Consider the following 55,122-nt stretch of genomic DNA (forward strand, 5'->3'; position numbering starts at 1 on the left):
CGCCGGCGCGGGCAACTACTATGCGCCGACGGTGCTGGGCAACGTCACCGCTGAGATGACCGGCTTCCGCCAGGAGCTGTTTGGCCCGGTGGCGACAATTACCGAAGCTCGCGATGCCGACCACGCGCTGGCGCTGGCGAACGATAGCGAGTTTGGCCTTTCTGCAACGGTATATACCACCAGCGAAGCACAGGCCCAACGCTTTGCCGATGAGCTGGAGTGCGGCGGCGTGTTTATTAACGGCTACTGCGCCAGCGATGCCCGCGTGGCGTTCGGCGGCGTGAAGAAAAGCGGATTTGGCCGCGAGCTCTCCCATTTTGGTCTGCATGAATTCTGCAACGTACAGACCGTCTGGAGAGATCGCCGCTAGACTGCGGAAAAATCCCCGGGTTGCGGCTCACGCTTGACCCGGGCTACCGATTCGTGCGATTTGCCGGTTTGGTCGCCCTGACAGGCCCCGCTGACGAGCGACCCTTCACCCTGGCGATGCAGGAGCAACAAAGAGGCTGTTTCTTCGCGCCAGCTGCGCCTATAATTACCGCCCGAATTTTGATGTTGGCAAGGAGCCGCGCGTGGCGACGGTAATTAATAACGCAATGCTCGATGCCATTCTGGCTGAAGTCAGGCCGCTGATTGGCCGCGGTAAAGTGGCGGACTATATTCCTGCCCTGGCCAGGGTCAGCGGCGATAAGCTCGGCGTGGCAATCTGTACGGTGGACGGTCAGCACTGCAGCGCCGGTGACGCCCACGAGCGTTTCTCGATTCAATCTATCTCCAAAGTCCTCAGTCTGGTGGTGGCGATGAACCACTATCAGGAAGAGGAGATCTGGCAGCGGGTGGGTAAAGATCCCTCCGGCCAGCCTTTTAATTCGCTGTTGCAGCTGGAAATTGAGCAAGGCAAACCGCGTAACCCGTTTATTAACGCCGGGGCGCTGGTGGTCTGCGATATGCTGCAAAGCCGTCTTAGCGCGCCCCGTCAGCGGATGCTGGAAATCGTGCGGCGCCTGAGCGGGGTGAGCGATATTGCCTACGATCCGGTGGTCGCCCGCTCGGAGTTCGATCATTCGGCGCGTAATGCCGCCATTGCCTGGCTAATGAAATCCTTCGGCAACTTTCACAACGATGTTGCCACGGTACTGCAAAACTATTTTCACTACTGTTCGCTGGAGATGAGCTGCGTAGAGCTGGCGCGTACCTTTCTGTTCCTTGCCGACCGGGGTATCGCCCCGCATCTTGCGACGCCGGTTATCGCCCCCATTCAGTCGCGGCAGGTCAACGCTTTGATGATGACCAGCGGCATGTACCAGAACGCCGGTGAGTTTGCCTGGCGCGTCGGTTTACCGGCGAAATCCGGCGTCGGCGGCGGGATTGTGGCCATCGTTCCGCAGGAGATGGCGATTGCGGTCTGGAGCCCCGAGCTCGATGACGCCGGGAACTCGCTGGCCGGGATCGCTTTACTGGAAAAACTGACGCAAAAACTGGGGAGGTCGGTATTCTGATGGTGCCCATAGAAAATCTGTTCGCCCGCCTGCAGCGCTCCACTTTTCGCTCCCGCTTTCGCCTCGGCGTAAAGGAACGGCAGTATTGCTATGATAAGGGGGCGGAAGTTATCGACCAGCACGCGGCGGATTTTATCGCCAGGCGCCTGGCTCCGGCGCAAATTCCTAACGATGGCAAACAGACTCCGATGCGCGGACACCCGGTATTCATCGCCCAGCACGCCACCGCGACCTGCTGTCGCGGCTGCCTGGAAAAGTGGCACGCTATCCCTCGGGGGCGGGGCCTCAGCGAGGCAGAACAGCGCTACGTGGTGCAGGTGATTCACCACTGGCTGGTGATCCAGATGAACTCGCCGGACCGCGGCAGAGCATAATTCATCGGGCGTCGGTATATGCCTGATAATTATTCTCATGATATGATGAACCGCTAACTAATTATTAACATAATAATTGCCTGAAACAATTAGACGGATAATCATGAATGTCTCCACTGTCGATTCGGTCATTCACGCTGTTTCGTGAGGAACAACCCGTGCGTGATGCGCTGGTGTTGTTCACTTTAACGCTACTCCTGCATTTCTTTGGCGCGATGCTGCGTCTGGTACAAGAACTGTCGTTTTTCTGGCCGCTGAATGCGGTAATGGCGGGGATTTTTGCGCGTTATATCTGGCTAAATCGCAGTTATTTTTACGCCATCTGTTTTGCCGCCATGCTGGTATATGACGGTTTAACCTCGCGCTGGGGGATGGGCTTCGCCTCCTTCCTGATCAACTTCTCCAATCTCGTTTTTATTGTCACTCTGGCGCAGCTCATTTTATGGGACAAGCGCCGGACGGACTCGATGCCGGGACCGATTAACGCGCTTAGCCTGTTTTGCTACTGCCTGCTGGCGGCGCTGCTCTGCGCCGCCGTGGGCGCGTTGGGGTCGGTAGATGTCGAGCGCGCAACGTTTATCCCGCAGCTGGCGGACTGGTTTAGCGAACAGTTCTCAACCGCCGTGCTGATCCTGCCGTTTATCTTGACCCTCACGCTCCCTTCGGCGTTCGGGCGTTTTCGCCTGCGCCAGCTGCTGCCGGCGATTGCGCTGGTGCTGTCGATTGTGCTCGGCGTAGCGGTTGGCGGCGCCGGGAGCATCACCTTCCCGTTACCGGCGCTGATCTGGTGCGCTATTCGCTACCCGCTGCCGCTGACCTGTCTGCTGACCTTTATTACCGGCATTAGCGAAATTCTGCTGGTGGCGAACTCGCTTATCCACCTTTCACCCGATAGCCGGATGCAGCCGTGGCAGCTGTTTTCGACGCGTCTGGGGATCGCTGCGATGCTGATAAGCCCTGTTATCGTCGCTTCCAGCGTTGAGGCGATTAATAATCTGGTCAAACAGCTGGCCCTGCGTGCCGACTTTGACTTCCAGACTCGGGTCTATTCCCGCTCTGGGTTAAGCGAAGCGCTGAAGCGCCAGCCGATCGCGGAAAATACGCTGCTAACGGTGATGGTGCTGGATATCGACGGCTTCAAGCAGGTCAACGATCGCTGGGGACATGAATGCGGCGACTGTATGCTGGCCCAGTTTGCGCAGCAGGTGCGGCAGCTGGTGGGAGAAGAGGGCATGGTCGCGCGTATCGGCGGGGAAGAGTTTGCCGTCGCAGCGCTGACCTCATCCGGTCAGGAAGCGCGGCTGCTGGCAGAAAAAATTCGCCAGGGCATTGAAGCGCAAACTTTCACCTGGGGACAGAGCAAAATCCAGCTGACTATCAGCATGGGGCTCGAGAGCCAGCCGCTTGGCGCCGCCAGAATTACGGATCTGTTCAACCAGCTGCTGATGGCTGCCGACGATTATATGATTCAGGCGAAAAATGCCGGGCGCAATCGTATTTTTACGCAAAAGATGGCCTGAATCCTACGATAAGAAAATACGATGATAGATTTACTTGTGTTAAATATAAGTTAAAAAATATAGTGATGTGGTCAATTTCAAGGAGTTACCGATGACCACATCCTTTTCTCTGCGCACGCTTTCGCGTGACGATATTCTCGAACATCTTTCTGAATTAACCGATATCCTCGTCAGCTGCGTCAACGGCGGGGCCTCAGTGAGCTTTATGCTGCCTTTCGCCTCTGAAACCGCGACGGCGTTCTGGCTGCGAATGGCGCAGAGCGTGGCAGCCGGGGAGCGGGTCGTCATCGCCGCGGCGGATGAGCAGCAGCGGCTCGTCGGCACGGTGCAGCTCATTCTCGACCAGCCGGAAAACCAACCGCATCGCGCCGATGTCGCTAAACTTCTGGTTCACCAAAATGCGCGTCGCCTGGGTCTGGCGAATGCGCTGATGGCCAGGCTGGAAGCGATCGCGCGCGAGCAGGGCAAGAGCGTTCTGGTGCTGGATACGGCGACCGGCAGCGGAGCCGAGAATTTTTACGTGCAATGCGGTTGGGAAAAGGCCGGGGAAATTCCCCGCTATGCGCTGATGCCGGACGGCGAACTGACGGCGACATCGCTGTTCTATAAACTTTTGTAATCTCATCATAGACTGCAACCTGCCTCATTCACACGCCCCGGCAGCTGAGTTGATAAGCCGCCGGGGCTTGTCTCCCTCGCCGCGTTACCCGGCCATGTCTTCGCTCCGACTATTGCCCGATTAAACGCTGTGCAAACGGTTCACCGTTTTGTCGTGCAGAGAGAAATATTTCGGCGACAAATTTGATATTGCATACAGCTTTGATCAAAACGGGGTTTCACCTGGCTAAAAACCTGATAACTTATTGGACCAATTACTCAGGTTGTATGACTACTCTATGAGGGAACCCATTGTGAAAACACTAAACCGTCGCGATTTCCCGGGCGCGCAGTACCCTGAACGTATCATTCAGTTTGGCGAAGGCAACTTCCTGCGCGCGTTTATCGACTGGCAGATCGATCTGCTGAACGAGCATACCGACCTGAATTCCGGCGTGGTGATCGTGCGTCCGATTGAGAGCGCATTCCCGCCGTCTCTCAGCATCCAGGACGGCCTCTATACCACGATTGTTCGCGGCCTGAATGAGAAGGGCGAAGCGGTGAGCGATGCGCGTCTGATTCGATCGGTAAATCGTGAAATCAGCGCCTATGCCGATTATGAGGAGCTGCTGCGTCTGGCGCATAATCCGGATATGCGCTTTGTGTTTTCCAATACCACTGAGGCCGGGATCAGCTACCACGCCGGCGACCGCTTTGACGATGCGCCAGCGGTAAGCTATCCGGCAAAATTGACTCGCCTGCTGTTTGAACGCTACAGCCACTTCTCCGGCGCGGCGGATAAAGGTTGGGTGATCATTCCCTGCGAGCTGATTGATTACAACGGCGAGGCGCTGCGTGAACTGGTGCTGCGCTATGCCCAGGAGTGGGCGCTGCCGGAAGCGTTTATCACCTGGCTGGATGAGGCGAACGCCTTCTGTTCTACGCTCGTAGACCGTATCGTGACCGGCTATCCGCGTGATGAAGCCGCGCAGATTGAAGAACAGCTGGGGTATAAAGACGGTTTCCTCGATACCGCTGAACATTTCTACCTGTTTGTTATTCAGGGGCCGAAGTCCCTGGCCGCAGAGCTGCGTCTGGATAAGCTGCCGCTTAACGTCCTGATCGTGGACGATATTAAGCCGTATAAAGAGCGTAAAGTGGCGATTCTTAACGGCGCGCACACCGCGCTGGTGCCGGTCGCCTTCCAGGCGGGTCTCGATACCGTGGGCGAGGCGATGAACGATAAGGAAATCTGCGCTTTCGTTGAGAAAGCGATTTACCAGGAGATCATTCCTGTTCTCGACCTGCCGCGCGATGAGCTGGAGTCTTTCGCCAGTGCGGTCACTGGCCGTTTCCGCAACCCGTATATTAAGCATCAGCTGTTGTCTATCGCGCTTAATGGCATGACCAAATACCGCACCCGCATTCTGCCGCAGCTGTTGGCGGCGCAGAAGAAAGAGGGCAAGCTCCCGTCGCGCCTGACCTTCGCACTGGCAGCGCTGATCGCGTTTTATCGCGGCGAACGTAACGGTGAGAGCTATCCGGTTCAGGATGATGCTGAATGGATGGAGCGCTACAAGGCGCTATGGGCCCAGCATCGGGATGCGCAAATCACCACCGGCGAGCTGGTAAAAGCCGTACTGTCCGTTGAATCCCACTGGGAGCAGGACCTGAGCAAAGTTTCAGGCCTGGTCGAGCAGGTGACGCAGGATCTGGATGCGATTCTGCGCGACGGCATGCGCGCCGCCGTTCAGCCGCTGTGCTGATATAGCGCAGGGCGCCGCCCGACGAGCAGATAAGGACGGATTATCGGCCAGATAAGCTGCCAGCCGCCGTCCGCTCGTCATCCGGGCGCAACGCCTGAGCAGAATTAGCATTAATTTCAACCCGGCCACCGCCGGGTTATTTTTGAATCTTAATTAGTTACAACATACTTTTAGTTTTTTCTTTCACGCAGGTCTGGCAGATCGTGCAAAATGGGTCCGGCAACAAAGGTGGGGCAATTAAGAGAAAAAGATGAATTGTGTGCCGGGCGCTTGAACTAATTATTGCACCGGAAAATAATGCCTTATCAAAACGAGGAGTCGGCCCATGGTCATTGAGATTCGCGAACCCGATCGGCAGGATAAAGCACAGTGGTTATCGCTTTGGCAGGGTTATACCCGTTTCTACGGTAGCCCGCAGCCAACGGAGGTCACAGAATACACCTGGCAGCGGATGCTCGATGCCGCTTCGCCGATGCTGGGTCGTTTCGCGGTGGTGGATGGCAATGTGGTGGGCTTTGCGATTTGTATCCTCCACGAAGGAACATGGGTTAAGACGCCCATTTGCTATCTGGAAGATCTGTTTGTCGCCCCGCAGATGCGCGGGCAAGGCATCGCCAGAACCTTAATACAGGCGCTGCAAACGGAAGGAAAAGAGAAAGGGTGGTCGCGCCTGTACTGGCACACTCGCACCGACAATCCGGCACGGCGTCTGTATGATGAATTCACGCCAGCCGATGACTATGTTCGTTACCGCGTGACGCTCTGACAATCTGAGATTAAGAAGTTGTTAAGCTTTTCCCTGTAAAACAGGGGAAACGGCTCAGGAGAAACAAATATGGAAAAACGCATAGAAACGGTGGTGAATTTAATCATGTTTCTTTCGCTGTTGGCCACCGCGTGGGATCTCTCCCTGGTTCATCACCTTGCCTGGTAAATCAGACCCTACGGCGCCTGCTCCTGACGCCGTAGTATTCTCGTTCTGACTCCCTTTATTCCTTTACTTTCAGCCGCCGGGCTAACGGCGCGCGACGATAAACAGGCGCGGAAATAATAACAATACCTTTCCGTTACACTGTAACGGATAGTGCCGCTTCAACTCTTCCAGATAGCGCTTGAGAAACGCTTCGCGCTGTGGCTCATCAAGTGGCTGTAAAAATGGTCTCAGGCCCGTTGACTGCAGCCATTCGATAATGGCCTGATGCGATGCCAGCGGGTGATAGTAGGTGGTGCGCCAGATATCCACCTCGCAGCCGCAGGCAGTGAGCATATCATAATACTCCTGTACCTCTGGCAGCGGATGCCGTCCGCTGGCCGGGTGCCCAAGCTCTTCTGCAACCTGACGCATCAGGGTATGGGACGGCTCCTGCCAGTTAACGGGCATCTGCACCGCCAGTACGCCGTTTTCTGCAAGATTGCTCACCAGAAAAGGGAACAGCCGCTGATGATCCGGGAGCCATTGCAGCGAAGCATTGGCGTATATCAGATCCGCCGGACGCTCCGGGCGATAAGCGGCAATATCCGCATCAACGAACCCACAGTTCGGCAACCTTTGTGAGGCCTCTTCCAGCATTGCCGGGGAATTATCAATGCCGATAATCGTCGCGTCCGGCCAGGCATCTTGCAGCAGAGCGGTGCTGTTGCCTGGCCCGCAGCCTAAATCAACGGCCAGCGTCACGGGATGATGGGCAATGCGCGCAAGAAGCTCGGCGGCAGGCCGCGTTCGCTCAGCGCCAAATTGCAAATAGAGTGAGGGATTCCAGTCTGCCATAGTACGCTCCGGTTGCGAGAAACTCGTCCAACAGCATAGACGGCAATGTGCATCTGGCAAAGCAGCAAGTTCGGCTGAGTCATATTGTGACGTTGTCACTTCTACATGTGCCGGGCGGGTCACGGTACTCCTGTAGACAACAGGCTAGAGTATGCGCGCAATTCTCTGGTCAATGGGTATGAAATGGCTTTAATCATTAAGATGTTACTTGAGAACCGGCTTGGTAAGGACAAGGATAAACTGTTGCAGGTGAAACCTGGGCTAAGCCTTGTTGTTGAGGATGAAACCTGCCGGGTTCTGTTTGATACCGGCCCTGACGGCAGCTTTTTGCATAATGCGCAGCGCATGGGGGTTTCTTTATCTAACCTGACCGCCACGGTACTTTCTCACGGTCATTATGACCACTGCGGCGGCGTGCCGTGGCTGCCGGACAATAGCCGTATTATTTGCCATCCGCAGGTCGGGCAAACGCGCTATTCGGCGTTATCGATCGGCGGGCATCGCGTAAAGGTCAAAAAGCTGTCGCGAGAGATCGACTATTCCCGCCACCGCATGGAATACAGTCGCCAGCCGTTGGCTATCAGCGAGCGGCTGATGTGGTCAGGTGAGATCGCGGTTGCCAGGCCGCGAGCTTATGGCGTGCTGGCGGGGCTATCCCCAGCGGAGGATTATATTGCCGATGAGGGCGTACTGATTTACCGCTCGACGCGAGGCTTAATCATTATTTGCGGCTGCGGACATCGCGGCTTGATCAATACCCTTCGCCACTGTCAGAAGGTTACCGGCGTCCAGCAGATATACGCCATCATCGGCGGACTTCATCTGCGCCGCGCGCCGCCGTGGAGAATACGCCAGATAAAGCAATTTTTGCACCAGCAGAAGGTGGAGAAAGTGATGGCCTGCCATTGTACCGGTTCGTGGGGACGCTGGTGGTTATCGGCGGATAGTGCCCCGGCGACCGGCGATACGTTAGTACTGGATCAGGGATGACGTGTACGGCTGCTGATTACATATAAATAACACTTTGGCTATTTATTAAATACATCGACGCCGCGCTATACACCTTCCCCCTGGGGGAAGGTCAAACGTTAATTTTGCGATGACGTGTAAATATTTATCGAGAAACTTCATTCTATTTAACTCGCGGTTTTAATTATGTAATAGCGTTTAATTCTTTGGGCGGGTGTGCTTTAATTCAGCGGTCGTCCTATTGCGAATATTACTATGATTCAGTCACTACAGGCATTATTCAAACAAGCCACCCGACGCCGGCTTCGCATCCGCGCCGGGCTTGTTATTGCCTGTTGGTTGCTACTCAATCTACAGCTTGCCGTCGCGGCGCACCACGGCGGCCAGCAGCAGCCGGTCACGCCGCAGGTGCAAATTCATCACATCGTTGATGGCATGATGACCATGTCCGGCATGGATAACGTCGGGCAGAAAGTCATCTGTGAGAAACACTGCGACCCCGACACTGCGCAACCTAATACCTCCACCTCTCTACAGCTGAATGCATTGCCCGCCGAAACCACCCTGCTGGTGGTTTCGCCGCAGCAGGAGATTTGCGCTGAACGTATGGACTGGCACACGCCGCCCGTCACCGGTCCGACGGCTGAAATACGTTTCTGCCGTTTCAGAGAATAAAGCTCCGTTAAAAAACATCCATCAGAACTGCCCGTTCTGCGGGCGACTTTATGTTTTTTTCGGAGTATTAATTATGCGTTCGACCTCTATTTTTCTGCTTTTTACCAGCGTTCTGACCTTTTCTTTCACCGCATTTTCCGCCAGCGCGGAAGATGGCGCGATGCATCAGCATAATATGTCCGCGATGGCGGAAATGCCGGGGATGAATAAGCCCGAGAATACCGCCGCGCTTTATTCGGCAAGCGGGGTGATTAAAGCCTGGCGCGAAGATGCAGTGGTGATTGCCCATTCTCCGGTTCCCGGGCTGAACTGGCCGGCGATGACGATGAGCTTTGCGCTCGATGGACATCAAGATAAAAAGCTGCCGGTGGGACAGCAGGTCGATTTCACCTTCCGCCAGACCGACTCCGGCTACGCGCTCGTTTCGATTATCGCGCAATAATTCCGGAGTCATTATGCACATCTTAACTAAGGCGGCCTGCGGGCTGCCGCTCTTGCTGTCGCTGACGTCCACCAGCGGCTGGGCGACGACGCTCTCTGAGGCCCTGTCGGCGGCGGAAAGCTACTCTGCCGAGCTCTCCGCCAACGATCATCAGGTTAACGCTTTGAAGAATATGGCGGATTCCGCCATGGAGCTTCCCGATCCGAAGCTTAAGTTTGGTCTTGAAAACGTCCCGTTGGGGGGAAGTAACGCCAGCCGCCTGACCCGCGAGGGCATGACCATGCAGCGGATTGGCGTAATGCAGGACTACGTCAGCAGCACCAAGCGCGAGCGCAAAGCCGACTCGATAACCGCCGACGCGCGACGAACCGCCGCCAACGCCGATGTTATCCGCGCCAGGCTACAGCGGGAAACCGCTCAGGCGTGGCTGGCGTTGGCGGTAGCGCAGAAGTCGCTGCGCTCGGTACAGGCGCTGATTAGCGAAACCTCCCGGCAAATTGGCGTGCATAAGGCGGCCGTCAGCAGCGCCAGCGCTACCCCCGGCAGCGTGCTCGACGTCGAACTGGCGCTCAATGCTATGAAAAATGAGCAAGATAACGCCCGGCGCGATGTGCAGATCGCTCAGGCGCGTCTGATGCAGCTAACCGGTAAGGATATCCGCGTTATTTCCGGCCCGCTGCCGCGCATTGAGCGCCTGCCTGCCGATGAAGCGACCTTAATTGAGGGGATAAAACTTCATCCAGAAGTGATTCAGGCCGCGCGTGAGGCTGATCTGGCTAAAGCAAAATCCGGGCAGTCGGAAGTGGCGGCGATCCCCGACGTAGGCGTTGAGGTGTATTACGCCAGACGCGGAGATGACTATGACGACATGGTCGGCGTTATGTTTACCGTCGATTTGCCGGTTTTTCAGGGTAAACGTCAGGATAAAGACCACGCTGCGGATGTCTCCCGAACCTATGAAGCCAACGATCGGTTGACCTTATTGATGCGCGAGCATCAGGCGCAGCAGTATCAGCTGATCGCGCAGTATAACGCCGCGAAAGCCATTTACGATCGCCAGCAAAGCGAGGTCCTGCCGCTGCTGCGCAAGAAGGTGAGTCTCGTCAATGCCCAGTATCGGGGCGGCAGCTCCGCGCTGCCTGAACTGCTCGCCGCCCGTCGCGACCTGCTGAACGGGGAAATCGCCAGCAACAACGCCGAGAAAGCGCTCGCTGACGCGTGGGCCGCCGTTCGCTACCTTATTCCACAGGATGTTAAATAATGAAGCTGAAAACTGCTTTTACCCTTGTGGCGCTGGCCGTCGCTCTTGCCGCCGCGGGCGGATACTGGCTGGGATCGCGGAACGCCTCGACTGTCACTCCGGGCGGAACCGAAACGGCTGCGGGACGCAAAGTGCTCTACTGGTACGACCCGATGACCCCCGGTACCCGTTTTGATAAACCGGGCAAATCGCCGTTTATGGATATGGACCTGGTTCCGCGTTATGCCGATGAAGAGGCTGACGATGATGCGGGAGGGGTGAAGATTAGCACCCGCCAGCAGCAAAATCTTGGCGTACGCACGGCGAGCGTTTCCCGTCAGCCACTGGCGCCGGAGCTTAACGCTTTTGCTACCGTCGCCGTGGACGAACGCGGCGTCGAGACGGTGCCGGCGCTGGCCAACGGCTTGATTGAGAAACTCTACGTTAACGCCTCTCAGCAGTTTGTGAAAAAGAACGAGGCGCTGGCCGAACTGTGGATCCCGCAGTGGGCGGCGGCGCAGCAGGAGTATCTGGCGGTGAGGCGGCTGGGCGACAGCGGGCTGACCGCCGCCGCTCGCGATCGTCTGCAGCTGCAGTTTATGCCGGAAGCGATTATCCACAGCGTTGAGCGCAGCGGGAAACCGCAAACCCGGATGACGGTACGCGCGCCGCACGATGGTTATGTCAGCAAGCTGGATGTGCGCACCGGCGCGCAGGTCACCCCAGCCCAGCCGCTGTTCGAGCTGGCCCGCCTCGACCCGGTATGGGTCGTGATTGATTATCCGCAAAGCCAGGCCAGCCTGCTGCGCGTGGGTAGCCGGGTGACGGCGACCACCGGCAGTTGGCCCGGGAGCGTTTTTCAGGGCTCCGTGCGCGAGCTACTTCCCGATCTGGAAGCGACCACCCGCACCTTAAAGGCCCGGGTAGTTTTGAACAATCCGCAGCATCAGCTCAAACCCGGTATGTACCTGAACGTTCAGCTGGCCGAGGCGCATCAGGCGCGCGCCGTTCTGACCATCCCTGAAGAGGCATTGATTGCCACGGGTAGCAGCAATCGGGTGTTAATTGCCGATGGCGAGGGGCATTTTCGTCCGGTCGAAGCGATCGTCGGGCGCACGCAAAATGGTCTGGTCGAGATAAAATCCGGCCTCAAAGAGGGCCAGAAGGTGGTCACCTCCGGACAGTTCCTGATTGACTCCGAAGCGAGCCTGCGCAGCGCGCTGCCGCAAATGGCCGGGGAGGATCCGCAGGAAAAAAGCTATACCACGCAAGGGGTCATCAAAGCTGTAACCGATGGGGCGGTGACCATCGCCCACCAGCCGGTGCCGGCGCTGAAGTGGCCGGCGATGATCATGGATTTTGCCATTACGCCGCAGCAGCAGGGACAGATGCGCCCCGGCGAGTCGGTTATGTTTAGCTTCGTCCTGACCGACGATGGAGCGCGAGTCACCTCGATGATGCCGATGAACGGCGCTAAGGAGCAGCCATGATTGCCGCCGTTATCCGCTGGTCGTTACGCAACCGTCTGCTGGTACTGCTGGCGTCGCTGATTATGGCCGCCTGGGGCGTCTGGTCGATACAGCAGGCGCCGCTGGATGCGCTACCGGATCTCTCCGATACCCAGGTGATTATTCGCGTAAGCTATCCGGGAAAAGCGCCGCAAATTGTCGAAGATCAGGTGACCTATCCGCTGACCACCACCATGCTGTCGGTGCCGGGGGCGAAAACCGTGCGCGGTTTTTCCAGCTCCCGCGTGCTGGAGTACCTGAGCCAGATCCAGAGCAGCCTGCCGCCGGAAGCGAAAGCTTCGCTGGGGCCGGATGCTACCGGCGTTGGCTGGGTGTTTGAATATGTGCTTACCGATAAAAGCGGTCAGCATAGCCTCGGGGATTTGCGAGCGATTCAGGACTGGATCCTGAAATATGAACTGAAAACCGTGCCGGACGTATCGGAGGTCGCCAGCGTCGGCGGAATGGTCAAAGAGTATCAGGTGATCCTTAATCCTGACCGCCTGCGGGCCCTGAACGTTACCCACGAACAGGTTATCAGCGCGATTCAGAGCGCCAACCAGGAGGGCGGCGGCTCGGTACTGGAACTGGGTGAAGCTGAATATATGGTGCGCACCACCGGCTATCTGAAGTCCATCGACGACTTTAAGCAGGTCGTTATCGCTGCGCGTGACGGTGTGCCGGTGCTGCTGTCCGACGTTGCCAGCGTGCGCCGGGGGCCGGCGATCCGGCGCGGCGTCGCCGAGCTCAACGGTGAAGGCGAAGTGGCCGGGGGAATCATCATTATGCGTTCGGGCAAAAATGCCCTGACCACCATTAATGCGGTGAAGGCGAAACTGGCTGAGGTGCAAAAAAGCCTGCCCGCAGGGGTAGAAATAGTGCCGGTTTATGACCGTTCGCAGCTGATTAAAAATTCAGTCGAAACCCTGACCCACAAGCTTATCGAAGAGTTTATCGTTGTGGCGGTGGTCTGCTCGCTGTTTCTGTTCCATTTCCGCAGCGCGCTGGTGGCGATGATCACGCTGCCGCTGGGGATCCTCGGCGCATTTATCGTGATGCACTATCAGGGCGTCAGCGCCAATATGATGTCGCTTGGCGGAATTGCGATCGCCATCGGAGCCATGGTCGATGCGGCAATCGTAATGATTGAAAATATGCATAAGGTGCTGGAGCAGTGGCGGTATGAGCATCCTGAGCGCCAGCCGTCTTCCGCCGACTACTGGCAAATTGCCCTACATGCGGCATCGGAGGTGGGGCCCGCGCTGTTTTGCAGCCTGCTGATCATTACCCTGTCGTTTATTCCGGTATTCACCCTCGAGGCGCAGGAGGGCAAGATGTTCTCGCCGTTGGCTTTCACCAAAACCTGGTCGATGGCGGTGGCCGCCGGGCTTGGGATCACCCTGGTTCCGGTGCTGATGGGCTACTTTATTCGCGGCAAAATCCCTGATGAGGCCGCTAATCCGCTCAACCGCTGGCTGATACGCGCCTATGAGCCGCTGCTGGATAAGGTCTTGCAGTGGCCGAAGGCAACGCTGGCGGCGGCGGGCCTGCTGCTGGTCGCCACGCTATGGCCGCTGGCGCAGCTCGGCAGCGAATTCCTGCCGCAAATCGACGAGGGCGACCTGCTGTATATGCCATCCACGCTGCCGGGGATCTCCAGCCGCGAAGCCGCCCGCCTGCTGCAGCAGACCGACCGTCTGATCAAGACGATTCCTGAAGTACAAAGCGTGTTCGGCAAGGCCGGTCGGGCGGAGAGCGCCACCGATCCGGCGCCGCTGACCATGCTGGAAACCACCATTCAGTTCAAGCCGAAAAGCGAATGGCGGCCCGGTATGACCATGGATAAGCTGATCGGCGAACTGGACAGTGCGGTAAAAGTGCCGGGCATCGCCAACGTCTGGGTACCGCCGATTCGCAATCGCCTGGATATGCTGGCGACCGGCATTAAAAGCCCGGTCGGCATCAAAGTGAACGGCAACAATCTGGCGGAGATCGAAAAAACCGCTGAGGAGATTGAGCGCATCGTGCGTCATGTCCCGGGGGTGACCTCGGCGCTGGCGGAGCGCCTTGACGGCGGTCGCTATATCGATATCGCTATCGATCGGCTGAAAGCCGCCCGCTACGGCGTGTCGGTGAAGGAGCTGCAATCGGTCGTCGCCAGCGTGGTGGGCGGCGATAACATTGGCGAGACTATCGAGGGGCGTGAACGCTATCCGATAAACGTGCGCTATCCGCGCGAAATGCGCGACTCGCTGCAGAAGCTGCGCGATCTGCCGGTGGTAACCAGCAGCGGGGCGCAGGTGACGCTCGCCGAGCTGGCGGATATTGCTATCACCGATGGCCCGCCGATGCTAAAAAGCGAAAACGCCCGTCTGTCGGACTGGATCTACGTCGACATTCGCGGGCGCGATCTGAAATCCGCGGTTGATGAAATGCAGCGCGAGGTCAGCAAACAGGTCAGGCTGCCGGATGGCATCTCGCTGACGTGGTCCGGGCAGTACGAGTATCTGGAACGCGCTACCGCGAAGCTCAAAATCGTGCTGCCGTTTACTCTGATGATTATCTTTATCCTGCTTTACGTCACCTTCGGTCGCGTTAAAGATGCGCTGTTGATTATGGGCACGTTGCCGTTTTCGCTGATCGGCGGCGTCTGGTTGCTCTGGCTGCTGGGCTATAACCTGTCGGTGGCCGCCGCCGTTGGCTTTATTGCGCTTGCCGGCGTGGCCGCGGAGTTCGGGGTAATTATGGTGCTCTATTTAAACCAGGCGCTCGCGAAGCGGCGCGGTGAGCTTAATGACCGGACGCTCAACGAAGCGATACACGAAGGAGCCGTGCTGCGCGTGCGCCCGAAAGTAATGACCGTCGCGACGATTATGGCCGGGCTGCTGCCGATTATGTGGGGTGGCGGTACAGGTTCAGAAGTGATGCAGCGTATTGCCGCGCCGATGATCGGCGGGATGATCACCGCGCCGCTGCTGTCGATGCTGGTGATCCCGGCGGTCTATCTTCTGACGCACCGCAACAAACCCTAAAGTGCAACGCCCGGGCCAGGCGGCTCGGGCGTGAATCAGTCGGCGTTTTTGAGATCGGACGCGCGTTTGGCGGTGGCGTAGACAAAGTCCAGCATCGGCTCGAGGTCGGTATCGTAGCCGGCCTGAATGATTTTGCCCCGCAGCCATTCGATCTCACTGGTAATATCCGGGTGAAAGATATTGTTGTCCTGCGCTTTGCGTAGCCACTTGAGCAGGAAATTATTTTTCCCGCGGATACCGCCCGATTTCTTCGATTTTGCGTGTATTTTCAGCGCCACCAGAATGCAGTAATAGAAATGAACGCGCTGATTAAAACTTTGGTGCATGTCTTTTATTCCCGCCAGAATCAGGTTGCGGCCGGGCATGGACCTTAAACATGCGGTCTCTGATATTCACCCGTGCCACCATCGCGCCGCTTGCCAGGCGCCGGGGCGATGGTGGCACGGAAGCCGAATTGCAGTCAAATATTGATTATTTTTTTACCCATATTTGCGTCAGGGGTCGCGCGAAGAGTATTCCTCAGGTTCGCGGCAGAGCAGCGCGTTGTTGCAGGTAAATGCGCAAAACCAGGATAAATGCCAGCGCGACCACCGCTGCGGCCAACAAATAAATAGTCTCCAGCTCGTAGTAGCCTGCCACCCAGCCGGCTAGCGGTCCGGTTAATCCCAGCGCCAGATCGAGAAAAGCCGAATAGGTGCCCAGCGCGGTGCCCTGATTCTGCTCTTCAACCTGTTTTACCGCTTCCACGCCAAGCGCCGGGAAGATCAGCGAAAAGCCCGAGCCGGTGAGAAAGGCGCCAATACCCGCTATCCATGCCGAGGAGGCATACCAGATGATCAGCAGGCCGAGACATTCGATCGCAAAACAGATTAACGATACCGGCACGCCGCCGTAGCGGGTAATGGTGTTACCTAAAATCAGGCGAATGCAGATAAAACCGATGCTGAATAGCGACAGGGTAAACGCCGCGCCTTGCCAGCCATGAGCCGAAAAGTAGAGGGTAATAAAGGTCGCGATAACCCCAAAACCGACGGTACCCAGCGCCAGCCCCATCCCATAGGGCCAGATTTTGCGTACCACCACGTGAAACGGCGCCCGGATTCCCGCCGACACGCTGACGTCCTGGCGCGTACGGGCATAGAGCAGGCCAACCGCCGCAGCCAGCACCACAACGGCGGCAAATCCGCTGATGCCAAAATAGCCGTTGAGCATGACGCCCAGCGGGGCGCCAACCGCCATCGCCACGTAGGTTGCCACGCCGTTCCAGGAGATCACGCGCGACGTGTGGATCGCGCCCACGGTTTTGATCCCCCACAGGGTCGCGCCGGTGGCAGTGAAGCTTTCCCCGACGCCGAGGAAAATTCGCCCCACCAACAGCGCGGCAACCGCCAGCGGCGGCGCAGATTGCAGCAAGACCGCGAGCAGGGTGAAGAGCCCGCTGAGCAGACAGCAAATAATCCCCAGGCTGACGACTTTTTTCGGCCCCCAGATATCGGTATAGCGGCCCGCATGCGGGCGGCTGAGCAAGGTTGAAATGTACTGGAGGCTGATAACCACGCCGGCGATAAAGGTGCTATAGCCAAGCTGATAATGGATATAGCCGGGCAGCACGGCGAGCGGCAAACCGATGGAGAGATAGCAGATACAGGTAAAGACAACGATAGAAATAATACGCAGATTAAGCTGGGTGGTGCTGACGGATGTGGCCATAACGCTAAGTACTGGAAACCAAAGGGAGACTAAGCATAGCGCAGCGTCGTCGGGCGCGACGAGCAGACCATGCGCTTTTTCAATGATTCAGGCAAACTCACTAAAAATAGTAATGAGAGAAGAGCAATCTGGGCAAGTCGTGCGCAGCAGAGTATAAAATTTGTTAACGCATCATGGATATTGACAGGAGAGGGTATGGAATACGATTTAGACGGTATGGATGTTCTTTTTGTCGCGGGCTTTGGACCGATCACCCAATCAACGCCAGCCAGCAGGGAATTTTATGTGGCGGCGCTGGGCCTGCCGCTCAAACCGATGCCCGGCAATGAAGAGTATTTGCTGACCGAACAGCATGCCCTCGATGGGGTAAAACATTTTGCGCTGTGGCCGCTGGCTCAGGCGGCGCGCTCCTGTTTTGACTCGGATCTCTGGCCGGACTATCTGCCGGTGCCGCAGGCGTGGGTGGAGTTTGAAGTGCGCGATATCGATACCGCCACCGACGCGCTGAAGGCCAGAGGCTATCGTCTGCTGGTGGATAATCGCGTGGAGCCCTGGGGACAGACCGTCACGCGGTTGCTGAGCCCGGAAGGGCTGCTGGCAGGGATTACCGTAACCCCGTGGCTGCGCGAGGGCAAAGCATGAAAGCCAAATGGAATGTATTAGCCGCCCATCAACTTCGGCGACCAGCAGGGTGATGGAATGTTGATTTATGACGTATTCGGACGCCACATTGGCGTCCAGCGTCGGGACGGGCGATGGTTACTCTTCCGCGTCGATCTCAACGAACGGAAATATTCGCCGCTGCATGGGGTCATCATCCCGGATGACCTTACGGAAGCAGAAATTCCCGGCTGGCTGGGCGATATTTTTCATGAAGCCGCAAGCCCGCGCCATCCTGACGTCCGGCTGATGGAGTAGCGGCTACCGCCAGCTTCTGTTTTGCAGCACCACCCGGTAACCGTCGCGGTCGACAAAGGTTTTGCCGTGCACATTCCAGTACGGATTAAACGCGCTGACCGGTGTAAAGCCGGCGGTCAGCATTCTCTCGCACCGTTCCTGCCATTCGGCGGTGTGTGGATAATAGAGCACCAGCAAATCTTCCTCGCTCGGGGAGGGCTTCACCGGGTGATGGTGGCAGAGGGTGAACTCAAGATGCCAGCCGAGATCGCCGCGTCCGATCATGACACCGCTGAAGCCAGCGTGATCGGCAAACTGCGCGATCTGCTCCAGCCCAAGGCCCGTGCAGTACATGCTGCTGCTCAAAGAAAGGTCGGTGACCGGCCGGGCGATGCGCATAGCGTTAAGAGTCATAAGAACCTGTATTAATAAAAGGTGGTCGGGTGACTGTATCCGTTTTTACGCCGATCGTTTGTCGTGGAGAGCTTTCTTTTGCATAAACGTCATCCCTCAGACGGCCAGCCATTTGATGGCTCTTACTGTGCCAATTAGCGATAGCCAATATAAAAAGTGTGCTAATTATTATTGTGGCTAATTAAATAATTGCGGCATTTTTTGTCCTTAACTTAAACACATCTTAAACGAGGGTCTGGCGTTTTCTAGGATTTTTCTCATGCGACGCGATATTTCGAAAGATAAGCAAGGGCGCTTTTGAAAAAAATAAAAAAAGCATATCCATGTAAATCATATGGATATATCGCTGCTGTTGCTGAATGGATCGGTTTCAGCGATCGATTTAATATTTATTGATAAGCGATAGCAATTAAATATTTTGTATTGATCGTTGGTTTCGATGTAGGTATCGTTTTGCACGTATTTCACCGGCAGTACAAATAATTAGTTAATCTCATTTGCGCTAAAAAAATTATTTACCGCGATATTTCATTAGAAGATGAAATTAAACTTTTTTTTGAAATTTGTATGGCGTGTAAGTTAACACCGTACATTTACCCCGTCGGTCATGGTGAGATATATAAATATTTTATATTTCCTCGGGAGATGTCCTGAAAGTGTTGTGTGGGCTTGCTGCCCTATTAATACCCCACATTATTAATAAATGGAGTTTATTTATGAACATTAAACGCGTAATTCTTTCCGCTGCAATTTCTTCTGCATTAATGTCTGGCAGTGTTATGGCGGCTGAGACCGGTACCGTGAGTTTCAGCGGCCTGATTACCGGTGCCACCTGTGATGTCAACATCGGTGGTGCAGGCGCAAACGCGGCCGTAGTGCTGCCAACCGTCAGCGCGAATACACTTGATGGCGCGACTAAAACAAATGGTAAAACTCGTTTCAGTCTTGAATTGAGCGGTTGTACCGGTGCATTAACTCAGGCGAAAGCCTTCTTTGAAGGTGGTAATACAGTAAATAACGCGACCGGACGTCTGATAAATACAGAGACGTCCGGTGCAGAGAATGTTTCTCTACAATTACGCGATGGTCAGAACAATAGCGTTATTAATGTTGGCGATGCTGCACAATTTGATTCCGCAGCTATTGGTTATGTTGATATATCTTCCGGTATGGCTTCACTTCCGTACTATGTTGAGTATTACGCTGAAGGCGCCGTCGTAGCCGGTACTGTCGCTTCCCAGGTGACCTATAGCCTCATCTATAAGTAATGCTTCTGCGGGGAGAGAACACTTTCTCTTCCCAATTAATTTCTGGAGACATCACATGGATGTAAGGAAAACTATTTTCTTGCCTGCTGCGCTGAGTTGTCTGATGAGTGCGCTGTGTACTTTTCCGGTTCAGGCTGGCGTGGTAATTAATGGTACACGGGTTATCTATCCCGGCGATGAAAAAGAAATTACCGTTCAGGTTAGTAATAATGGGCAGCGTCCGGTATTGGTGCAAAGCTGGCTGGATACCGGCGATAGTGAGGCTACACCTGATACTATCACCACCCCCCTTTATTCTGACGCCGCCGATCAATCGTCTTGACTCTGGCAAGGCCCAGGCCTTGCGCATTAGCAGCCTGACAACCTCAGCGCTGCCGCAGGATCGTGAATCCCTGTACTGGCTCAACGTGCTGGAAATCCCCGGGCGCCCCGGTAGCGAGATCAAAAATGAAAACTATCTGCAGCTGGCGGTGCGTTCACGAATTAAATTCTTCTGGCGTCCCGCTTCGCTGAAAGAGGGCGCAGCGAGAGCGCCGCAGGCGCTGAGCTGGGCCGCCACGGAACAGGGGCTGAAAGCCATCAATCCAACGCCCTATTTTATTTCCCTCGCCACCCTCACCGTGGCAGGAAAAACTGCGGATGTGGATATGGTGGACCCGTTCAGCGATCGTGTTTTTCCCCACGTGAAGGCCTCACGAGGAAGCCAGGTACAGGCTGAATGGATTGATGATTACGGCGCCATTCGTTCGCAGAATTTTACCGTTAAGTAGTCCACTCGCTATCTGTCTGTCCTGGAGAAGTCATCATGCAGGGAATCGCACTCCCCGGTAAAGCGGCGCTGCTGTCCGTTTCCGTATTATCTGCCCTTGCGCTAAACGTCAGGGCTAAAGAAAACGCTGAGATTCATTTTGATCCTTCATTCCTGAGACTGGGCACCGGTCCAGCGCCGGATTTATCGCGTTTTAGCCATGGCGCGAGCCTGTCTGAGGGAACGCATCGGCTGCGGATATGGTTTAACGAAAAGCCGGTAGTGAATCAGGATGTCCGTTACGTCGCAGAAGGACATGGTACCACGCCCTGCCTGACGCCTGAGCTGATTACGCAGCTTCCGCTTCGCCACGAGATGCTGCCCGATAGCGCCTGGGACAGCGGTGCTGATGTCTGTACAGACCTGACGGCGCTGATTCCTGGGGCGACGGTGATGAGTGACAGTAATGCGCAAACGCTCAATATTCAGGTGCCGCAGGTCTGGGAACAGCGCAGCGCGCGCGACGTGGTACCGCCCGCATTGTGGGATAGCGGTATTCCCGCCGCGCTATTGGGCTACAACCTTAGCGCATATAGCAGTGAGAACAACGGCTATAACCATGACAGCCTTTATGCCAGTCTCAACGGCGGCATCAATATTGGTAGCTGGTACCTGCGCCATAACGGCAACTGGAGCCGGGATAATCACGCAGGCGGCCATTATCAAACACAGAATACCTATATTCAGCGGGATCTCCCTGCTTTAAAGGGCCGGATTTCTGTCGGCCAGATCAACACCTCGGGGCAGCTTTTTGACACGCTGCCTCTAAGCGGACTAAAGCTGGAGAGCGATGAGCGCATGGAGCCGCTCTCCCGTCGCGGCTACGCGCCGGAAATTCGGGGCATTGCCCGTACGAGCGCTCGGATTGCTGTCCGCCAAAGCGGTAACCTGATTTATGAAACAACCGTCAGTCCGGGGGCGTTTGTCATTGATGATCTTTATCCTACCGGCTATGGCGGGGATCTTGACGTCACCGTTTACGAAGCCGACGGCAGCGAACAGCATTTTCAGGTGCCATTTGCTTCCGTTACGCAGCTATTACGTCCGGGCCAGTCCCGTTATGAACTCTCAATAGGTGAACTGAACTATCGTTCGTTGCCCGCCGACCCTTCACTCTGGCAGATGACCTGGCAGCAGGGCGTGACCAACTGGCTAACGGTTTACGGCGGAATGCAGGCCAGCGAGCGTTACCGGGCGGGTCAGGGCGGTATCGGCATTGCGACCCCCTTAGGTGCAGTGAGCGCCGATGCCACCCTCGCTCGTACGGAATTGGGTAAGCGGGGCCAGGATGACGAAATACGCAGTGGCGAGAGCTACCGGCTCAGCTATAGCAAAAATATCACCGAAACGGCCAGTCATTTTTCCCTGGCCGCCTACCGTTTTTCGACCAGCGGATATATGGACTATTTGACCGCCATGCAGACGCGTGAAGCGATTACCCTGGGGAACCATGCCGATAGTATACGGCGTAATAAAAGCCGCTATACGCTTACGGCAAGCCAGGGATTGCCGGGTGGGTGGGGGCAGTTTTACCTGAGTTCATCGGTGCAGAACTACTGGAACGCCAAAGGTGTAGACAAGCAGTATCAGTTTGGCTACAGCAACAATTATGGCCGATTCAGCTACGGGGTTAACGCCGGACGCAGCTGGAGCGCCTACGGACGTTCCCAGGACACGCTTTCCGTGAATCTCAGTTTCACGCCAGGCAGTAGCCGACAGGCCGTAACGGGGCGCCTTAGCTATGACCATACTCGTCACGGTGAGCAGAGTCTGCGAACCGGTATAAATGGCTCTTTTGGCGAAGATAGCCGCTTCAGCTACGGCCTGTCTGGCACGACGAGCAGTCAGGGTAACGGCAGCAGCGCGGCGGCGAGCGCGCAGTACCTGGCGAATTTCGCTTCGCTGAATGCGGCGTTCGGCAGCGGTCGACATTACCGCAGCGTTTCGGGCGGCGTAAGCGGGACCGTGATAGGCCACAGCGGCGGTCTGACGCTGAGCCCCTTTCAGGGAGACACCTTCGCGCTGGTAGAGGCTAAAGGCGCTGAGGGCGCTGGCGTCAATGGCTATAGCGGTATCCAGGTTGACAAACGGGGCTATGCAGCGGTGCCGTATCTCAGTCCGTATCAGCTGAACGATATCCATCTTGACCCGAAAGGAACAACTCGGGGCGTAGAGCTGGATAACACATCGCAAAGAGTTGCCCCGCGTGATGGCGCGGTAGTGAAGATCAGCTATCAGGCCCGTCAGGGATATCCGCTATTAATTACCGTGACAGGTGCCGCCCATCCACTGCCTTTCGGAACGGAAGTTCATGACGCTTCGGGACGTACGGTGGGTTATGTAGGCCAGGGCGGGCAAATCTACGCGCGGGTCGAGCAGGTCCGCGGGGTGTTAACGGTTCGTGCTGGCGAACAATCTTGCCGCCTGGCTTATGTTCTGAGCAACGGACAAGCGGAGACACTGGAACAGCTCTCTCTACCTTGTGAATAGCCTAAAGGGAATAAGTGATTATGTGCAAAATTATCAAAAAAAATAGCCTCCCGGCTGGGGTGTTCTCGGGGCTGGTCGTCTTATTTTTTGTCACCCCCAATGCTCAAGCGGCCTGCACTATAACCAGTACGCCAGCACCTGCTGCGCTGCAAACGTATTCGTTGCCAATTAATCGGATCTCTCCTAATGTACATAACAATAATGTTTTATTGAGTGTGCGGAAATATTTTGATGCCGCAGCGGTACGTTGCGCTACGGGCACGATTTACTGGGTCCATAAAATAGAAAATACCTCCGGTACTACCGGCGTATTTGTTAATGGTTCGCCGGTGTATAAAACTAATATTAACGGCCTGGGGGTATATTATACTCGTAGTAATTCAAGCGGCATGGAGGTAGGCTCAACTGGCGCAGATATTGTCCTGGTGCCTGAAGTTAACATGAACCTAATTAAGTTAAATAACTCTACGATTAGCGGCGTCTTAGATGCCTCGACGCTGCCGGTGGTGAGTTTCTACGCAACAGAATCCAGCAGCGGTGCATTCAACAGCAGCGCGGTGCAAATTACTAAAATGGCTTTCAGAGGCACTGTAAGTTATGTTGTACCCAGCTGTAGTGCTCAGGATAAAGATATCTGGTTGGGAGAATATACCACCGGCGATTTCACCGGTAACTCAACGACGCCGTGGGTGGATGCCAGTATTGTACTGACCTGTGATGCGACTTTTCGCAATGCTTACAACAATGTTGCGGATTCTTATATAACGGGCAATATCACTACGACCACCAGACCTGATAATTATTATTCCGTATCTCTGGAGTCCGTTAATGGTTTTGTTGACAGCTCGCGAGGCATCATGGCGCTGGACAGCGGTGGCGCCACCGGTCTTGGCGTACAGATATCCCGTACCCGGTCGGAACAGGCATGGTCCTCTCTGGCATGGACTGGGGAAAATAAAGCCGGAGCCAATACGATTAACATTCCGCTCTATGCTCGTTATATCCAGACTGATAGCAATGTTAGTGCCGGGCAGGCGAACAGTAAACTTCTGTATACCGTTCAGTATAAATAAAAGCATTTTTCAGGAAGGTATTATGCAGCAAGAAAGGCAAGTGAGTCCGCTGGCGCTGAACGGCCTTAAAGCTTTGGAACGAGAACTTGATAAATATTATCGCGGTAGATCTTTTATCTATCTGCCAGCAATGCATTTGCAGTCAGGATGCTATTGCCATTTAACCCGCAAATATATCGTTGTAGGCGTCTCGCCTCCGGCGGAGAATATGTTTCTCAAACGCCATATTAGCCTTAAGGATTCTCTGACAACTATCATTAAGAAACTTAATTTATATCGCGAGTATCGCTCTCAAGACAGGTGTGAATTTTGCTACTTTCTTAATAATTTAAAAGAAGATGAGCGAAGGATTTTCAGTATGTTATGTAAAACAAGCAATTATCGAATGGCTGCAAATGAACTTAACATTAATGAAAAGAATCTGCGGCGAAAAGTTTATACTTTTACGCAAAAGATGAGTATTCCAAATCGGCGTTGGTTTCTCTGGTGGATTACCTATATGAGCAGGCGCCGCCCCCATTTTTTTAACGTAAGCGCGGATTAGCAAAAATTAATCTATGACTACCGTCATGGTTGAAAAACTGGACGTCAGGATTGGGGATTCTTCGCTTGCCACTGGAATATGTTTTATCTAGAATCTTCGCTTTCGGAGAGAGAAAATGTCCGTTGCAGATTCCCTGTTTGCTTACTCTTTTGCTGCCCTGTTGCTCACCCTTACCCCAGGCCTGGATACCGCGCTAATTTTACGAACCGCGACCGTTGAGGGCGGAAAAAAAGCCTTTCAGGCGGCGTTGGGTATTGATACGGGATGTTTTATCTGGGGAGCTGCAGTCGCCTTCGGTCTCGGGGCGCTGCTGGCGGCATCGGAACTGGCGTATGACCTGCTCAAATGGTGCGGGGCCGTCTATTTATGCTGGCTGGGCATTCAGTTAATTCTCAAGCCGCGTCGTCATTTGGTTCATCAGGACAGGGCGGCGGCCCCGGCAAGTAACTGGTTTGTAAAAGGGATGATGGGGAATGTGCTCAATCCGAAAATGGGGATCTTTTACGTCTCTTTCCTGCCGCAGTTTATTCCGGCAGGGCACTCGCCCATCGCCTGGACGTTCCTGCTGGTCGCCATTCATGTGGCGATCGGCACAATCTGGTCATTAACGCTGATTGTGACCAGCCGCTCTGCCGCTCGGCTATTAAAAACGCCGCTGTTCATTCGGTGGATGGATCGCGCGACCGGCGGCCTCTTTGTGCTGTTTGCTGCCAGGCTGGCTTTTAGCCACCGCTAAATCCTGCCGGGCAGGGATGCCCAGCTTCTCGCTCCCACATTTCGTTGCTCACCGAAGCATCCACCGACCTTTGCCGTAAATTTCTTCTCCTGGAGGCCGCGCGCTTTCGCGTGGCGTTGCTTGCGCGTCGGGTTAATCGCAATCATAATGAAAAGAGAATAATATTAAAAATTATTCTCTTTTTGAGAATAATAATGGAGGGGAGTGGGTGAACGTTTTTCAACTCAGGCCGGAGTGGAAGGCCTTTCTGCTGGCGCTGGCCGGATCGGTGGTACTGATCGTCGGTATGGGCTATGGCCGGTTTGCCTATACCGGGATCCTGCCGCTGATGCTTAATGAACAGGTACTGACGCTACGCGAAGGTAATCTCGCCGCTTCGGCAAACTATGCCGGTTATCTGGCGGGGGCGCTGCTGCTGGCGAAAGCCAGACCCACGGACGCCAGATGGCTGAGCCTGCTTTCCGCGCTATTGACGCTACTGTGCCTGGCTTTACTGGCGGTTTTAGTTTCTCCGCTGGCGATTATCGCGGTTCGCGGTATTGCCGGATTATTAAGCGCGGTGACGCTGATTGCCGCCTCACTCTGGCTGCTCCAGCATATGAAGCACCCAAACGGTGCGCCGGTGCTTTTTTCGGGCGTCGGAATGGGCATATTTTTGTCGGCGGAATTTATCTCCCTGGGGAAGGCGCTGGCGCTCTCCAGCCAGCAGATCTGGCTGATGTGCGCGCTAAGCGCCGGCGTGCTTTTTATCCTCGCGCTGCGTCTATTGCTGAGCCCCGCAGACTACCTTATCGCTTATCAACCCGCAGCAACCGCACAGCATGAGCAGGCCGAGCGGCCGGTGCGCGAGGCATGGAAACTGCTGCTGATTTATGGCCTGGCCGGCTTCGGCTACATTATTACCGCCACCTATCTCCCGCTGTTTCTCAGCGGTTCGCTGAACGCTATCGATCCGGTGCAGATCTGGGCCATCTTCGGTCTTGCCGCCGTCCCCTCCTGTTTTCTCTGGCATCGGCTGGTCATCAGGCTTGGCTACCGCCGCGCGTTTACCCTTAATTTGCTGATCCAGGCCGTTGGCGTGATCCTTCCGGCGTGGAGCCATACGTTGCCGTTTTGCATATTGAGCGCGCTGCTGGTGGGGTGCACCTTTTTGGGCACCGTGACCATCGCGCTGTCCCAGGGGCGGCGGCTGAATCATCTGGTTTCGTTCAATATGATTGCCGCTATGACCGCAACCTACGGCATCGGGCAAATTGTCGGCCCGCTGGTTGCCGGGGCGCTGTATGACCGCAGCGGGTCGTTTAATCCTTCGCTCAGCGCGGCGGCTATAGCGCTGCTGGCTGCCGCTGCGCTGGTGGCAGCGGGGGCGCGGCGAGCGTCAAAGGTCGGAAGCTGATTCAAGGAGCTGGCGCATCTTCTCAAGGGCCGGGGAGGCGTAGCCTTTGCGCCAGATAAGCTGGGTGATCGCCTGGCCAACCGGTTGCAGCTGGCTGGCTTCGGGCAGCGTCAGAGTCTCAAGCACGCTCTGCGGCACGATGCCGGCATAGCCGCCGGAGGCAACGCAGGCGAGCATCGCGTGGTAGGAGCCGACATCCTGGATCTCGATCTCCGCCTCCTCTGATTGCGCCAGAAACGCTTCCCCCATCGCCCGGTAGGTACAACCCTCCGCAAAGGCGGCAAAACGAAAAGGTTGCGGGTGAGCCTGAAGCACCAGCATCAACTGTTCTTGAAAGATCGGGACAAATTCCAGGTCGTCAGGCGGAGGCGCTCCCTGCGGCAGACTCACCAGCGCGCAATCGAGCTCGGCGTCCAGGACTTGTTGAGCAAGTTGCCGGGTTGGCTGGGTCTTAAGGGTCAGTTTGACCTCCGGGCACTGAGCATGAAAGCGGGGAAGCAGCTGCGGCAGGCGGCTTGCGGCGGTGGCGTCCATCGCCCCCATGCGCAGATTACCGCCCGGCGTCGCCGGGTGCAGCGCCTGTCTGGCCTCCTCGGCCAGGCTGAGGATTCTCAGCGCGTAGCCCAAAAAATGCTCGCCGGCGGGGGACAGAAGCATCCTTTTATTGCCGCGAGCAAACAGCTCAACGCCCAGCTCCTCTTCCAGCTGGTGAATGCGTGTGGTGATATTGGACTGCGCCCGTCCCAACAGTTTTGCCGCGCGAGTCACGCTGCGCTCTTCCGCCACCGTTTTAAAAATCTCTAATGTGGTGTGGTTCATATTTTTATTCTTAAATTGAAAATAATGTTGATCTTATCATCTCTAAAAGAGATTTTAATGGCCCGAATGCACAAATTTAACAGGGCAAACCATGAAAAACCGGCTGACGCAGCAGCTTGCTATTGATTATCCCATTATTCAGGCGCCGATGGCTGGCGTGTCGACGCCGGAACTGGCGGCAGCGGTCAGCGGCGCCGGCGCGCTCGGCTCGCTGGGGCTGGGGTCGTCAACCATAGAGCAGGCTGAGGCGCTGATTAACCAGACCCGTCGCTTAACCAGCCGTCCGTTTAACGTCAACCTGTTTTGCCACGCACCAGCGGTAAGGGATCGGCAGCGTGAAGCCGGGTGGCTGGCTCGGCTGCGCCCGGAATTTGCCCGCTTCGCCAGCCATCCGCCGGAGACGCTGGCGGAAATCTACCTCAGTTTTAATCAGCAGCCGCGAATGGCCGAGCTGCTGCTCGATCTTGCCCCAGCGGCGGTGAGCTTCCATTTTGGCGTGCCGGATCGTGAAACGCTTCGCCGACTGCGGGATAAGGGTATCGTTACCCTGGCGAGTGCGACCAGCGTGGCAGAGGCGCTGCTGGCCGAGGCGCAGGGAGTCGATATGGTGGTTGCCCAGGGCTACGAGGCTGGCGGCCATCGCGGCATCTTTGACCCCCTGGGGCCAGACGGACAGATGAGCACCTTTACCCTGATTCAGGCGATGAGACGGCATACTGATCTACCGGTTATTGCGGCAGGCGGCATCATGGACGGCGCAGGAATCAACTGCGTAATGAACCTGGGCGCAGACGGCGCGCAGCTGGGAACGGCGTTTCTGCTCTGCCCGGAATCGTCCACGGATGCCGGCTATCGTGAGGCCATCAAAGGCACGACTGATGGGCAAACGGTTTTAACCTCGGCGATCTCCGGACGTCCGGCAAGATGTCTGGTTAACGGCTGGCGTGAAATAAACGATCCGCATCTCGTTCCGGCTTATCCCGTAGCTTATGATGCCGGTAAAGCGCTGGCATCGGCGGCAAAAGCGCAGGGAAATCGTCAATTCGGCGCCCACTGGGCCGGACAGGGCGTTAGCCTGATTCGCGAGCTGCCGGCAGGGGAGCTGATACGAAAGCTGGTGAGCGAAAGCGGGTTTTAATCGCGGATGGCGCGCGGCCATCCGCTCATCGTTAACGGCGGTGGGCGAGGCCGCGAACCAGACGGTCGCCGGCCATCTGCACCCCCTGTACCAGCGCGACCAGAATGAGCACCGTGCCGACCATCACCTCGTTATTAAAGCGCTGATAGCCGTAACGGATAGCCAGATCGCCCAGTCCGCCGCCGCCAATCACGCCCGCCATCGAAGAGAAGCCGATCAGCATGACGATGGTCAGCGTGATGCCTGCCAGCAGGGTCGGCAGCGCTTCCGGCAGCAGCGATTTAAAGATGACGTGCCAGATATTGCCGCCCATCGATAAAATCGCCTCGATACGCCCGTAGTCCACTTCATCCAGCGCATTTTCAGTCAGCCGCGCAAAGAACGGAAAGGCGCCAATGGTGACCGGAACCACCGCGGCGGTACTGCCGAGGGTGGTGCCGATAATCAACCGGGTGAACGGAATCAGCGCGATCAGCAGCACGATAAACGGCAGCGAACGACCAAAGTTGATAATCGCGCCCAGGATGGCGTTGAGCTTCGGCATCGGCGCCAGCCCGTTGCGGCGTGAAACAAACAGCAGCACGCCGGTTGGCAGCCCGAGCAGCACGGTAAACAGCGCCGCCAGGCCGACCATATAAACGGTATCCACCGTGCCCTGAAACAACAGCGGCCAGAGATCTTCCCAACTCATGCTACTCCGCATAAGGGCCTCCCGTGTAAACCGTGGCGAGCGAGGAAGTCCCGCTCCGCCTGCGGGTCGTGCAGCAGCGACTGCCTTAGCCGCGACCATGGCGCCACCAGCAAATCGGCAATTCTGCCGCTTTCAATAATCTCACCGTGCTCCAGCAGCGCCGCGTGGTCGCAGAGGGTTTTCACCACTTCCAGCTCGTGGGTGATCAGCACGATGGTGAGGTTCAGCTTCTGATTGATGTCCGCCAGCAGGTTGAGCACTGAGGCCGTGGTCTCGGGGTCAAGGGCGCTGGTGGCCTCATCGCACAGCAGCACATCCGGCCGTGCGGCCAGCGCGCGGGCGATCCCCACGCGCTGCTTTTGCCCGCCGGAAAGCTGAGACGGGAAGGCGGCGGCTTTATCCGCCAGCCCGACCAGCTCCAGCAGTTCCGCCACGCGAGCCTGGCGGGCCGCTTTCGGCACTTTGGCTATCTCCAGCGGCACCGCGACGTTGTCAGCGACGCTGCGGGCGTGAAGTAAATTAAAGTGCTGGAAGATCATGCCGGTGCGCAGCCGGTATTCGCGCAGCGCGCTTTTATCCATCCGGGTAATATCATTCCCGTTCACAATAATACGGCCCGCCGTGGGCCGCTCCAGTAAATTCAGGCAGCGTATCAGCGTACTTTTGCCCGCACCGCTGCGGCCAAGGATGCCGTAAACGGCACCGCCCGGCACATGCAGAGAGACATCGTTTAGCGCCGGTCGGCCTGTTCCGGCATAGGTTTTACTCAGCCCGACAATCTCAATCATGACTGAGGGGCAACCGGGATCACCGAGCCGTTATACTGCTTACGAATAAATTCAGCGACCTGCGGCGAGGTGAGGTCTTTGGCCAGCGCCTTGATGCGCGGATCGTTCGCCAGCGCCGGCGTTGTCACCAGAATATTAGCGTACGGGTTGTTAGTGGCGCTCTCCAGGCCCAGCGCGTCTTTGGCCGGTACCAGCCCGGCTTCCAGCGCGTAGTTGCCGTTTATCACCGCCAGGTCAACGTCATCCAGCGACCGCGGGATCTGCGGGGATTCAATCTCAAGGATTTTCAGGTGCTTCGGGTTTTCCACGATATCTTTCGGCGTTGCCAGGGTGGTCGCCGGATCGGTGAATTTTGCCGCCAGCTTAATCAAACCCTGATTTTGCAGCAGGAATAGCGCGCGGCTCAGGTTAGTGGTGTTATTCGGTACCGCCACGGTGGCGTTCTCGGGCAGCGATTTAAAATCTTTATGCTTGCGCGAATAGATCCCCAGCGGCTCAATATGGACGGTCGCCGCGACGGCGAAGGTTTTGCCCAGCGCTTTTTCCTGATCTTTCAGATAGGGGACGTGCTGGAAGTAGTTGGCGTCGACGTCGCCGTTAGCCAACAGCTCGTTGGCGTTTACGCCGCTGGTGAGTTCGACGATTTTCAGGTCGAGGCTGGGATCGATCTTTTTAATATAGTTAAGAATTTCGGCGTGCGGCACCGGGTCGGCGGCGACGCGCAGCGCGGCGGCCTGAGCGGAAGTCCAGGCCAGAGAGAGAGACAGTGCAACCCCTGCCAGTTTAAATGCGGCATATTTCATCATCTTATTCCTTGTGTTTGTTGTTATGTTTAAACGATCAATTGCTCGGCGCGTTCGCGAAAAACATCCTGGTAGTAGCGCTCGGCGACATCAGGATGCGAGCGCAGACGCCCTTTCAGGTAATTCCAGCCCACCTCGCGCAGCAGCGGGTTTTGCGGGTCGCTATCCGGTCCGAGGGCTTCGCGGGCCAGCTCATCGGGCAGGGTGTAGACGGGGACCACGGCATCCAGCTGGGCACCGAGGAAGAAAGCGATCGACAGCCGCTGCTGGTCGGCGGGCGGCGAAACGACCCGGTGCACCGTTGCCCGCAGATAGCCGTTGGTCGCCAGCTCCAGCAGCTCGCCGATATTCACCACAAAGCTGCCCGCCAGCGGGGTCGCGTCAATCCAGCGGTCAGGAGAGACTTCGACCTGCAATCCTTTCTGCTCATCCTGCAGCAGGAAGCTGAGAAAGCCGGAGTCCTTATGCGCGCCAACGCCCTGGGCGCTCTGGGTCTCCTGCTGGCCGGGATAGCGGATCAGTTTGATATGTTCATTGGGCTTATCACCATACAGGCCATCGAAGGCATCCTGCGGCAGGCGCAGCGCTTCGGCGAAGGCGCGCAGCAGGGCGATCCCAACCTGGGTCATTTCCCGTTGCCAGGTCAGTAATGTGGGTTTGAGCGAGGGCAACGCCTCTGGCCAGAGATTCGGCCCCTGCAGTCGCTGCCAGCGCGGAGCGCGTTCGCTAAGCTGCAGGGCCGGGCGCTCGGCGCCGATATCGAACTGCTCGCGCCAGTCGGGTTGACCGCGGGTTAATTCAGAAGCGGCGCGGTTGTAGCCGCGAAAATGCGGAGAGTGAATCATTGCCACCCTCTGCTTTTGAGCGTCGGGCAGGGCAAAAAAGGCGCGGGATTGCTGCTGCACGGCCTGCTGCAGCGACTCATCAACGCCGTGGTTGATCAGATAAAAGAAGCCGATATCGCGGGCGGCGTGGCGCAGGTCGGCGAGAAACGCCGCTTTTTCAGCGGGGTCCGCGTAGCGGGCAAGATCCAGTATCGGTAAGGTTGTCGCGTTCATTGTCTTCTCCGAAGGCGGTATTCAGGTGTTTTCGTCGATTCAGGTTCAGGGTTCGGGGACAACAACAGCGCATGATCGATTCCTCAGTCGGGTGGTTGAGGCCAGCTTGCCTTAAGCGAAAATATTCAACCAATAACGTTCTTTTCTAATTTATGACCGCGGAGGGTTCTGTGCTTTTGCGAATTCTGGATAAGGGGCGATAAGGCAGGTTGCGTATAGCGTCGGGAGACAGTATGGTGAGCAAAATTTTTAAATCAGGTAACAAGACGCAATGCAGCATCCAAACGATCCTCTGCACGGCATCACGCTGGAGGCGCTGTTAAACGCGCTGGTCGCGCAATATGGCTGGGCCGAACTGGCGAAACGCATCAACATTAACTGCTTTAAAAGCGATCCGAGCATTAAATCGAGTCTGAAGTTTTTACGCCGTACGCCGTGGGCGCGCAAAGAAGTGGAAGCGCTGTATATCGATTCGCTGTCCGATACCGATACGGCAAAAGCGGAAGCGCCGGCGGATAATCCGTGGGCACACTGGCAGAAAAAGTAAGGCGCGCAGCGGATAATTCCGCGCGCGCCCTGTGCAGTGTTTTACTGAAGATTGCCTGCGGCCAGGCTCTCTTTATCAAAGGCATGGCTGACATCAATATGATTCTGCTGCACAGACGTATCGATATTTGAACCTGCCTCCGGGCGCGCAAAGCTATTCTTTGCGGCCATCGCGCCGGACGAAAGGGTAGCGGCTAACAGCAGTGCGGTGACTACGCCGATATTTTTCATATTTTGTTCCTCATTTCATCGTGTTGTCGCTGTCGCCTGTGTTTTCCGGCGGCCCGGCAATGTTTCAAATTTTATTTCGTCAGCTCAGCGGTCATATGCACGCGGTTATTGAATTGAGCGCTGGTGATTTTGTAAGACGCGCCTTGCTCTGCGGCCTGAGCGGCAATTTTGGCTTCTGCGCGGTCCAGTGTGGAAGCGCTGGCGCTAATGCTCTGCGCAAAAGTACCGAAAGAGATCATAGAGAGTGCGGCAACTGCAACGAAAGTTTTGATGGATTTAATGGTCGTATTCCTTAAGCGTTTTGTCAGTGTTGGAGCGTTGTTGCCCCGATGTGATAAATGATAGGACGGCGACGAGATGATTAAAATCGAAACAATTTGTTCTCATTGTTCAATAAATCTGAATAAAAATTATCGGTTAACGCTATCCTGTTTTGCTAATAAAGTTTGATTACAATCCAGCCTCATTGTCATAACAAATATATAAAAAGTTATTTTTTGACTTTCGATAGATGATTTTCTTGTTTGCTATCATCTGAACGGCGGCAATATAGTTTTTGTACAGCAATAATTGCCGGTGTGCGGCAAATAATCATTATTCACGAATATCTCATTATGATAACGCTCAATAAGATCAGTAAAAGCTTCTCCGGTGAAAGAGTGCTAAAAGAGGTATCCCTCAGTATTCATTCCGGCGAGATTATTTGCATTATTGGCCCCAGCGGCTCAGGGAAAACCACGCTATTACGTACACTTAATTTCTTAGAGCCTGCCGATAGCGGGCAAATAAGAATAGATGACGTGGCGCTGGATTGCGCAAAAGCGGGAAAAAAGGAGATTGAAAAACTACGCTCAAAAACCGCTATGGTTTTTCAATCGTGGAATCTTTTTCATAATCTCACCGCACTGCAAAATATTACCGAAGGCCTGATATACGCTAAAAAGCGCCCGCGGCAGGAGGCGCTGGCTATTGCTGAACGACTCTTAAAGCAGGTGGGGTTACTGCATAAAAAAGACCACTATCCGCACAGTCTCTCCGGCGGCCAAAAGCAGCGTATCGGTATTGCGCGGGCGCTGGCGATTAACCCCGCCGTTCTGCTGCTGGATGAGCCGACCTCCGCGCTGGATCCGGAAAAAGTCGGTGAAGTGCTGGAGCTTATTCAGACCATTGCCGCCGCGGGCCAGACGATGATCATCGTGACCCACGAAATGGCGTTCGCCCGTCAGGTCGCTTCCCGGGTGGTATTTATGGAAAACGGTGAAATCGTTGAACAGGGCCCGGCGGAACAGATATTTGGCGCAGCTCAGCAGGGCCGAACCCGGGCGTTTCTTGCGCAACTGCACTATCATGCCTGAGGCTGATGATGAACAATAACCCGCTGTTTAGCTGGCAGGATATCGCCGGAATAGTGCCGAAACTGCTGGAAAATTTACCCGTGACTCTCGGCATAACGCTGGCGTCGCTGCTGCTTGGTTTGACGATCGCGCTGCTGATTGTGCTGCTGCAGTTTAGCCGCTTTAAGCCGCTCAGCGCGGCGGCAAAGGGGTATACCGACATTCTGCGCGGCGCGCCTCTGGCGCTGCTGATCCTGCTGTTTTTCTTCGGCGGCAAATTAATTTTGACCGCGCTGGCGCTGCCGCCGCTGTGGATTAGCGATACCACCTTTGCGGTGCTGTCTATCTCGGTCAGCATCAGTCCCTACTTTGCAGAAATGATGCGTTCAGCGTGGCGCGCGGTGGATAGCGGCCAGAAAGAGGCCATTATCAGCCTGAATATTCCCTGGCATCAGGGAATACGACGGATTATTTTCCCCCAGGGATTTATTATTGCTATTCCCGTCTTTGGCAATCTTTTAATTAATCTCGTGAAAATGACCTCGCTGGTCAATATTATTGGCATTGTGGATATTTTTGGTCGTGCACAAAAGATTTCGCAAAATAGCTACGGGGCTAAACAAGTCGCGGCATTTATTAGCGTTATTATCGTCTACTGGGTGCTAAATAGTATTATTCTCTATTTTACCACTCGTATTGAAAAGAAATATCAGTTCCTGCTGGAGTGATAAATTAACATGTTTAGCCTGGCGTTCATTCGGGACAATTTTACGTTTATTTTAAGCGCGCTGCCGGTCACCCTGACGATAACGTTATTATCCTTACTGTTTTCCACTTTGCTGGGCGCAGCGCTGGCGTGGACGATTATTCGTCAGGTACCCGGCGTTCAATGGCTGGCGAAGGTTTTCCTCTCCTTTGGCCGTTCGGTCCCGGTCCTGGTGATGCTGTATTTCTTTTTTTACGTCTGGCCGTGGATTGCCGCCGGGCTGTTCGGCGGCCCGCAGGACACGATGTACCGCTATAAACTTTCGCCGCTGGCGGCGGCGGTCACCGCGTTATCGCTGATCTTCAGCGCGTATTTCGCCGAAACCTTTCGCGCGGGATGGAACGCGGTTGATAAGGGGCAGCACGAGGCTGCATGGTCAATCGGGCTGAGCGGGTTCACGCAGTTCCGACGCATTATTTTTCCACAGGCGGCGGTATCCGCGCTGCCGAACTTTACCAGCGTGCTGATCGATCTGATTAAAGACACTTCGCTGGTTTACACCATCACCGTTGTTGATCTGATGGCGAAAGCCAATATCGCCGCCGCGCGCGGGTTTCATTTTGTCGAAGCCTACTGCGTCGTGCTGGTGATTTATATCGTGCTGTGCCTGGCGATTGCCAGAGCATTGCGCAGGGCAGAAAGATTTCTGAGCGTCCGCTGGCAAGGCAACGCAGAAAAGAGTGTTCCACGGTTATCATTTTGGGGAAGGTATTTTGAAAAATAAAATTTTACTGGTGAGTGCGCTGGTGTTGGCAATGGGAATGGACGCCGCGCAGGCGGTTGAAAAAAGCCCAAACGCGAAAACGGTTGAGGTTGTCGTCAATGCTAACGGTTTTCCCTTTAGCTTTGTTGACGATAACAACAATATTACAGGCTACGATGGCGACCTGTTAAAGGTGCTGGACCAGCGGTTAACGGACTATACGTTTCATTTTAATGCGGTCTCTCGCGATGCGATGATCGTCGGCCTATCGACCGGCGCCTATACCCTCGCGGCGGATCACTTTTATCTCACCAAAGAGCGGGCGGAAAAATACGACCACTCCGGCGAGCCGACCGGGATCAGCGATTTACGCCTGATTGTACGTAACGATGAGAACGATATTCATAACCTTGGCGATCTCGCCAGCGGTAAGAAAAAACTGGTGCCGATTCATACCTCCGACGCCCGTTATACGGTGATTGAAAACTACAATAAAAAACATCCAGGCCAACAAATTAACCTGCAGCCCAACGGCGAGCAGTCTGCCGCCGATATCTTTAAAGCGGTAGCCTCCGGGGAATACGATGCGGCGATTTATCCTATTGGCGCGCTGCTGGCGTTAAATAAGGCGCTAAATCTTAATCTGAAAGCTTCGGATTCCGTCGGCCTGTTTCCTAACGTCTATTTGTATAAAAAAAATACCGATCCGCAGCTAATCAAAGCGATTGACGCGCAACTGGTTGCCCTGAAAAAGGACGGCACGCTCGCTGACCTCTCGCGGAAATGGTACGCCGAAGATGTATATGCCCTGCCGGGCGCCAGCGACGTGAAAGTAAATACCGACTGGGAATAAGCGCATGACGCAAATAAGCTCGGAACCGGCGCATAACGCCGCCACCTTAAACGATGAGGTGACCCTGGCGCTGCGCGCCATTACTGAAAAACGCGCGGCAACGATCGGTTACCTGTTGGACGAAAGCCGACAGCGCGATATCGCGGATGATTCTGTCCGTGAAGCAATACGCCACTATGGCCGCGATATCGGGCATAAGCTGCGCGCGCAAATGCGCGATCGAAAAGATTTGCAGGAGTTTGCCGGGCTGTTTACCCGCGGTCTGGAATCTCAGGTTTATGAGATGGAGCCCGTTAGCGCCAGCCGGGCCGAATTTATCGTCCTGTTTCACTACTGTCCCTATGTCAACTGCTGGCGGCAGCAGGGGCGAGGCGCCAGCGAAATTGAGACGCTGTGCGATATCTGCATGGAAGGCGATCGTGCGCTAACCGACGCGTTTCCGGGGCTGCATTTAGAGGTGCAGACCGCGCTGGCTCGCGGCGATGCTGCCTGTCGGCTGCGTTTTTATCAGGCAGAGGAGCGGGAGGGCGAATGGCAACCTTAACGTGGGGCCACGCGGTCCAGTTTGTTAATCAGCCGGAAGCGGCGGTTCAGGTATTAAGCGGGCAAAAGCTCAACGCGCTGGCAGGCGGGCGCCACCCGGGTTGGGGACCTGAAATGTGCTGAGCTATTTCGGTCTGACCTGGATCGAATTTCTGGCGATTGCCGATGATACAGAGCTGCTTTCCGCCGCGGAGACGTTTTTACTCTCCCGGGATGCGTCACGATTGCTGCCGGATAATGAAGCGCTGTATCGGGTGGCGCTGCGCTCCATCCGCAGGGGGAGATTGAACTGCAGCGCGCGGTTTTCACCATACAGCATCCTCAGGCGGTGCGCGACCGCTGGCAGCAGCTGTTTGGTTTTACCCCGCAAGGCGGCAGGGGCTGGCGGTGGGCGGTCGAGAGTTTCTTTTCCGCCAGGGCGCGGCGAATCAACTGACTGAACTGGGGTTTCGCGTTGCCGACCCGGCGCTCAAAGGCCGACGCTTTCGCGTTGGCAACGGTGAATATCTTTTTGAATAAGGAGTAATACTCATGGCCAGGATCCATTTTATTGGCGCCGGACAGATGGCGGAGGCGATTATTCGCGCGTCATTAAGCCACGGTGCGCTGCGGGCGGACGCGATCTCGCTCGAGGATATCGACAGCACGCGAGTCGAGGCTCTGCGCGCCCGTTATCGGCTGTCGCGCGACGGTGGTGTAAACGAGGCCTCTTTGCTGGTGCTGGGGATCCGTCCGCAGGACGATCTGGCGGGGGTGGCGAACCGCGTGCGCGCGCAGCTAAACGGCTCGACAACGGTGGTATCTCTGGTCGCGGGGGTGACCCTGGAAAAGCTGGCCTCCCTGTTTGGTGCGGCAACGCCGATTGCCAGGGCGATCCCCAATACCATGACCGATACCGGATTTGGCTATAGCGGCGTGACCTTAAACGCCCACGCCAGCGCGGCTGAGATCGAGCCGTTTCTGCGCGGCTTTGGCAAAGTGCTGTATCTGCCTGAGCGGTTGATCGATATCTTTACCGGCTTTGGCGTCGCGGGACCTAACTATATTTACTACTTTATTGAGTCCCTTACCGATGCCGGCGTACTGGCGGGACTGCCTCGACCCCAGGCAACGGAGGTGGTGCTGGAAAACCTGCTCGGCGCGGTCGAGATGCTGCGCCAAAGCCAGAAGCATCCGCGCCAGCTTCTGGATATCAACAATTCCCCTGCAGGAGTCGGGATCCATGGTCTGTATGAGTTGAACAACAGCGATTTTGCCGCGGGGCTTCAGCGCAGCGTACAGGCGGCGGTCAGGCGCACCCGTGAACTGGGACAGTGCTAAAATCCTTCTTCCCGCGACAGATCGCGCAGCGCGCCCGGCGCCTTTCCGATAATGCGTTTAAAGGCGCGGCTGAAGGCGGCATGAGAACTGTACCCCAGCCTGAAGGCCACTTTTTCCAGCGCCTGACCCTCATGGGAAATGTACTGCACCGCGAGGCGCATACGCAGCTCGGTAAGATAGCGGGCGGGCGTGGTGCCGGTGGCGGAGAGGAAGCGTTCAGCAAATACCGAACGCGAAATTCCCGCCTCGCGGGCCAGATCCTCGACTTTCCAGTTAATGCCCGGCTGCTGATGCATAACGTAAATGGCTTTAGCCAGTTTAGGATCGCGCAGCACCTGTACCCAGCCGGTGGCGTTGCCGCAGCCGCACTCCACCCAGCCGCGGACAATCAGCGCGGCGACCACATCGGCCAGCCGCGCCAGAATACCGGCGTAGCCCGCCTGTCGAGTGAGGCTTTCGCGTTCCATGGCTGCCAGCATCGGCGGAATCTCCGGACGACTGGTCAGCAGGCTGCTGACCCGCATCACTTCGGGCATCGCTTTGACTAACGGCTGCATGCCGCCAAGCTCAAAGTCCATACAGGCGCTGAAGATAATGGCGCTGTCGCTTTTCGCGTCGTCGCAGGCGTTTTTGACGCAGCTTACCGAGTCGCAAACCGGTTCGCTGGGCAGTCTGGACACGTTAACCACCGTTGCCTGGTCATCGGAGAGCAGCACGTGACCATCGCCGTTAGGAATAAACAGCGCATCGCCGCTCTGCAGCATCAGGCGCTGGCCGCTGACCATGCGCAGCAGTACCGGTCCCCGGCTGATAAAGTGGAACTGCGCTTTACCAGGTACGAAGCCGAATTCGACGCCAAAAGGGCGCGAGGTTTCGATGCGGCGGTAGTTGACGCCGGCAAGGCGCATGCCGCGCAGAAGTTCGCTGGTGAGATCGAGGGCGTGCTGAGTCATAACATCATTCCCGGACGAATTATCAATAATCACAGAGTATGTATCATAGATCGTCCGAACAGAACCGCCTAACCTTAACGAAATGTTAATTGTTCTGGAGAGATGTTTATGAGTTCCTGCATTGCAGCTGAAGAGAGCCTGGCCAACGCCAGGCCCGCGTGGCGCGCCGTTTATGCGCTGGCGCTGGGAGTATTTGGCCTGATTGTCGCCGAGTTTCTTCCTGCCAGTTTGTTGACGCCGATGGCGGCAAGCCTGGGCGTTAGCGAAGGCATGGCGGGGCAGGCGGTGACCGCGACGGCGCTGGTGGCGTTAGTTACCGGGCTGCTGATCACCACCGCGACGCGAAATATTGACCGCCGCTGGGTGCTGATGTTCTTCTCCGTTTTGCAAATTATCTCCAGCATGATGGTGGCCTTCGCCGGTTCGCTGGAGTTTTTGCTGCTGGGACGTCTGCTGCTGGGGATCGCCATCGGCGGCTTCTGGTCGATGTCGACTGCGACCACCATGCGTCTGGTTCCGGCGGCGATGGTGCCGAAAGCGCTGGCGATTATCTTTTCCGCCGTTTCCATCGCGACGGTGGTTGCCGCGCCGCTGGGCAGCTATTTCGGCGCGCTGATCGGCTGGCGCAACGTATTTCTTATCTGTGCGCTGCCGAGCGTGGTTGCGCTGCTCTGGCAACTGTGGGTTCTGCCTTCCATGCGGCCGGAGAGCGCGGGCAGCTTTGCCACCCTGGTTAAAGTGCTGCGCCGTCCGGGCATGGTTGGCGGAATGCTGGCGACAATCCTGATTTTTAGCGGCCACTTCGCCTTCTTTACCTATCTGCGTCCGTTCCTCGAAACCGTGGCGCAGGCCAGCGTCGAAGGAGTTTCCCTGATCCTGCTCGGTTTTGGTGTGGCGAACTTTATCGGCACGTCGATTGCCGGACATCTGTTGGCCAGAAGCCTGCGCATGACGCTGGCGCTGGTACCGCTGGCGATGAGCGTGCTGGCGCTGATGATGGTGACGTTCGGCCACTTCGCGCTGCTGGACGGTCTGCTGGTGGCAATGTGGGGCTTCGCCTTTGGCCTGGTGCCGGTGGGCTGGTCTACCTGGCTTGCCACCACGGTGCCGGATGAGGCGGAAAGCGCGGGGGGTCTGCTGGTGGCTTCTATCCAGCTGGCGATTAGCGCCGGTGCCGCCGGCGGCGGGGCGGTGTTCGATCTTAACGGCGCCAGCGGGGTTTTTGTTGGCAGCGGTTTGTTGTTGGTCAGCGCGATGGTGATTGTGCTGTTTGCGGTGAGAGTAAAACCGGTGGCGAGCGAGGAGTAGGGCCTTTCCCGGGCCAGGAAGCCTGCGGATTTTGCAGCCCGGACAGATGTGCAGCATCGCCTCCGGGAAATTCTGCCACTCTGCGCTCTTTTCCCGGGGGCGGCGCAAAGCGCCTGCCCGGGCTACCGGCCCGCAGGCTGCTGGTAACCCGCAACCGGGGGAATGTGCGGAGACGTGGTATTGCTGCGGCTTCTTCCCGGCTCGCGCTGCGCTTAGCCGGGCTACAGGATCGCTGACTGCTGAGAACACGTAGCCCGGACAGATGCGCAGCATCGCCTCCGGGGAGTGGTTAACTCTCTCCGATATCGTCGAGCAGATGCTGCACCAGCAGCGGAACAGGCCGACCGGAAGCGACGCTTTTACCACCTTCTCGCCACAGCGCTGTACCGCTGACGTCCAGATGGGCCCACGGGATCTCCGGCGGACAGAAATGCTGCAAAAGCCAGGCAGCCGAAGCGCTGATCGCTGCGTTATTGCCCGGCGTGTTGCACAGGTCGGCGATTGCGCTTGCGGTCTGTTTCTTCAGCCTGCTATCCAGCGGCAGTGACCAGACCTCATCTCCGCTCTTTAACCCCGCCTCGGTCAACGCCGCTCGTAGCGTGTCGCTTTGGGTCATCAAACCGCTCAAATCATAGCCCAGCGCCTTGACCACCGCGCCGGTGAGGGTCGCAATATCAATAATATAGCGCGCCTGCGGATACCGCTGGCTGGCCCAGGCAATGGCGTCGGAAAGCACCAGACGGCCCTCGGCATCGGTATTATTGATCTCTACCGTCAGGCCATTGCAGGCCCGGGCGACGCTGCCCGGCTGCATGGCGCCGGGACCAATCGCGTTTTCCGCCAGCGCCAGTACCCCCATTACCCGCACCGGTAGCGCCAGCTCGGCGATGCTCAGCATCAGGCCGAGAACGTTGGCTGCACCGCACATATCGTACTTCATGGTGTACATTCCGGCGCCTTCCTTGAGCCACAGCCCGCCGGTATCAAAGGTGATGCCTTTACCGACGTAGCAGCGAACCGGGCCCTCGCTGACGCCCTCATAATGAATCGCCAGCAGGCGCGGCGGGCGTTCAGAACCTTTACCCACCGCATGCAGCAGGCCGAGCCCCTGATCGACAATCGCTTTTTCATCGAGAACTTCGCAGCGCAGAGCAGGAATATCGGCGCACAGACGACGGGCTTCTTCCACCACGTACTGCGGCGTACACTGCTCCGAAGGCAGATCCGCCAGCCGCCGCGCGGCGAGCATACCGTGCGCCGTGGCCCGTTGACGATGGGCGAGGGCATCCAGCGTCGACCGCTGTTCAGGTAAGGCGTAGAGGACCAGCTGACGCAGGCGTGGCCTGACGGCTGTATTCTGATGCAGACCTAAATCAGCAAGCTGCCAGTCGAGATTAAATAGTTCGCGCAGCGCTTTGGTTAACGCGCCGGCGGTCTTTCCCAGCGAACAATCAAGGATAAGCGATTCGCTCACCGGCTTTTTACATAGCGGCCGCAGCGCCTCGCTCAGCCCGTCGTTAAGCGCATCCTGCCAGTGCGCCTGCGGGATAAGAGTGATGCGCGCGAAGGGCGAACAGCCGAAGCGGGTGTCAGCCACCTCGCCGCGGGCGGCCTGCGCCGCCATTTCTGTGAGCAGAGTGCTGTCGTTGAGCGGGGCCTGTTTTAATAGCGTGCTGCCCGGCCAGGTCACCAGGTGCGCGCCGTTACAGTCGCTATCCAGTTAATTGATTAAGCGATAATCCAGCATGGTTACTCCTCGATGGGGGCGCGAATGCGTGCGGCATAGGCCTGCATCCATTCGTCGTCCACCGGACGGTAATGGGTTTTCTCCTGCACGCGTTCGGCGCAGAATACGGTGAGCGGCTGCGTCGCGGTGGCGACGACAAAGGAGAAAGTTTTTATATTGGTGGCCGCGCCGAATTCGCCGCCGCGGTTCATGCACACCACCGAGAGATCGCCCGCACGGCCAAAGCGCGACATCAGTTTGTCTTCCAGCTCGCAGACTACCGAGTCCGCCGCCTCCTGCGGCGTCATGCCCTGAGCCATTCGCCGGACAATCTCGTAGCTGGTACAGCCTTTCATCAGATCTTCACCGACGCCGGTCGCCGTAGCGGCGCCGATTTCGCTGTCGCAGTAGAAACCCGAGCCGATAATCGGAGAATCACCGAGCCGCCCGCGCTTTTTCATAAACAGGCCGCTGGTCGAGGTGGCAACGCTCATGGAGCCCTGTTTGTCGAGGCCGATAATGCCCACGGTATCGTGGCCGTCGTAAGGGCTTAGGCCTTTATCCAGCGTTTCGCGACAGCGTTTCCGGTAGTGCTGCATGGCCCGCTCGGTCAGCATGGATTTGGCGGCGAATCCCTGACTGATGGCCCACTCTCTGGCGCCCTGGCCAACCAGCAGACTGTTATAGCGCTGGCGGCTGAGGGCGTGTGCCACTTTGACCGGGTTGGCAATATCCACCAGGTTGCCGACCGCACCGAAGGCGAGGGTATCGCCATGCATAAAGGCGGCATCCAGCTCAACCTCGCCGTTTTCCGTCGGTAGCCCGCCGTAGCCTACCGATTTGTAGAGCGGAAAATCTTCTACCGCCGCCACCGCATCGACCACGGCGCTGGCGGTATCAGCGCCGGCTGCCAGCGCCGTCGCGGCTTCCATTACCCCTTCCAGCGCCATTCGCCAGGTGGCAATCATTCCCCACATTGGTTTACTCCTGTTTAGCAAGCGTGTTGTCCGTTTCGGTACGGGAGGTTGTCTCCGCCGCGCGATACTGCTTATCGACGATACGCATGAAAGGCAGATATAGCATGGCGCCAATCAGCAAATTGAGGATCTGCATTACGCTGCCGCTAAGATGTCCGGTCACGATAAACCCGCTGATCACCGGCGGCAGCGTCCAGGGAATAAACACCCCGGTGGTGACGGCCACCGCGCCGATTTTCATCGCCACGTACTGCACCGTGACCAGCACCAGCGGCACGAGGTTAAAGGGGATCAGCATGATCGGGTTCATGATCACCGGCAGGCCGAAGAGGATGGGTTCGTTGATATTAAAGATGGAAGCGCCGGCCCCGAGGCGGGCGACCTCGCGCATATTTTTACTGCGGGCGAAAATCAGCATGGCGATCACCAGCGACAGCGTTGCGCCCGCGCCGCCCATCCAGATCATATCGAAGAACTGCTCGGTGATAATGTGCGGCGGGGTCACGCCGGCCTGAATCGCGGCGATGTTATCGGTCTGATTTTCCATCCACAAAGGACGAATAATGCCGTTGATCATTGAACCGGAGTTGATGCCGACGGACCACAGAATAGTGGTGCTGAATACGGTCATCAGCGCGCCGAAATAGGAGGTACCGTAATGGCGAACCGGCGAGGCGACGACCTCATAAATGAACTGGTGAATAGTGGCGTAGTGCGTGTGTTCAAACCCGATGCGAATCGCCAGGATCAGAATCATCACCAGCAGGGCCGGGATCAGGGCGGCGAAAGACTCCTGCACGGCGGGTGGAACCCCGTCAGGCATCTTAATCACCAGCTTCTTGCGCTTTAACCAGCAGAAGAGTTCGGTCCACAGCAGCGAACCGATCATGGCGACGAACAAACCTTTGGTACCGATCCATTCAACGGGGATCACCGTGATACCGCCGTTTTCAGCGACTTTAATAAAGGGGGTGAGGATCAAAAATCCCACCAGCGACAGGATGCCGCAGGAGATACGGTCATCCCCGTAGTGCTCCGCCAGGCGGTAGGCCACCAGGAAGCTGATAAACAGCGACATCGTGGAAAATACCGCATTGAACGGGATTTCAATTATCGCACTCCAGCTGGCGCCGAAGGTGCTGGCCATAAACTGCTGATAGCTCTGATTAGGAAACGACGAGATCACCAGCAGAATTGAACCGACAATAATAAAAGGCATGAATGAAACATAGGCGCCACGAATAGCGCCGAGATGACGCTGCTGGGCAGTTTTCGCCGCCAGAGGCATCAGTTTGGCTTCAAGAAATCCCAGAACATTGTTCATTGTGAACTCCGTACAAGATCGACAGGGGCTGTGTGTGTTATCTATGGCGGATTATGCGAGAAAGCGGTGGGCTGAAAGGTGAAGCGGTTCACAATGTCTTCTCTGTAACTATATATATCTCATATGATTAGTTATATTTTCCGTCGAGGATTGTATGGAAATCAAGCTGCATGCCAACGCCACCACCACCCCAAGAACGCGAAAATATCTCCAGGAGTCGACGAAAAGCGACCGCGAACTGGCGCAGGAACTGGGTATATCAATCAATACGGTTCGCCGCTGGCGCAACCGCAGCCAGATTTCAGATAATCACACCACGCCACATCTGATACACAAAGTGTTGAGACAAGAGCAGGAGGCGCTGATTAACGCCCTGCGCGATATACTGCGTGCGCCGCTGGACGAGCTGCTGTTTATGGTGAATGAAGGGCTGGGTATCACCCTTTCACGGGCCACGCTAAACCGCTATCTTCGCCCGGCCCATGAGGGGCGGAAAAACGCCGCGCCGCAGGGAAAGAAAGCGTTAAAAGCGGGGATGAGGCCGGATACCCTGACGCTGCATTACCGGCAGCTCGCGCTGTCGATGGACGATGGCGGCGAGCATCATCTGCTGTGGGCGCAGGAGCCGATCAGCGGCTGGTGCTTTGGTCGTATCTATTCCGGCATTTCGCCCGCGCTGGTGGATAGCTGGCTGAACCAGGCGCTGGAAGCCTGTCCGGCGCAGATACAATGTCTTGAGACTTATGCTCATAAGGGCTTCGAACCGATACGCGCGGATTTGTCATGCACAACGGTGATCGCGGAGGAGCGCGGGGCGGTACAGCTTAGCGAACGATTGGCCAATATTATCCCGGCGCTGGATGAGCCTGACGCAACGCTGCAGCGGCTGTGCACGCTGTGGAACCAGGGACGGGCGCAAAAGAAACTGGGTGACAATACGCCGCAGGGCTTTCTTGCCTCGCTCAATCAGATCTAAATTCAGCGACAGGATCAGGGGCGGTCTCCGCATTGACTGAGAACCGTCACCTTCTCCGACAGCAACAAAGCCCTTTACTTGTCGGCCCGCGTCAGCCCCTGTGCCGGTCAGCCGTTTCGCAGGCCATCAACCGCGCTGGCGCTTAGAACCATAACCGATTTTACGCTTACGGCAATCATGTCGATGATGGCCTGACGTGGGCCTTCGCGCCACGCGGGGCTACTGTAAAAGCGCTCCTGGGAAGCGTTTAAATGCGCCAGGTCGTCATAAGCCCGAATCAGGTAATAAGCGTCGTTGTCTTCCACCGAATTGCCAAAGGAGACGATATCCATCCCGGCGGCGCGATGGCGGGGGGCGCTTTGCTCCTGCATTATGCGGTGAAAATCATTCCCGGTACCGGGTTTAAGGGTATAAAGCAAAAACTCTACCGTTTTCATCCTGAAGTTTCCTTTTAAAACCGCCGAGTGGGCTGGCAATAGAACACAGCGTCGGCCTGAATACAACTCCGCCAGAACCTAACGCCTCTCCCGGGCAGTATTATCGATCGCGGGTTGCCAACGCCCGGCAATAATTGATATGTTATATCATAACAAATGAAGCATTATAAAATATGTGACTATTAACCTTTCTTTTTAAATGATAATGATTATCATCTATGCGGGTGAGAATAATTGATTGCGAGCGCATTTTGCCAGGCCGCTCGGCAGAGAGCAGGAGAAGAGGCTAATGGACAGGCGTTTGACAAACGGGAGTAGGGCCAGTGAAGCGGTGCTTAGCGTCAATATTGCATCGCTACCGCGTCCTGGCGGCGGCGCGCTTCTTACGGATATTCATTTCCACGCCATAAAAGGAGAGTGCCTGGCGGTGATTGGGCCTAACGGCAGCGGCAAAACCTCCTTATTACGGGCGATAGATCAGCAGCTGACGACGCGGGAGGGCGAGATTCGCTTGAATGGCCGCTCGGTTTCAGCGTTAACCCGCCAGCAGCGTGCCCGGCAGATCGCGGTCCTTGCGCAGAATGATGCCCCGGATATGCGGCTGGCGCTTGAGGATTATGTCGCCCTCGGGCGGATCCCCCACGCCAGGGAGATGTCGCGTCGTGACCATGACATCATCGTGACCCGGGCGATTAATGATACGGGACTGCAGAGGCTGCGAACGCGCTCGCTATCGGCATTATCCGGCGGTGAGAGGCAGCGCGCCGCGCTGGCGCGGGTACTGGCCCAGTCGCCAGAACTGGTGTTGCTCGACGAGCCTACCAACCATCTCGATCCCCCGGGTCGGGTTGAGCTTCTTTCTTTAGTTAAAAACCAGGGGATCACGGTCGTCGCGGTATTGCACGACCTTTCGCTGGTGGAGTCCTTTGCCGACCGGGTTTTGCTTTTATCGCAGGGGCGCGCCGCAGCCTGGGATGTGCCCGAGCGCGTCCTTATTTCGGAACAGCTCTATCCCGTCTTCGGCTTAACCAGCTTTACCGTGCCGCATCCCGAGACCGGGAAGGCGCTGCGGATTTTTGAAGTTCCAGGCTATGCGTAATCAATTTTGAGGATGACGAAGAATGAATAAATGGCTTGCCGGCATGATGGCGGTTTTTTCTATTACAGCGGCGAACGCAGGAGATTTTCCTGTCACCATTGAGAGTTGCGGAACGCCCGTAACCTTTACCCAGGCGCCGAAAAGGGCGGTCATACACGATCTAAATATGTCTGAAATGGCTTTTGCTCTCGGTTTACAGGACCGTATCGTGGGTTTAACCGGGATTAGCGGATGGTACAAAATGACGCCGCAATTTAAACAGCAGATGGGGGCGATTCCTGAGCTGGCGCCGAAGTATCCCTCGCTGGAAACGCTGCTGGCGGCTAATCCGGACTTCTTTTTCGCTGGCTGGAATTACGGCATGAAAGTGGGCGGAGAAGTCACCCCTTCCGTGCTGGCTAAATACGGTATCAAGACCTTTGTTCTGAGTGAGAGCTGCGTGTTTACCGCTAAGGACAAACGAAAAGCCAGCATGGACCTGCTGTATAACGATGAGCTGACGCTGGGCAAAATTTTCGGCAAACAGCGAGAAGCGCAGGCGCTGGTCGACGGCTGGAAAAAAACGCTCAATGCGCTGCCCAGGCCGCCGCAGGGCGTGCAGCCGTTGAAGGTGTTTGTTTATGATTCCGGCGAAGACAAGCCCTTTACCAGCGGGCGCTATGCTATGCCGACCGCGATTATCGAAGCAGCCGGAGGTCAAAACGTCATGGATGGCCTCGAAATAAGCTGGGGCACCACCTCATGGGAAAGCGTCGCGACGGCGGAACCCGACTTTATTATTCTTCTCGACTATCAGACCGGGAGCGGCGCCGACGCGCTGCGCCGCTTCCTCGAAAATCATCCGTTAATGAAGCAGACCCCGGCGGTGAAACACCAGCGTTATCTGAAGCTGCAGTATGCTGAACTGACGCCCGGTCCGGCAAATATTAAAGCGGCCGAAAAGCTGGCCCATGCGATGTATCCAGCGGCTAACCAATGAGTTCAACGCCATATCGTTACTACTGGGCCGCGTGGGGCGCGCTACCGGTGTTAGCCGGGTTGATGCTGCTCAGCGTGGCGAAAGGCAGCGTACCGCTATCGCTGACGCAGGTTCTGGGGGCTTTACGGCTGCTTGATGTGCCAGTTTCGGACATGATGGCCCGTATCGTCATTGATTTGCGCGTGCCGCGAACGCTGCTGTCGGTGCTGACCGGGGCGGTGCTGGCGATGGTAGGCGGCCTTTTACAGACCACCACACGCAACGATCTGGCCGATCCTTTTCTGTTCGGGCTCTCCTCCGGGGCATCGGCGGGGGCGGTGCTGGTGATTACCCGGTTCGGCGAGCGGCTAGGGGGGCTGACGCTGCCGGTGTCGGCATTCGTCGGCGGGATCTGCTCTGCGGTGGCGGTGATGCTGCTGTTTCATTTTAAAAAGCAGCGCGGCGCCGAGCATTTAGTGATTTGCGGGCTGGCTATCTCCTTTTTATTCGGCGCGCTGACCAGCTATTTGATTTTCTCCGGCGACCAGCGGGCCGCCAGTTCAGTGCTGTTCTGGTCGCTGGGCGGCCTCGGCCTGGCGCGGTGGGATAATTTACCTTATGCCGTATTCAGTCTGCTATTTCTCTGCGCTTTTATCCTGTTACGCTGGCGATCGCTGGATGGCCTGTTGGCCGGAGAACAGACCGCGCAGTCGCTGGGCATCAACGTCAGCCGCCTGCGGATGGAGGTGTTTTTCTGCTGCGCGCTGGCGACATCGCTGCTGGTGGCCTTAACCGGAGTGATCGGCTTTATCGGGCTGATGGTGCCGCATATGTGCCGCTACTTTTCCGGGGTTAAGCATCTGCGGTTGCTGCCTTTATGTGGTCTGTGGGGAGCTGTACTGCTGTGCGGCGGCGACATTGTCAGCAGGACGCTGCTGGCCCCGCAGGAGCTGCCTATTGGGATCATTACGGCCGGCATCGGCGGACTGTTTATTATTATTCTGCTGGCCCGGAGCCGGGCATAATCTTTATCAGCGCCGGGCCGCAAGCCCGGCATTTTCATCTGCTGCCACCTAAACGAATGGCAAACAAACCCTCAGAAATTCGATCGCGCCGTCACGTCGCGGTAAGTGCAACACCTTGATAACCGAATTTATCTGTTTATAAAGCGTTTTCTCCAATGTAATTGGTTGAATATATTCTGCATGACAGAATGTTGTCCTGTTCATTTCTTTGCAACTGACGTTTAATGAGAAAAATCCTAAAGAAAAGGGAGGTATGGTTGCCGTCGTCGGGGGCGAGAAATGTCAACAGGGTAAATTTTACGGGGATTTATCTGAAATTTGCTCGTCTGGACAATAAATATTAATCAAACCTATAATTCACCCGCTTCACTCATGGGTATATTCCCATGGCGCGTATTATACGCATTTCTATAAAGGATGATTGCACTTTCGTGAGGGAACGGAATGTTAACTATTTTCAGCCATAATCATTTTTTTAAAAAAGCCATGCGTCTGAAAATAAATGATATAAAAGCGGTCAGAAAGGCGAATCTCGTCGATCTGTGCTTAACCAGATACTCATCCAGCAGCCATGCGCAGTTTCATTTTTTGATAAACAGCTTTGAAATGAAAAAGAATTTTGTGTGTTTCAAGGTGGAAGGCAATATCATTTGCTTGATCAACAAGAGGCGCACCGCGCACATCGCCAGTATTATCGCCAGAGTCACTGACGGTATCCCTGTCGGTGAGGACATCACCCTAACGGAAAGAGAATTCCAGTATATTTTTATTATGAAATTTAACGTGCTGGCAAAAGACTATCCGGAACTGCTCGGCATCTCACCTAAAGCCTACAGCAACTATAAAAGAAGATTAATTGATAAATTCGGTTTTAACTCATTTCATGCGCTGTTGGCGCTGTCTAATTATTTACACGCTTTTTCGCTGATTGATAAATTCACCCCAGACTAATTGCCCGCGATGATACTGCGCGCAGGCTAATCCTGTTAATTACCGTCAACCTCCTGGTTTCAGTGCGCCGTTCTATCACCGTGCCATCGCTTCCGGCGCCCACTCTCCGGCTGGGCGAGCGTCGATGCCAGGCTACAGGTTTATTTGTTTACCCGGCCAATGATTTGCATAAAGCGCAGCTGCTGACCCAGCTCATCACTTCTCATGGCGGCATCGGTAGCGGCAAAATCATTATCGCACTTTTGCCACTCTAGCCACGCCTGACGGCCGGATGCCATATGACGGCAGTGATTGACCGCAAGATGCTGGCTCCCGGACCAGATTGCGCGCCAGCGGTCGGTGGTAAAAAGGGCGATGCCGCTAGCAATGAGCGCATGGATTTCAGGTCGCGTTTCAGCATCGCTGCTGCGCAGACCCGGGATGACAATAGCCACCGTTCCGCCGCCTTTGACATAAGGCGCAATGCGCTGGTCAAAGAACAGGGCATCGCGGGCAAAATAGTGCCAGGCATTGATACTGACCACGGCATCAAAGGCGTCGCGGGCAAAAATACCCAGTCCCGGCAGGGTGCTGATATCAAGATTGATCGGGGTGATTTTATTGTCCATGCCCGCTGCCGCAAAACGCCGGGCGTTATCGTCGGCGCGAACCCACAGATCCGCCGCGACCACCTCCACGCCGAATTCCGTCGCCAGATACATCGAAGATAACCCTGTCCCACAGCCCAGATCGAGAATACGCATCCCTGGCCACAGTTCCAGGGAGCGGCTAAGCTCTTCAACCAGCCTTAATACATTTGGCCCCATCATATTTTGATTGACATACGTCTGCGGGCAATTCGCCGGACTAAATTTATTCATCATCACCTTCATCCCTTGAAAATAGAGTCGTCGCTATCCGTTTCACACAATTTCTAAACAAATCTTAAACCGCCGGGCTATAATGAATGTGGATTTTGTAAAGAACTTTCAATAACGCCAGAGCTTATCTTGATACTGGAATTAATTCTGAATGCGAAAATCAGAATATACCTTTGAAAACACGATCTGGCGAATCAGGATGTTTATGATTAAGGATTTTCTGAAGAAATAATTACTCATAACATTATGATTTACAAGGATTTTAACAAATTGAAATCTTTAATTATTCTTATCATTAGAATTTCCCTATGAAAAATTATTTATTTTGGTTAAATCTGCTGATTCCAGGGGTTGTACAAGGTGTGATTTAGAATAATTGCGGGCTCAAAACGGGGTTAATTGATGTGTGTCAATTAACAACCACCGTTTTCGTCACAGTTATTGTATTTGGTATAAAAATTCGGAACTTTTAATTTCAAGTCTCTTTGCGAATTATCGCATAATGGTCTCGCTCAGAAGGTATCTGAGATTTGATATTCTATTAATAGTTAGGGACGAAATAATATGAAATTAAAATTACTAACAGTGGCCGTCTCTACACTTCTTGCTGCAGGAACCGTGCAGGCAGCTGAGGTGTATAACAAGGACGGAAACAAACTCGACCTCTATGGGAAAGTGACCGGCCTGCATTATTTCTCCAGCGATAAGTCAGAAGATGGCGATCAGACCTATGCCCGTCTGGGCTTCAAAGGTGAAACGCAGATCAACGACCAGCTGATCGGCTACGGCCAGTGGGAATATAACTTCAGCGCCAATAACGTTGAAGGCGACAACTCCGGCGACAAAACGCGCCTTGCGTTTGCTGGCCTGAAGTTTGGCGAATTTGGTTCTCTGGACTACGGTCGTAACTACGGCGTTGCCTATGATATCGGCGCCTGGACCGATATGCTGCCGGAGTTCGGCGGTGATACCTGGACCCAGACCGACGTCTTTGCCACCGCGCGTACCACCGGCGTTGCCACTTACCGTAACAACGGTTTCTTCGGTCTGGTTGACGGTCTGAATATCGCCGTACAGTACCAGGGTAAAGAAGAGGGCAACGACCGCGATCTGGCGAAACAGCATGGCGACGGCTGGGGTATGGCCTCGACCTATGAGTACGAAGGATTTAGCGCAGGTGCGGCCTACGCGGCATCCGATCGTACCGATGCGCAGGTCAGGGAAGGTCGCGTCAATCCAGACTTCTACGCCCGTGGCGAAAAAGCGGAAGTGTGGGCGGCCGGTCTGAAGTACGATGCCAATAACATCTACCTGGCGACCACCTATGCGGAAACCCGCAACATGACTAAGTTCGGTAAAGGCTATATCGCCAACACCGCGCAGAACTTTGAAGTGGTTGCTCAGTATCAGTTTGATTTCGGCCTGCGTCCGTCCATCGCCTACCTGAAATCAAAAGGCAAAGATCTGGGCCGCTATGGCGACCAGGATCTGGTTGAATACGTTGATGTAGGCGCGACTTACTACTTCAACAAGAACATGTCTACCTACGTGGACTATAAAATCAACCTGCTGGATGACACCAGGTTCACTAAAGATGCCAGCATCAGCACCGATAACATCGTTGCCGTGGGCATAACTTACCAGTTCTAAAATTCAGCCTTTTATCAGCCATGCCTGCCAGCTTACCCTCCTGGCAGGCATTTTTTATGGTGGCGAGCGGGCGATAATAAAAAGCCCGGCGCCGTTTCCCGCGCCGGGCAGAGTGAGAAGAGAGGGAATTTACGGCGCGGTAGTGAAAAACTCGCCGAATTTCACCGCCAGCCAGCCCACCGGCGTGGTGGCTCCGCCAACGATATTGGTAATTTCCGCCATCCCCTCCGGCACAGGAATATTAGAGTTGACCGCCGCCTGGGTGTATTCCCGCGAAATATCCGTTCCGACGTACAAAATACAGGTGACCACCAGCGTGCCGGTGATAAACATGCGGAACATATTACGTTTGCAAAACGGTGTTACCATCGCCAGCAGGAACATCAGGGAGGCCAGATCGACAAACGGCAGCACGCGGTTGCCTGGCAGAATAATCGCCAGCACCACCGCCATAGGGATCAGCAGCAGGCCGGTTGCCAGCACCGAAGGTTCGCCAATAAGCAGTGCGGTATCCATGCCGATATAGAAGTCGCGGTTGGGGAATTTCGCCTTCAGCTTCGCTTCCGCGGCATCGCGCACGATCAGCAGGCCCTGCACTAAAATTTCGATCATTTTCGGTAGCAACAGCATGGCGGCGGAAACTTTAATCGCCAGCGATACCGCCGCCGAGACATCGTACCCGGCCAGGAAGGCCAGCAGCAGCCCCAGCACGAAGCCCAGAGTGAGTGGCTCCCCGAAGACGCCGAATTTTTTATTAATGCTTTCCGGGTCGAAATTAATTTTATTGATCAGCGGGATCTTATCAATAATATAGTTACAGGCAATACCAAACGGCACGTAGGTTATACAGGTAAGATGGGGAAATGATATCCCTTGCAGATTATAGTTTTTTTGCAGATAGGGTGCGGTTAAATCCGCCGCCAGTAGCGTTAAGATAAATATGCCGAAAGTAATGCCGACGGAGAGCCAGTAGTTACCGGTACCGGCATAGACGACTGAACCCATAATCAGGAAAATCCAGTAGTTGAATATATCGATATTTACCGTTTTGGTTAATTTCAGCAGCAGCATGGCAATATTGATAACGATAAATCCCACCACTACCGGCAGCATCAGCGGCGAGCCCCAGCCGATAGTCGAGGCGGTCGGCCAGCCGGTATCGACCACCGTCAGGTGCAGGCCGATACGCTCTACCATGGCCTGCGATGCCGGCCCGAGGTTGGTTAATAGCAGGCCGATCACCAGTCCCACCCCTTCAAAGCCGATGCCTACCAGCATCCCGGCTTTAAATGCGGTGCCGATTTTAACCCCAAAGCACAGTGCGATAATAAAGAATATTACTGGCATCATCACTGATGCCCCCAGGCTAATAATGCTGTTGATAATATCCATAATATTTCCTTAAAAGGCGGCCGAATTGGGCGCGAGCGAACCCGTGCCCAATGGGCCGTAGCAAAAACCTTAAGCGGCTCTTTTAATATTTAACCGAGTTGCTTCAGCAATATCTCTGAAAAAATCTTCGGCGAATTGCTGAAGGCATCAATGGTACTGCCGGCAATATGCGGCGTTATCGTGACGTTATTCAGCGAATAAAACGCGCTATCGTCCGGCAGCGGCTCGTCATCAAAAGTGTCGAGGGCAGCGCCCATGATTTTACCCGCCCGAAGCGCGGCGATCAGATCGCCTTCATTAATTAACCCGGAGCGCGCCGTGTTGACGATGATGGCGCTCTCCTTCATTAATTCAAAATGATGGGCGTTGATCAGGTTTTCCGTTTCCGGGGTCATACGGGCATGCAGCGAAATCACATCCGCACGGCGCACCAGTTCGTCGAGAGTATCCACCTTTTCATAACTTTCATGGCCGGGGACGTACTTATCGTAAAAGATAATCTCGCTGCCGAAACCGCGCAGGAAGCCAGCCACCAGCTGCGCGATATGCCCCAGCCCGACCAGACCTACCACTTTGCCGCCCAGTTCAGGAATGGCCCGGTGGTTAGGACTCTCTTTGCGCCAGAACTTATCGCGCAGCGCATCGTGTGAGCGGGCGATATTGCGCATTTCCGCCAGAATCATCCCGACGGTAAATTCCGCCACGCTGCGGGCGTTACGCCCCGGCGTGTTCATCACCTCAATTCCGCGCGCTTTTGCCTCCTCCTGATTAACGTTTTCAATCCCGCCGCGCAGCACCCCGACGTATTTAAGCTTTGGCAGCTTGTCGAATACCGCCGCGTTAACCGGGGCGAACTGGACTATCAGGATCTCCGTCTCCTCAGCACCCTGAAGCAGAGCGGCAGGCAGCGCCAGCGCCTCAGAACCTTGCTGTTCAACCAGTAAATTATCCTCCTGCAGTTTTTCAATTGACTCGTGCGACCATTCGCGTACTTCCACTGCAATACCTTTATCTTTGAGCGCTTTCAGACCCGCGTCCATCATCGCTGCATTGATAAACAGATCGGCAATTGCCAGACATTTCATAATCATTCTCCATAAATTAACGCATCAACATACCGCCGGTGACATCCAGAGTCGCTCCCGTCATATAGCGGGTTTTCGGTGA

Annotated in this window: 58 protein-coding genes and 1 pseudogene (2 of these 59 cut by a window edge); 39 read left to right on the plus strand and 20 right to left on the minus strand. The window is 55.7% G+C overall.

Annotation, left to right across the window (positions count from 1 at the left end; genetic code table 11):
- From sad to HMPREF3178_RS23300, 7 genes are all read left to right on the plus strand, one after another.
- Positions 1-370, plus strand: partial view of a succinate-semialdehyde dehydrogenase gene (gene sad / locus HMPREF3178_RS23270; RefSeq protein WP_016808767.1) — the 3' portion only. Its footprint begins 1,016 nt before the window's first position; 370 of the gene's 1,386 nt are visible here — the last part of the coding sequence; the start codon falls outside the window, past its left edge; the stop codon is at positions 368-370.
- A gap of 202 nt (positions 371-572) precedes the next feature.
- Positions 573-1,499, plus strand: a complete 927-nt coding sequence (gene glsB / locus HMPREF3178_RS23275) for a glutaminase B (RefSeq protein WP_004102315.1) — start codon at positions 573-575, stop codon at positions 1,497-1,499.
- Complete coding sequence (locus HMPREF3178_RS23280) at positions 1,499-1,873, plus strand: DUF4186 domain-containing protein (RefSeq protein ID WP_004102313.1); 375 nt, start codon at positions 1,499-1,501, stop codon at positions 1,871-1,873. The genes glsB and HMPREF3178_RS23280 overlap by 1 nt, the downstream gene beginning before the upstream one ends.
- A gap of 107 nt (positions 1,874-1,980) precedes the next feature.
- Positions 1,981-3,393, plus strand: coding sequence for a GGDEF domain-containing protein (locus tag HMPREF3178_RS23285; RefSeq protein ID WP_004113265.1), 1,413 nt, complete (start codon positions 1,981-1,983; stop codon positions 3,391-3,393).
- 91 nt (positions 3,394-3,484) lie between these two features.
- Complete coding sequence (locus HMPREF3178_RS23290; protein WP_017145810.1) at positions 3,485-4,012, plus strand: GNAT family N-acetyltransferase; 528 nt, start codon at positions 3,485-3,487, stop codon at positions 4,010-4,012.
- Between the two features lie 292 nt (positions 4,013-4,304).
- On the plus strand, positions 4,305-5,756 hold the full coding sequence (locus HMPREF3178_RS23295; protein WP_004102307.1) for a tagaturonate reductase: 1,452 nt from the start codon (positions 4,305-4,307) through the stop codon (positions 5,754-5,756).
- A gap of 325 nt (positions 5,757-6,081) precedes the next feature.
- Positions 6,082-6,522 carry a GNAT family N-acetyltransferase gene (locus tag HMPREF3178_RS23300; protein ID WP_004102305.1) on the plus strand — a complete coding sequence of 147 codons (441 nt, stop codon included), beginning with the start codon at positions 6,082-6,084 and terminating at the stop codon, positions 6,520-6,522.
- Positions 6,523-6,771: 249 nt separating this feature from the next.
- On the opposite strand, the gene tam is transcribed toward HMPREF3178_RS23300, so the two are convergent.
- Entirely contained in the window at positions 6,772-7,524 is a 753-nt protein-coding gene (gene tam, locus HMPREF3178_RS23305; protein WP_004102301.1) for a trans-aconitate 2-methyltransferase, read from the minus strand.
- 183 nt (positions 7,525-7,707) lie between these two features.
- Between tam and HMPREF3178_RS23310 the strand changes: the two genes are divergently transcribed.
- From HMPREF3178_RS23310 to HMPREF3178_RS23335, 6 genes are all read left to right on the plus strand, one after another.
- Positions 7,708-8,514, plus strand: a complete 807-nt coding sequence (locus HMPREF3178_RS23310; protein ID WP_016808762.1) for an MBL fold metallo-hydrolase — start codon at positions 7,708-7,710, stop codon at positions 8,512-8,514.
- Positions 8,515-8,748: 234 nt separating this feature from the next.
- Positions 8,749-9,168: a hypothetical protein gene (locus HMPREF3178_RS23315; RefSeq protein ID WP_017145811.1), complete on the plus strand. Its 420-nt coding sequence runs from the start codon at positions 8,749-8,751 to the stop codon at positions 9,166-9,168.
- Positions 9,169-9,241: 73 nt separating this feature from the next.
- A complete protein-coding gene (locus HMPREF3178_RS23320; RefSeq protein ID WP_004102295.1) occupies positions 9,242-9,610 on the plus strand; it encodes a copper-binding protein in 369 nt (122 codons plus the stop codon).
- Between the two features lie 13 nt (positions 9,611-9,623).
- Positions 9,624-10,871, plus strand: a complete 1,248-nt coding sequence (locus HMPREF3178_RS23325) for a TolC family protein (RefSeq protein ID WP_004102293.1) — start codon at positions 9,624-9,626, stop codon at positions 10,869-10,871.
- Entirely contained in the window at positions 10,871-12,340 is a 1,470-nt protein-coding gene (locus tag HMPREF3178_RS23330) for an efflux RND transporter periplasmic adaptor subunit (RefSeq protein WP_004102291.1), read from the plus strand. Before HMPREF3178_RS23325 ends, HMPREF3178_RS23330 begins: the two co-directional genes overlap by 1 nt.
- Positions 12,337-15,390, plus strand: a complete 3,054-nt coding sequence (locus tag HMPREF3178_RS23335; RefSeq protein ID WP_017145812.1) for an efflux RND transporter permease subunit — start codon at positions 12,337-12,339, stop codon at positions 15,388-15,390. The genes HMPREF3178_RS23330 and HMPREF3178_RS23335 overlap by 4 nt, the downstream gene beginning before the upstream one ends.
- 35 nt (positions 15,391-15,425) lie before the next feature.
- On the opposite strand, the gene HMPREF3178_RS23340 is transcribed toward HMPREF3178_RS23335, so the two are convergent.
- Positions 15,426-15,716, minus strand: a complete 291-nt coding sequence (locus HMPREF3178_RS23340) for a hypothetical protein (RefSeq protein ID WP_026055937.1) — start codon at positions 15,714-15,716, stop codon at positions 15,426-15,428.
- Between the two features lie 193 nt (positions 15,717-15,909).
- Positions 15,910-17,100 carry an MFS transporter gene (locus HMPREF3178_RS23345; RefSeq protein ID WP_004102286.1) on the minus strand — a complete coding sequence of 397 codons (1,191 nt, stop codon included), beginning with the start codon at positions 17,098-17,100 and terminating at the stop codon, positions 15,910-15,912.
- A 195-nt stretch (positions 17,101-17,295) separates the two neighbouring features.
- On the opposite strand from HMPREF3178_RS23345, the gene HMPREF3178_RS23350 reads away from it, so the two are divergent.
- On the plus strand, positions 17,296-17,742 hold the full coding sequence (locus HMPREF3178_RS23350) for a VOC family protein (RefSeq protein WP_004102284.1): 447 nt from the start codon (positions 17,296-17,298) through the stop codon (positions 17,740-17,742).
- A gap of 57 nt (positions 17,743-17,799) precedes the next feature.
- Positions 17,800-18,018 carry a DUF7661 family protein gene (locus tag HMPREF3178_RS23355; RefSeq protein ID WP_004113236.1) on the plus strand — a complete coding sequence of 73 codons (219 nt, stop codon included), beginning with the start codon at positions 17,800-17,802 and terminating at the stop codon, positions 18,016-18,018.
- A 3-nt stretch (positions 18,019-18,021) separates the two neighbouring features.
- On the opposite strand, the gene HMPREF3178_RS23360 is transcribed toward HMPREF3178_RS23355, so the two are convergent.
- Entirely contained in the window at positions 18,022-18,411 is a 390-nt protein-coding gene (locus HMPREF3178_RS23360) for a VOC family protein (RefSeq protein WP_017145813.1), read from the minus strand.
- A 716-nt stretch (positions 18,412-19,127) separates the two neighbouring features.
- Between HMPREF3178_RS23360 and HMPREF3178_RS23365 the strand changes: the two genes are divergently transcribed.
- The 8 genes from HMPREF3178_RS23365 to HMPREF3178_RS23395 all read left to right on the plus strand — a co-directional run bounded on the left by HMPREF3178_RS23365 (position 19,128) and on the right by HMPREF3178_RS23395 (position 26,726).
- A complete protein-coding gene (locus HMPREF3178_RS23365) occupies positions 19,128-19,679 on the plus strand; it encodes a fimbrial protein (RefSeq protein ID WP_017145815.1) in 552 nt (183 codons plus the stop codon).
- 55 nt (positions 19,680-19,734) lie between these two features.
- A complete protein-coding gene (locus HMPREF3178_RS32045) occupies positions 19,735-20,001 on the plus strand; it encodes a fimbrial biogenesis chaperone (RefSeq protein ID WP_262351465.1) in 267 nt (88 codons plus the stop codon).
- 19 nt (positions 20,002-20,020) lie between these two features.
- Positions 20,021-20,449 carry a fimbrial biogenesis chaperone gene (locus HMPREF3178_RS32050; RefSeq protein ID WP_262351464.1) on the plus strand — a complete coding sequence of 143 codons (429 nt, stop codon included), beginning with the start codon at positions 20,021-20,023 and terminating at the stop codon, positions 20,447-20,449.
- Between the two features lie 35 nt (positions 20,450-20,484).
- Positions 20,485-22,977, plus strand: a complete 2,493-nt coding sequence (locus HMPREF3178_RS23375) for a fimbria/pilus outer membrane usher protein (protein WP_017145816.1) — start codon at positions 20,485-20,487, stop codon at positions 22,975-22,977.
- Between the two features lie 20 nt (positions 22,978-22,997).
- Positions 22,998-24,050: a fimbrial protein gene (locus tag HMPREF3178_RS23380; protein ID WP_004113234.1), complete on the plus strand. Its 1,053-nt coding sequence runs from the start codon at positions 22,998-23,000 to the stop codon at positions 24,048-24,050.
- Between the two features lie 22 nt (positions 24,051-24,072).
- The gene (locus tag HMPREF3178_RS23385) at positions 24,073-24,594 is read left to right on the plus strand and encodes a hypothetical protein (protein ID WP_017145817.1); all 522 of its coding nucleotides are present in this window, start codon (positions 24,073-24,075) and stop codon (positions 24,592-24,594) included.
- A gap of 115 nt (positions 24,595-24,709) precedes the next feature.
- On the plus strand, positions 24,710-25,330 hold the full coding sequence (locus HMPREF3178_RS23390; RefSeq protein WP_004113232.1) for a LysE family translocator: 621 nt from the start codon (positions 24,710-24,712) through the stop codon (positions 25,328-25,330).
- A 208-nt stretch (positions 25,331-25,538) separates the two neighbouring features.
- Complete coding sequence (locus HMPREF3178_RS23395; RefSeq protein WP_017145818.1) at positions 25,539-26,726, plus strand: YbfB/YjiJ family MFS transporter; 1,188 nt, start codon at positions 25,539-25,541, stop codon at positions 26,724-26,726.
- On the opposite strand, the gene HMPREF3178_RS23400 is transcribed toward HMPREF3178_RS23395, so the two are convergent.
- Positions 26,709-27,545, minus strand: a complete 837-nt coding sequence (locus HMPREF3178_RS23400; protein WP_004102273.1) for a LysR family transcriptional regulator — start codon at positions 27,543-27,545, stop codon at positions 26,709-26,711. The two genes, HMPREF3178_RS23395 and HMPREF3178_RS23400, sit on opposite strands and share 18 nt — an antisense overlap.
- Before the next feature lie 91 nt (positions 27,546-27,636).
- Between HMPREF3178_RS23400 and HMPREF3178_RS23405 the strand changes: the two genes are divergently transcribed.
- Complete coding sequence (locus HMPREF3178_RS23405) at positions 27,637-28,683, plus strand: NAD(P)H-dependent flavin oxidoreductase (protein WP_017145819.1); 1,047 nt, start codon at positions 27,637-27,639, stop codon at positions 28,681-28,683.
- Between the two features lie 31 nt (positions 28,684-28,714).
- Here HMPREF3178_RS23405 and HMPREF3178_RS23410 read toward each other — a convergent pair whose 3' ends face one another.
- Genes HMPREF3178_RS23410 through HMPREF3178_RS23425 form a run of 4 tightly spaced genes read right to left on the minus strand, consistent with a single transcriptional unit; the run spans position 28,715 to position 32,023 of the window.
- Positions 28,715-29,374 (minus strand): methionine ABC transporter permease, encoded by a 660-nt coding sequence (locus HMPREF3178_RS23410; protein ID WP_016807425.1) that lies wholly within the window; start codon positions 29,372-29,374, stop codon positions 28,715-28,717.
- Positions 29,371-30,162, minus strand: coding sequence for a methionine ABC transporter ATP-binding protein (locus HMPREF3178_RS23415; RefSeq protein ID WP_004113226.1), 792 nt, complete (start codon positions 30,160-30,162; stop codon positions 29,371-29,373). Before HMPREF3178_RS23415 ends, HMPREF3178_RS23410 begins: the two co-directional genes overlap by 4 nt.
- The gene (locus tag HMPREF3178_RS23420; RefSeq protein ID WP_004134110.1) at positions 30,159-30,965 is read right to left on the minus strand and encodes a MetQ/NlpA family ABC transporter substrate-binding protein; all 807 of its coding nucleotides are present in this window, start codon (positions 30,963-30,965) and stop codon (positions 30,159-30,161) included. The genes HMPREF3178_RS23415 and HMPREF3178_RS23420 overlap by 4 nt, the downstream gene beginning before the upstream one ends.
- Before the next feature lie 29 nt (positions 30,966-30,994).
- Entirely contained in the window at positions 30,995-32,023 is a 1,029-nt protein-coding gene (locus tag HMPREF3178_RS23425) for an isopenicillin N synthase family dioxygenase (protein ID WP_004102268.1), read from the minus strand.
- 271 nt (positions 32,024-32,294) lie between these two features.
- Between HMPREF3178_RS23425 and HMPREF3178_RS23430 the strand changes: the two genes are divergently transcribed.
- A complete protein-coding gene (locus HMPREF3178_RS23430) occupies positions 32,295-32,570 on the plus strand; it encodes a VF530 family protein (protein ID WP_004102267.1) in 276 nt (91 codons plus the stop codon).
- Positions 32,571-32,611: 41 nt separating this feature from the next.
- Here HMPREF3178_RS23430 and HMPREF3178_RS23435 read toward each other — a convergent pair whose 3' ends face one another.
- Both HMPREF3178_RS23435 and HMPREF3178_RS23440 read right to left on the minus strand, forming a co-directional pair.
- Complete coding sequence (locus HMPREF3178_RS23435; protein ID WP_017145820.1) at positions 32,612-32,800, minus strand: hypothetical protein; 189 nt, start codon at positions 32,798-32,800, stop codon at positions 32,612-32,614.
- Between the two features lie 71 nt (positions 32,801-32,871).
- Positions 32,872-33,081: a YdgH/BhsA/McbA-like domain containing protein gene (locus tag HMPREF3178_RS23440; RefSeq protein WP_004102265.1), complete on the minus strand. Its 210-nt coding sequence runs from the start codon at positions 33,079-33,081 to the stop codon at positions 32,872-32,874.
- Positions 33,082-33,414: 333 nt separating this feature from the next.
- Between HMPREF3178_RS23440 and HMPREF3178_RS23445 the strand changes: the two genes are divergently transcribed.
- From HMPREF3178_RS23445 to HMPREF3178_RS23475, 7 genes and pseudogenes are all read left to right on the plus strand, one after another.
- Positions 33,415-34,155: an amino acid ABC transporter ATP-binding protein gene (locus tag HMPREF3178_RS23445; protein WP_004102264.1), complete on the plus strand. Its 741-nt coding sequence runs from the start codon at positions 33,415-33,417 to the stop codon at positions 34,153-34,155.
- 8 nt (positions 34,156-34,163) lie between these two features.
- Entirely contained in the window at positions 34,164-34,862 is a 699-nt protein-coding gene (locus HMPREF3178_RS23450; protein WP_004113220.1) for an amino acid ABC transporter permease, read from the plus strand.
- A gap of 9 nt (positions 34,863-34,871) precedes the next feature.
- Positions 34,872-35,624: an amino acid ABC transporter permease gene (locus HMPREF3178_RS23455; protein ID WP_017145822.1), complete on the plus strand. Its 753-nt coding sequence runs from the start codon at positions 34,872-34,874 to the stop codon at positions 35,622-35,624.
- Positions 35,614-36,456, plus strand: coding sequence for a transporter substrate-binding domain-containing protein (locus HMPREF3178_RS23460; RefSeq protein WP_004102261.1), 843 nt, complete (start codon positions 35,614-35,616; stop codon positions 36,454-36,456). The genes HMPREF3178_RS23455 and HMPREF3178_RS23460 overlap by 11 nt, the downstream gene beginning before the upstream one ends.
- 4 nt (positions 36,457-36,460) lie before the next feature.
- Entirely contained in the window at positions 36,461-37,000 is a 540-nt protein-coding gene (locus HMPREF3178_RS23465) for an L-2-amino-thiazoline-4-carboxylic acid hydrolase (protein WP_004102260.1), read from the plus strand.
- Positions 36,988-37,518 (plus strand): annotated as a pseudogene (locus tag HMPREF3178_RS31125) (VOC family protein). The gene HMPREF3178_RS23465 and the pseudogene HMPREF3178_RS31125 overlap by 13 nt, the downstream one beginning before the upstream one ends.
- 12 nt (positions 37,519-37,530) lie before the next feature.
- Positions 37,531-38,319, plus strand: a complete 789-nt coding sequence (locus HMPREF3178_RS23475; protein WP_017145824.1) for a pyrroline-5-carboxylate reductase family protein — start codon at positions 37,531-37,533, stop codon at positions 38,317-38,319.
- On the opposite strand, the gene HMPREF3178_RS23480 is transcribed toward HMPREF3178_RS23475, so the two are convergent.
- Positions 38,316-39,272 (minus strand): AraC family transcriptional regulator, encoded by a 957-nt coding sequence (locus HMPREF3178_RS23480; protein ID WP_017145825.1) that lies wholly within the window; start codon positions 39,270-39,272, stop codon positions 38,316-38,318. The genes HMPREF3178_RS23475 and HMPREF3178_RS23480 overlap by 4 nt on opposite strands.
- A 108-nt stretch (positions 39,273-39,380) precedes the next feature.
- Here HMPREF3178_RS23480 and HMPREF3178_RS23485 point away from each other — a divergent pair, with 108 nt between their 5' ends.
- Positions 39,381-40,580: an MFS transporter gene (locus tag HMPREF3178_RS23485; protein WP_004102256.1), complete on the plus strand. Its 1,200-nt coding sequence runs from the start codon at positions 39,381-39,383 to the stop codon at positions 40,578-40,580.
- Positions 40,581-40,869: 289 nt separating this feature from the next.
- Here the strand turns inward: HMPREF3178_RS23485 and HMPREF3178_RS23490 are convergent, their stop codons facing one another.
- The 3 genes from HMPREF3178_RS23490 to celB form a co-directional block, all read right to left on the minus strand.
- Positions 40,870-42,204: a leucyl aminopeptidase family protein gene (locus tag HMPREF3178_RS23490; RefSeq protein ID WP_227499109.1), complete on the minus strand. Its 1,335-nt coding sequence runs from the start codon at positions 42,202-42,204 to the stop codon at positions 40,870-40,872.
- A gap of 125 nt (positions 42,205-42,329) precedes the next feature.
- On the minus strand, positions 42,330-43,283 hold the full coding sequence (locus HMPREF3178_RS23495) for a N(4)-(beta-N-acetylglucosaminyl)-L-asparaginase (protein WP_017145826.1): 954 nt from the start codon (positions 43,281-43,283) through the stop codon (positions 42,330-42,332).
- A 4-nt stretch (positions 43,284-43,287) separates the two neighbouring features.
- Positions 43,288-44,607 carry a PTS cellobiose transporter subunit IIC gene (celB, locus tag HMPREF3178_RS23500; RefSeq protein ID WP_017145827.1) on the minus strand — a complete coding sequence of 440 codons (1,320 nt, stop codon included), beginning with the start codon at positions 44,605-44,607 and terminating at the stop codon, positions 43,288-43,290.
- A 154-nt stretch (positions 44,608-44,761) separates the two neighbouring features.
- Between celB and HMPREF3178_RS23505 the strand changes: the two genes are divergently transcribed.
- Positions 44,762-45,583, plus strand: a complete 822-nt coding sequence (locus tag HMPREF3178_RS23505) for a homeodomain-like domain protein (protein ID WP_017145828.1) — start codon at positions 44,762-44,764, stop codon at positions 45,581-45,583.
- 107 nt (positions 45,584-45,690) lie between these two features.
- Here the strand turns inward: HMPREF3178_RS23505 and HMPREF3178_RS23510 are convergent, their stop codons facing one another.
- Positions 45,691-46,020 carry an NIPSNAP family protein gene (locus HMPREF3178_RS23510; RefSeq protein WP_004113205.1) on the minus strand — a complete coding sequence of 110 codons (330 nt, stop codon included), beginning with the start codon at positions 46,018-46,020 and terminating at the stop codon, positions 45,691-45,693.
- Between the two features lie 289 nt (positions 46,021-46,309).
- Between HMPREF3178_RS23510 and HMPREF3178_RS23515 the strand changes: the two genes are divergently transcribed.
- From HMPREF3178_RS23515 to HMPREF3178_RS23530, 4 genes are all read left to right on the plus strand, one after another.
- Positions 46,310-47,119, plus strand: coding sequence for an ABC transporter ATP-binding protein (locus HMPREF3178_RS23515; protein ID WP_017145829.1), 810 nt, complete (start codon positions 46,310-46,312; stop codon positions 47,117-47,119).
- A gap of 22 nt (positions 47,120-47,141) precedes the next feature.
- The gene (locus HMPREF3178_RS23520) at positions 47,142-48,098 is read left to right on the plus strand and encodes an ABC transporter substrate-binding protein (protein WP_017145830.1); all 957 of its coding nucleotides are present in this window, start codon (positions 47,142-47,144) and stop codon (positions 48,096-48,098) included.
- Positions 48,095-49,102 (plus strand): FecCD family ABC transporter permease, encoded by a 1,008-nt coding sequence (locus tag HMPREF3178_RS23525; protein ID WP_004102247.1) that lies wholly within the window; start codon positions 48,095-48,097, stop codon positions 49,100-49,102. Before HMPREF3178_RS23520 ends, HMPREF3178_RS23525 begins: the two co-directional genes overlap by 4 nt.
- A 444-nt stretch (positions 49,103-49,546) precedes the next feature.
- The gene (locus tag HMPREF3178_RS23530) at positions 49,547-50,053 is read left to right on the plus strand and encodes a hypothetical protein (protein WP_004102245.1); all 507 of its coding nucleotides are present in this window, start codon (positions 49,547-49,549) and stop codon (positions 50,051-50,053) included.
- A gap of 140 nt (positions 50,054-50,193) precedes the next feature.
- Here HMPREF3178_RS23530 and HMPREF3178_RS23535 read toward each other — a convergent pair whose 3' ends face one another.
- Positions 50,194-50,916: an SAM-dependent methyltransferase gene (locus HMPREF3178_RS23535; protein ID WP_016807433.1), complete on the minus strand. Its 723-nt coding sequence runs from the start codon at positions 50,914-50,916 to the stop codon at positions 50,194-50,196.
- Between the two features lie 561 nt (positions 50,917-51,477).
- Between HMPREF3178_RS23535 and ompC the strand changes: the two genes are divergently transcribed.
- Positions 51,478-52,563 (plus strand): porin OmpC, encoded by a 1,086-nt coding sequence (ompC, locus tag HMPREF3178_RS23540; protein ID WP_017145831.1) that lies wholly within the window; start codon positions 51,478-51,480, stop codon positions 52,561-52,563.
- A 129-nt stretch (positions 52,564-52,692) separates the two neighbouring features.
- Here ompC and HMPREF3178_RS23545 read toward each other — a convergent pair whose 3' ends face one another.
- The 3 genes from HMPREF3178_RS23545 to HMPREF3178_RS23555 form a co-directional block, all read right to left on the minus strand.
- The gene (locus tag HMPREF3178_RS23545) at positions 52,693-53,955 is read right to left on the minus strand and encodes a PTS galactitol transporter subunit IIC (RefSeq protein WP_004113196.1); all 1,263 of its coding nucleotides are present in this window, start codon (positions 53,953-53,955) and stop codon (positions 52,693-52,695) included.
- Positions 53,956-54,044: 89 nt separating this feature from the next.
- Positions 54,045-55,040 (minus strand): 2-hydroxyacid dehydrogenase, encoded by a 996-nt coding sequence (locus tag HMPREF3178_RS23550; RefSeq protein WP_004102238.1) that lies wholly within the window; start codon positions 55,038-55,040, stop codon positions 54,045-54,047.
- Positions 55,041-55,056: 16 nt separating this feature from the next.
- A protein-coding gene (locus HMPREF3178_RS23555; RefSeq protein WP_070585525.1) for an SDR family NAD(P)-dependent oxidoreductase crosses the window boundary here: on the minus strand, positions 55,057-55,122 show its final stretch. Its footprint extends 696 nt past the window's final position; 66 of the gene's 762 nt are visible here — the last part of the coding sequence; its start codon lies off the right edge, out of view; it ends in the stop codon at positions 55,057-55,059.

The organism is Klebsiella sp. HMSC09D12 (assembly GCF_001808475.1).
GTDB lineage: Bacteria > Pseudomonadota > Gammaproteobacteria > Enterobacterales > Enterobacteriaceae > Klebsiella > Klebsiella oxytoca.

What these genes read in the sequence shown, in the direction of transcription:
- HMPREF3178_RS23415 (WP_004113226.1), bottom strand. Translation starts at nt 30,162, where the DNA reads ATGATTGAGATTGTCGGGCTGAGTAAAACCTATGCCGGAACAGGCCGA.
- HMPREF3178_RS23545 (WP_004113196.1), bottom strand. Translation starts at nt 53,955, where the DNA reads ATGGATATTATCAACAGCATTATTAGCCTGGGGGCATCAGTGATGATG.
- HMPREF3178_RS23380 (WP_004113234.1), top strand. Translation starts at nt 22,998, where the DNA reads ATGTGCAAAATTATCAAAAAAAATAGCCTCCCGGCTGGGGTGTTCTCG.
- HMPREF3178_RS23515 (WP_017145829.1), top strand. Translation starts at nt 46,310, where the DNA reads ATGGACAGGCGTTTGACAAACGGGAGTAGGGCCAGTGAAGCGGTGCTT.
- HMPREF3178_RS23360 (WP_017145813.1), bottom strand. Translation starts at nt 18,411, where the DNA reads ATGACTCTTAACGCTATGCGCATCGCCCGGCCGGTCACCGACCTTTCT.
- HMPREF3178_RS23465 (WP_004102260.1), top strand. Translation starts at nt 36,461, where the DNA reads ATGACGCAAATAAGCTCGGAACCGGCGCATAACGCCGCCACCTTAAAC.
- HMPREF3178_RS23535 (WP_016807433.1), bottom strand. Translation starts at nt 50,916, where the DNA reads ATGATGAATAAATTTAGTCCGGCGAATTGCCCGCAGACGTATGTCAAT.
- HMPREF3178_RS23335 (WP_017145812.1), top strand. Translation starts at nt 12,337, where the DNA reads ATGATTGCCGCCGTTATCCGCTGGTCGTTACGCAACCGTCTGCTGGTA.
- HMPREF3178_RS23375 (WP_017145816.1), top strand. Translation starts at nt 20,485, where the DNA reads ATGCAGGGAATCGCACTCCCCGGTAAAGCGGCGCTGCTGTCCGTTTCC.
- ompC (WP_017145831.1), top strand. Translation starts at nt 51,478, where the DNA reads ATGAAATTAAAATTACTAACAGTGGCCGTCTCTACACTTCTTGCTGCA.
- HMPREF3178_RS23525 (WP_004102247.1), top strand. Translation starts at nt 48,095, where the DNA reads ATGAGTTCAACGCCATATCGTTACTACTGGGCCGCGTGGGGCGCGCTA.
- HMPREF3178_RS23445 (WP_004102264.1), top strand. Translation starts at nt 33,415, where the DNA reads ATGATAACGCTCAATAAGATCAGTAAAAGCTTCTCCGGTGAAAGAGTG.
- HMPREF3178_RS23490 (WP_227499109.1), bottom strand. Translation starts at nt 42,204, where the DNA reads ATGGCGGCGCAGGCCGCCCGCGGCGAGGTGGCTGACACCCGCTTCGGC.
- HMPREF3178_RS23290 (WP_017145810.1), top strand. Translation starts at nt 3,485, where the DNA reads ATGACCACATCCTTTTCTCTGCGCACGCTTTCGCGTGACGATATTCTC.
- HMPREF3178_RS23485 (WP_004102256.1), top strand. Translation starts at nt 39,381, where the DNA reads ATGAGTTCCTGCATTGCAGCTGAAGAGAGCCTGGCCAACGCCAGGCCC.
- HMPREF3178_RS23330 (WP_004102291.1), top strand. Translation starts at nt 10,871, where the DNA reads ATGAAGCTGAAAACTGCTTTTACCCTTGTGGCGCTGGCCGTCGCTCTT.
- HMPREF3178_RS23410 (WP_016807425.1), bottom strand. Translation starts at nt 29,374, where the DNA reads ATGAGTTGGGAAGATCTCTGGCCGCTGTTGTTTCAGGGCACGGTGGAT.
- HMPREF3178_RS23285 (WP_004113265.1), top strand. Translation starts at nt 1,981, where the DNA reads ATGTCTCCACTGTCGATTCGGTCATTCACGCTGTTTCGTGAGGAACAA.
- HMPREF3178_RS23350 (WP_004102284.1), top strand. Translation starts at nt 17,296, where the DNA reads ATGGAATACGATTTAGACGGTATGGATGTTCTTTTTGTCGCGGGCTTT.
- HMPREF3178_RS23550 (WP_004102238.1), bottom strand. Translation starts at nt 55,040, where the DNA reads ATGAAATGTCTGGCAATTGCCGATCTGTTTATCAATGCAGCGATGATG.
- HMPREF3178_RS23340 (WP_026055937.1), bottom strand. Translation starts at nt 15,716, where the DNA reads ATGCACCAAAGTTTTAATCAGCGCGTTCATTTCTATTACTGCATTCTG.
- HMPREF3178_RS23520 (WP_017145830.1), top strand. Translation starts at nt 47,142, where the DNA reads ATGAATAAATGGCTTGCCGGCATGATGGCGGTTTTTTCTATTACAGCG.
- HMPREF3178_RS23475 (WP_017145824.1), top strand. Translation starts at nt 37,531, where the DNA reads ATGGCCAGGATCCATTTTATTGGCGCCGGACAGATGGCGGAGGCGATT.
- HMPREF3178_RS23300 (WP_004102305.1), top strand. Translation starts at nt 6,082, where the DNA reads ATGGTCATTGAGATTCGCGAACCCGATCGGCAGGATAAAGCACAGTGG.
- HMPREF3178_RS23455 (WP_017145822.1), top strand. Translation starts at nt 34,872, where the DNA reads ATGTTTAGCCTGGCGTTCATTCGGGACAATTTTACGTTTATTTTAAGC.
- HMPREF3178_RS23315 (WP_017145811.1), top strand. Translation starts at nt 8,749, where the DNA reads ATGATTCAGTCACTACAGGCATTATTCAAACAAGCCACCCGACGCCGG.
- HMPREF3178_RS23320 (WP_004102295.1), top strand. Translation starts at nt 9,242, where the DNA reads ATGCGTTCGACCTCTATTTTTCTGCTTTTTACCAGCGTTCTGACCTTT.
- HMPREF3178_RS23405 (WP_017145819.1), top strand. Translation starts at nt 27,637, where the DNA reads ATGAAAAACCGGCTGACGCAGCAGCTTGCTATTGATTATCCCATTATT.
- celB (WP_017145827.1), bottom strand. Translation starts at nt 44,607, where the DNA reads ATGAACAATGTTCTGGGATTTCTTGAAGCCAAACTGATGCCTCTGGCG.
- HMPREF3178_RS23385 (WP_017145817.1), top strand. Translation starts at nt 24,073, where the DNA reads ATGCAGCAAGAAAGGCAAGTGAGTCCGCTGGCGCTGAACGGCCTTAAA.
- HMPREF3178_RS23365 (WP_017145815.1), top strand. Translation starts at nt 19,128, where the DNA reads ATGAACATTAAACGCGTAATTCTTTCCGCTGCAATTTCTTCTGCATTA.
- HMPREF3178_RS23310 (WP_016808762.1), top strand. Translation starts at nt 7,708, where the DNA reads ATGGCTTTAATCATTAAGATGTTACTTGAGAACCGGCTTGGTAAGGAC.
- HMPREF3178_RS23400 (WP_004102273.1), bottom strand. Translation starts at nt 27,545, where the DNA reads ATGAACCACACCACATTAGAGATTTTTAAAACGGTGGCGGAAGAGCGC.
- HMPREF3178_RS23435 (WP_017145820.1), bottom strand. Translation starts at nt 32,800, where the DNA reads ATGAAAAATATCGGCGTAGTCACCGCACTGCTGTTAGCCGCTACCCTT.
- HMPREF3178_RS23425 (WP_004102268.1), bottom strand. Translation starts at nt 32,023, where the DNA reads ATGAACGCGACAACCTTACCGATACTGGATCTTGCCCGCTACGCGGAC.
- HMPREF3178_RS23505 (WP_017145828.1), top strand. Translation starts at nt 44,762, where the DNA reads ATGGAAATCAAGCTGCATGCCAACGCCACCACCACCCCAAGAACGCGA.
- HMPREF3178_RS23530 (WP_004102245.1), top strand. Translation starts at nt 49,547, where the DNA reads ATGTTAACTATTTTCAGCCATAATCATTTTTTTAAAAAAGCCATGCGT.
- HMPREF3178_RS23510 (WP_004113205.1), bottom strand. Translation starts at nt 46,020, where the DNA reads ATGAAAACGGTAGAGTTTTTGCTTTATACCCTTAAACCCGGTACCGGG.
- tam (WP_004102301.1), bottom strand. Translation starts at nt 7,524, where the DNA reads ATGGCAGACTGGAATCCCTCACTCTATTTGCAATTTGGCGCTGAGCGA.
- HMPREF3178_RS23390 (WP_004113232.1), top strand. Translation starts at nt 24,710, where the DNA reads ATGTCCGTTGCAGATTCCCTGTTTGCTTACTCTTTTGCTGCCCTGTTG.
- HMPREF3178_RS23480 (WP_017145825.1), bottom strand. Translation starts at nt 39,272, where the DNA reads ATGACTCAGCACGCCCTCGATCTCACCAGCGAACTTCTGCGCGGCATG.
- HMPREF3178_RS32045 (WP_262351465.1), top strand. Translation starts at nt 19,735, where the DNA reads ATGGATGTAAGGAAAACTATTTTCTTGCCTGCTGCGCTGAGTTGTCTG.
- HMPREF3178_RS23430 (WP_004102267.1), top strand. Translation starts at nt 32,295, where the DNA reads ATGCAGCATCCAAACGATCCTCTGCACGGCATCACGCTGGAGGCGCTG.
- HMPREF3178_RS23355 (WP_004113236.1), top strand. Translation starts at nt 17,800, where the DNA reads ATGTTGATTTATGACGTATTCGGACGCCACATTGGCGTCCAGCGTCGG.
- HMPREF3178_RS23280 (WP_004102313.1), top strand. Translation starts at nt 1,499, where the DNA reads ATGGTGCCCATAGAAAATCTGTTCGCCCGCCTGCAGCGCTCCACTTTT.
- HMPREF3178_RS23325 (WP_004102293.1), top strand. Translation starts at nt 9,624, where the DNA reads ATGCACATCTTAACTAAGGCGGCCTGCGGGCTGCCGCTCTTGCTGTCG.
- HMPREF3178_RS23420 (WP_004134110.1), bottom strand. Translation starts at nt 30,965, where the DNA reads ATGAAATATGCCGCATTTAAACTGGCAGGGGTTGCACTGTCTCTCTCT.
- HMPREF3178_RS23345 (WP_004102286.1), bottom strand. Translation starts at nt 17,100, where the DNA reads ATGGCCACATCCGTCAGCACCACCCAGCTTAATCTGCGTATTATTTCT.
- HMPREF3178_RS23495 (WP_017145826.1), bottom strand. Translation starts at nt 43,283, where the DNA reads ATGTGGGGAATGATTGCCACCTGGCGAATGGCGCTGGAAGGGGTAATG.
- HMPREF3178_RS23450 (WP_004113220.1), top strand. Translation starts at nt 34,164, where the DNA reads ATGAACAATAACCCGCTGTTTAGCTGGCAGGATATCGCCGGAATAGTG.